This is a genomic window from Photorhabdus aegyptia, assembly GCF_000612035.1.
GTDB lineage: Bacteria > Pseudomonadota > Gammaproteobacteria > Enterobacterales > Enterobacteriaceae > Photorhabdus > Photorhabdus akhurstii.
Genome location: NZ_JFGV01000019.1, coordinates 1 through 57,671 on the forward strand (window position 1 = coordinate 1; position 57,671 = coordinate 57,671).

At 41.8% G+C, this 57,671-nt stretch carries 59 protein-coding genes and 1 other RNA gene (1 of these 60 running past the window's edge); 26 read left to right on the forward strand and 34 right to left on the reverse strand.

What is annotated here, in order from left to right:
• Positions 1-187 (forward strand): hypothetical protein (locus BA1DRAFT_RS23990; protein ID WP_235200995.1); only part of this gene is annotated, 187 nt, incomplete at its 5' end.
• Between the two features lie 48 nt (positions 188-235).
• Here the strand turns inward: BA1DRAFT_RS23990 and BA1DRAFT_RS07850 are convergent.
• From BA1DRAFT_RS07850 to BA1DRAFT_RS07870, 5 genes are read right to left on the reverse strand one after another with little or no spacing between them, the layout of a single operon-like run.
• Positions 236-958 carry an Imm52 family immunity protein gene (locus BA1DRAFT_RS07850; protein WP_036777741.1) on the reverse strand — a complete coding sequence of 241 codons (723 nt, stop codon included), beginning with the start codon at positions 956-958 and terminating at the stop codon, positions 236-238.
• A gap of 13 nt (positions 959-971) precedes the next feature.
• Positions 972-1,736, reverse strand: coding sequence for a Tox-REase-5 domain-containing protein (locus BA1DRAFT_RS07855; RefSeq protein ID WP_036777743.1), 765 nt, complete (start codon positions 1,734-1,736; stop codon positions 972-974).
• 1 nt (position 1,737) lies between these two features.
• The gene (locus BA1DRAFT_RS07860) at positions 1,738-2,079 is read right to left on the reverse strand and encodes a hypothetical protein (protein WP_036777746.1); all 342 of its coding nucleotides are present in this window, start codon (positions 2,077-2,079) and stop codon (positions 1,738-1,740) included.
• Positions 2,076-2,573, reverse strand: a complete 498-nt coding sequence (locus BA1DRAFT_RS07865; RefSeq protein WP_051560707.1) for a DUF4123 domain-containing protein — start codon at positions 2,571-2,573, stop codon at positions 2,076-2,078. The genes BA1DRAFT_RS07860 and BA1DRAFT_RS07865 overlap by 4 nt, the downstream gene beginning before the upstream one ends.
• 2 nt (positions 2,574-2,575) lie before the next feature.
• Positions 2,576-4,606 carry a type VI secretion system Vgr family protein gene (locus tag BA1DRAFT_RS07870; protein ID WP_036777748.1) on the reverse strand — a complete coding sequence of 677 codons (2,031 nt, stop codon included), beginning with the start codon at positions 4,604-4,606 and terminating at the stop codon, positions 2,576-2,578.
• A 643-nt stretch (positions 4,607-5,249) separates the two neighbouring features.
• Here BA1DRAFT_RS07870 and BA1DRAFT_RS07875 point away from each other — a divergent pair.
• Positions 5,250-5,540: a hypothetical protein gene (locus BA1DRAFT_RS07875; RefSeq protein WP_036777751.1), complete on the forward strand. Its 291-nt coding sequence runs from the start codon at positions 5,250-5,252 to the stop codon at positions 5,538-5,540.
• 532 nt (positions 5,541-6,072) lie between these two features.
• On the opposite strand, the gene glnB is transcribed toward BA1DRAFT_RS07875, so the two are convergent.
• The 5 genes from glnB to BA1DRAFT_RS07905 all read right to left on the reverse strand — a co-directional run bounded on the left by glnB (position 6,073) and on the right by BA1DRAFT_RS07905 (position 11,738).
• The gene (gene glnB, locus BA1DRAFT_RS07885) at positions 6,073-6,411 is read right to left on the reverse strand and encodes a nitrogen regulatory protein P-II (RefSeq protein WP_011147501.1); all 339 of its coding nucleotides are present in this window, start codon (positions 6,409-6,411) and stop codon (positions 6,073-6,075) included.
• A 15-nt stretch (positions 6,412-6,426) separates the two neighbouring features.
• The gene (locus BA1DRAFT_RS07890; RefSeq protein ID WP_036777756.1) at positions 6,427-8,049 is read right to left on the reverse strand and encodes an NAD+ synthase; all 1,623 of its coding nucleotides are present in this window, start codon (positions 8,047-8,049) and stop codon (positions 6,427-6,429) included.
• 66 nt (positions 8,050-8,115) lie between these two features.
• A complete protein-coding gene (gene glrR, locus BA1DRAFT_RS07895) occupies positions 8,116-9,453 on the reverse strand; it encodes a two-component system response regulator GlrR (RefSeq protein WP_036777758.1) in 1,338 nt (445 codons plus the stop codon).
• The gene (gene qseG, locus BA1DRAFT_RS07900; protein ID WP_036777761.1) at positions 9,450-10,295 is read right to left on the reverse strand and encodes a two-component system QseEF-associated lipoprotein QseG; all 846 of its coding nucleotides are present in this window, start codon (positions 10,293-10,295) and stop codon (positions 9,450-9,452) included. Before qseG ends, glrR begins: the two co-directional genes overlap by 4 nt.
• A 3-nt stretch (positions 10,296-10,298) precedes the next feature.
• Positions 10,299-11,738 carry a sensor histidine kinase gene (locus BA1DRAFT_RS07905; protein ID WP_036777764.1) on the reverse strand — a complete coding sequence of 480 codons (1,440 nt, stop codon included), beginning with the start codon at positions 11,736-11,738 and terminating at the stop codon, positions 10,299-10,301.
• 738 nt (positions 11,739-12,476) lie between these two features.
• Between BA1DRAFT_RS07905 and BA1DRAFT_RS07910 the strand changes: the two genes are divergently transcribed.
• From BA1DRAFT_RS07910 to BA1DRAFT_RS07920, 3 genes are all read left to right on the forward strand, one after another.
• Positions 12,477-12,662 (forward strand): hypothetical protein, encoded by a 186-nt coding sequence (locus tag BA1DRAFT_RS07910; protein WP_051560708.1) that lies wholly within the window; start codon positions 12,477-12,479, stop codon positions 12,660-12,662.
• 126 nt (positions 12,663-12,788) lie between these two features.
• Entirely contained in the window at positions 12,789-13,388 is a 600-nt protein-coding gene (locus tag BA1DRAFT_RS07915; protein ID WP_036777766.1) for a short chain dehydrogenase, read from the forward strand.
• A gap of 107 nt (positions 13,389-13,495) precedes the next feature.
• On the forward strand, positions 13,496-13,897 hold the full coding sequence (locus BA1DRAFT_RS07920; protein ID WP_036777769.1) for a type II toxin-antitoxin system MqsA family antitoxin: 402 nt from the start codon (positions 13,496-13,498) through the stop codon (positions 13,895-13,897).
• 407 nt (positions 13,898-14,304) lie between these two features.
• Here BA1DRAFT_RS07920 and purL read toward each other — a convergent pair whose 3' ends face one another.
• Entirely contained in the window at positions 14,305-18,192 is a 3,888-nt protein-coding gene (gene purL / locus BA1DRAFT_RS07925) for a phosphoribosylformylglycinamidine synthase (RefSeq protein WP_036777771.1), read from the reverse strand.
• A 266-nt stretch (positions 18,193-18,458) separates the two neighbouring features.
• Between purL and mltF the strand changes: the two genes are divergently transcribed.
• Positions 18,459-19,874, forward strand: coding sequence for a membrane-bound lytic murein transglycosylase MltF (gene mltF / locus BA1DRAFT_RS07930; protein ID WP_051560709.1), 1,416 nt, complete (start codon positions 18,459-18,461; stop codon positions 19,872-19,874).
• Between the two features lie 131 nt (positions 19,875-20,005).
• Positions 20,006-22,312: an Orn/Lys/Arg family decarboxylase gene (locus BA1DRAFT_RS07935; protein WP_036777773.1), complete on the forward strand. Its 2,307-nt coding sequence runs from the start codon at positions 20,006-20,008 to the stop codon at positions 22,310-22,312.
• A gap of 11 nt (positions 22,313-22,323) precedes the next feature.
• Here BA1DRAFT_RS07935 and tadA read toward each other — a convergent pair whose 3' ends face one another.
• Positions 22,324-22,833 (reverse strand): tRNA adenosine(34) deaminase TadA, encoded by a 510-nt coding sequence (gene tadA / locus BA1DRAFT_RS07940; protein ID WP_036777775.1) that lies wholly within the window; start codon positions 22,831-22,833, stop codon positions 22,324-22,326.
• A gap of 204 nt (positions 22,834-23,037) precedes the next feature.
• A complete protein-coding gene (locus tag BA1DRAFT_RS23490) occupies positions 23,038-23,205 on the reverse strand; it encodes a hypothetical protein (protein ID WP_160169994.1) in 168 nt (55 codons plus the stop codon).
• Between the two features lie 338 nt (positions 23,206-23,543).
• Between BA1DRAFT_RS23490 and BA1DRAFT_RS23740 the strand changes: the two genes are divergently transcribed.
• The 9 genes from BA1DRAFT_RS23740 (at position 23,544) to BA1DRAFT_RS07985 (ending at position 31,395) form a co-directional block, all read left to right on the forward strand.
• A complete protein-coding gene (locus tag BA1DRAFT_RS23740) occupies positions 23,544-23,975 on the forward strand; it encodes a hypothetical protein (protein WP_051560711.1) in 432 nt (143 codons plus the stop codon).
• A gap of 132 nt (positions 23,976-24,107) precedes the next feature.
• Positions 24,108-24,608, forward strand: a complete 501-nt coding sequence (locus tag BA1DRAFT_RS07950) for a phage tail protein (RefSeq protein WP_036777777.1) — start codon at positions 24,108-24,110, stop codon at positions 24,606-24,608.
• Positions 24,605-25,204, forward strand: a complete 600-nt coding sequence (locus BA1DRAFT_RS07955; RefSeq protein ID WP_036777779.1) for a tail fiber assembly protein — start codon at positions 24,605-24,607, stop codon at positions 25,202-25,204. The genes BA1DRAFT_RS07950 and BA1DRAFT_RS07955 overlap by 4 nt, the downstream gene beginning before the upstream one ends.
• A 559-nt stretch (positions 25,205-25,763) precedes the next feature.
• The gene (locus tag BA1DRAFT_RS07960; protein ID WP_036777782.1) at positions 25,764-26,483 is read left to right on the forward strand and encodes a gp53-like domain-containing protein; all 720 of its coding nucleotides are present in this window, start codon (positions 25,764-25,766) and stop codon (positions 26,481-26,483) included.
• Between the two features lie 155 nt (positions 26,484-26,638).
• The gene (locus BA1DRAFT_RS23995; RefSeq protein ID WP_235200996.1) at positions 26,639-27,910 is read left to right on the forward strand and encodes a phage tail protein; all 1,272 of its coding nucleotides are present in this window, start codon (positions 26,639-26,641) and stop codon (positions 27,908-27,910) included.
• A gap of 456 nt (positions 27,911-28,366) precedes the next feature.
• Positions 28,367-29,194 (forward strand): phage tail protein, encoded by an 828-nt coding sequence (locus BA1DRAFT_RS07970; protein WP_036777785.1) that lies wholly within the window; start codon positions 28,367-28,369, stop codon positions 29,192-29,194.
• 54 nt (positions 29,195-29,248) lie between these two features.
• Positions 29,249-29,683: a tail fiber assembly protein gene (locus tag BA1DRAFT_RS07975; protein WP_036777787.1), complete on the forward strand. Its 435-nt coding sequence runs from the start codon at positions 29,249-29,251 to the stop codon at positions 29,681-29,683.
• 416 nt (positions 29,684-30,099) lie between these two features.
• Positions 30,100-30,819 carry a gp53-like domain-containing protein gene (locus BA1DRAFT_RS07980; RefSeq protein WP_036777790.1) on the forward strand — a complete coding sequence of 240 codons (720 nt, stop codon included), beginning with the start codon at positions 30,100-30,102 and terminating at the stop codon, positions 30,817-30,819.
• Positions 30,820-31,134: 315 nt separating this feature from the next.
• A complete protein-coding gene (locus tag BA1DRAFT_RS07985) occupies positions 31,135-31,395 on the forward strand; it encodes a YfhL family 4Fe-4S dicluster ferredoxin (RefSeq protein WP_036777793.1) in 261 nt (86 codons plus the stop codon).
• A 2-nt stretch (positions 31,396-31,397) separates the two neighbouring features.
• On the opposite strand, the gene acpS is transcribed toward BA1DRAFT_RS07985, so the two are convergent.
• From acpS to rpoE, 11 genes are all read right to left on the reverse strand, one after another.
• Entirely contained in the window at positions 31,398-31,778 is a 381-nt protein-coding gene (gene acpS / locus BA1DRAFT_RS07990) for a holo-ACP synthase (RefSeq protein ID WP_011147524.1), read from the reverse strand.
• Entirely contained in the window at positions 31,778-32,509 is a 732-nt protein-coding gene (gene pdxJ / locus BA1DRAFT_RS07995; RefSeq protein WP_036777795.1) for a pyridoxine 5'-phosphate synthase, read from the reverse strand. The genes acpS and pdxJ overlap by 1 nt, the downstream gene beginning before the upstream one ends.
• A gap of 194 nt (positions 32,510-32,703) precedes the next feature.
• Positions 32,704-33,429 carry a DNA repair protein RecO gene (recO, locus tag BA1DRAFT_RS08000; protein WP_036777796.1) on the reverse strand — a complete coding sequence of 242 codons (726 nt, stop codon included), beginning with the start codon at positions 33,427-33,429 and terminating at the stop codon, positions 32,704-32,706.
• Positions 33,430-33,438: 9 nt separating this feature from the next.
• Positions 33,439-34,347 carry a GTPase Era gene (gene era / locus BA1DRAFT_RS08005; protein ID WP_036777798.1) on the reverse strand — a complete coding sequence of 303 codons (909 nt, stop codon included), beginning with the start codon at positions 34,345-34,347 and terminating at the stop codon, positions 33,439-33,441.
• Positions 34,344-35,024 (reverse strand): ribonuclease III, encoded by a 681-nt coding sequence (gene rnc / locus BA1DRAFT_RS08010; RefSeq protein WP_036777800.1) that lies wholly within the window; start codon positions 35,022-35,024, stop codon positions 34,344-34,346. Before rnc ends, era begins: the two co-directional genes overlap by 4 nt.
• Before the next feature lie 176 nt (positions 35,025-35,200).
• Positions 35,201-36,181 (reverse strand): signal peptidase I, encoded by a 981-nt coding sequence (gene lepB, locus BA1DRAFT_RS08015; protein ID WP_036777802.1) that lies wholly within the window; start codon positions 36,179-36,181, stop codon positions 35,201-35,203.
• Between the two features lie 20 nt (positions 36,182-36,201).
• Positions 36,202-37,998: a translation elongation factor 4 gene (gene lepA / locus BA1DRAFT_RS08020; RefSeq protein ID WP_036777862.1), complete on the reverse strand. Its 1,797-nt coding sequence runs from the start codon at positions 37,996-37,998 to the stop codon at positions 36,202-36,204.
• Between the two features lie 191 nt (positions 37,999-38,189).
• Positions 38,190-38,654 (reverse strand): SoxR-reducing system protein RseC, encoded by a 465-nt coding sequence (rseC, locus tag BA1DRAFT_RS08025; protein ID WP_036777804.1) that lies wholly within the window; start codon positions 38,652-38,654, stop codon positions 38,190-38,192.
• Positions 38,654-39,610, reverse strand: a complete 957-nt coding sequence (rseB, locus tag BA1DRAFT_RS08030; protein WP_036777806.1) for a sigma-E factor regulatory protein RseB — start codon at positions 39,608-39,610, stop codon at positions 38,654-38,656. The genes rseC and rseB overlap by 1 nt, the downstream gene beginning before the upstream one ends.
• Positions 39,611-39,615: 5 nt before the next feature.
• Positions 39,616-40,266 (reverse strand): anti-sigma-E factor RseA, encoded by a 651-nt coding sequence (gene rseA / locus BA1DRAFT_RS08035; protein WP_036777808.1) that lies wholly within the window; start codon positions 40,264-40,266, stop codon positions 39,616-39,618.
• Positions 40,267-40,305: 39 nt separating this feature from the next.
• On the reverse strand, positions 40,306-40,875 hold the full coding sequence (rpoE, locus tag BA1DRAFT_RS08040) for an RNA polymerase sigma factor RpoE (protein WP_036777809.1): 570 nt from the start codon (positions 40,873-40,875) through the stop codon (positions 40,306-40,308).
• Positions 40,876-41,041: 166 nt separating this feature from the next.
• Between rpoE and nadB the strand changes: the two genes are divergently transcribed.
• A complete protein-coding gene (nadB, locus tag BA1DRAFT_RS08045; RefSeq protein WP_051560712.1) occupies positions 41,042-42,682 on the forward strand; it encodes an L-aspartate oxidase in 1,641 nt (546 codons plus the stop codon).
• 67 nt (positions 42,683-42,749) lie between these two features.
• On the opposite strand, the gene trmN is transcribed toward nadB, so the two are convergent.
• Entirely contained in the window at positions 42,750-43,484 is a 735-nt protein-coding gene (gene trmN / locus BA1DRAFT_RS08050) for a tRNA(1)(Val) (adenine(37)-N(6))-methyltransferase TrmN (RefSeq protein WP_036777811.1), read from the reverse strand.
• 154 nt (positions 43,485-43,638) lie between these two features.
• Between trmN and srmB the strand changes: the two genes are divergently transcribed.
• A complete protein-coding gene (gene srmB / locus BA1DRAFT_RS08055) occupies positions 43,639-44,976 on the forward strand; it encodes an ATP-dependent RNA helicase SrmB (RefSeq protein ID WP_036777813.1) in 1,338 nt (445 codons plus the stop codon).
• Positions 44,977-45,144: 168 nt separating this feature from the next.
• On the opposite strand, the gene BA1DRAFT_RS08060 is transcribed toward srmB, so the two are convergent.
• From BA1DRAFT_RS08060 to BA1DRAFT_RS08075, 5 genes are all read right to left on the reverse strand, one after another.
• A complete protein-coding gene (locus BA1DRAFT_RS08060; RefSeq protein ID WP_036777814.1) occupies positions 45,145-45,663 on the reverse strand; it encodes a DUF6622 family protein in 519 nt (172 codons plus the stop codon).
• 12 nt (positions 45,664-45,675) lie between these two features.
• Positions 45,676-46,890 carry an MFS transporter gene (locus BA1DRAFT_RS08065; protein WP_051560713.1) on the reverse strand — a complete coding sequence of 405 codons (1,215 nt, stop codon included), beginning with the start codon at positions 46,888-46,890 and terminating at the stop codon, positions 45,676-45,678.
• 91 nt (positions 46,891-46,981) lie between these two features.
• A complete protein-coding gene (locus BA1DRAFT_RS24370; RefSeq protein ID WP_268747231.1) occupies positions 46,982-47,110 on the reverse strand; it encodes a hypothetical protein in 129 nt (42 codons plus the stop codon).
• An 880-nt stretch (positions 47,111-47,990) separates the two neighbouring features.
• The gene (locus tag BA1DRAFT_RS08070; protein ID WP_036777816.1) at positions 47,991-48,578 is read right to left on the reverse strand and encodes an ankyrin repeat domain-containing protein; all 588 of its coding nucleotides are present in this window, start codon (positions 48,576-48,578) and stop codon (positions 47,991-47,993) included.
• 14 nt (positions 48,579-48,592) lie between these two features.
• The gene (locus BA1DRAFT_RS08075; RefSeq protein WP_036777818.1) at positions 48,593-49,609 is read right to left on the reverse strand and encodes a Tle-like phospholipase domain-containing protein; all 1,017 of its coding nucleotides are present in this window, start codon (positions 49,607-49,609) and stop codon (positions 48,593-48,595) included.
• Positions 49,610-50,255: 646 nt separating this feature from the next.
• Between BA1DRAFT_RS08075 and ung the strand changes: the two genes are divergently transcribed.
• Positions 50,256-50,936: a uracil-DNA glycosylase gene (ung, locus tag BA1DRAFT_RS08080; RefSeq protein WP_036777820.1), complete on the forward strand. Its 681-nt coding sequence runs from the start codon at positions 50,256-50,258 to the stop codon at positions 50,934-50,936.
• Between the two features lie 68 nt (positions 50,937-51,004).
• On the opposite strand, the gene grpE is transcribed toward ung, so the two are convergent.
• Complete coding sequence (gene grpE, locus BA1DRAFT_RS08085) at positions 51,005-51,586, reverse strand: nucleotide exchange factor GrpE (RefSeq protein WP_036777822.1); 582 nt, start codon at positions 51,584-51,586, stop codon at positions 51,005-51,007.
• A gap of 124 nt (positions 51,587-51,710) precedes the next feature.
• Here grpE and nadK point away from each other — a divergent pair, with 124 nt between their 5' ends.
• The 3 genes from nadK to bamE all read left to right on the forward strand — a co-directional run bounded on the left by nadK (position 51,711) and on the right by bamE (position 54,881).
• Entirely contained in the window at positions 51,711-52,589 is an 879-nt protein-coding gene (gene nadK / locus BA1DRAFT_RS08090) for an NAD(+) kinase (protein ID WP_036777823.1), read from the forward strand.
• 89 nt (positions 52,590-52,678) lie between these two features.
• Entirely contained in the window at positions 52,679-54,340 is a 1,662-nt protein-coding gene (gene recN / locus BA1DRAFT_RS08095) for a DNA repair protein RecN (protein ID WP_036777824.1), read from the forward strand.
• Positions 54,341-54,533: 193 nt separating this feature from the next.
• Entirely contained in the window at positions 54,534-54,881 is a 348-nt protein-coding gene (bamE, locus tag BA1DRAFT_RS08100) for an outer membrane protein assembly factor BamE (RefSeq protein ID WP_011147559.1), read from the forward strand.
• A gap of 55 nt (positions 54,882-54,936) precedes the next feature.
• Here the strand turns inward: bamE and BA1DRAFT_RS08105 are convergent, their stop codons facing one another.
• Complete coding sequence (locus BA1DRAFT_RS08105; RefSeq protein ID WP_036777826.1) at positions 54,937-55,230, reverse strand: RnfH family protein; 294 nt, start codon at positions 55,228-55,230, stop codon at positions 54,937-54,939.
• Complete coding sequence (locus BA1DRAFT_RS08110; protein ID WP_036777828.1) at positions 55,223-55,657, reverse strand: type II toxin-antitoxin system RatA family toxin; 435 nt, start codon at positions 55,655-55,657, stop codon at positions 55,223-55,225. The genes BA1DRAFT_RS08105 and BA1DRAFT_RS08110 overlap by 8 nt, the downstream gene beginning before the upstream one ends.
• A gap of 156 nt (positions 55,658-55,813) precedes the next feature.
• On the opposite strand from BA1DRAFT_RS08110, the gene smpB reads away from it, so the two are divergent.
• Both smpB and ssrA read left to right on the forward strand, forming a co-directional pair.
• The gene (gene smpB / locus BA1DRAFT_RS08115; RefSeq protein WP_036777830.1) at positions 55,814-56,296 is read left to right on the forward strand and encodes an SsrA-binding protein SmpB; all 483 of its coding nucleotides are present in this window, start codon (positions 55,814-55,816) and stop codon (positions 56,294-56,296) included.
• 50 nt (positions 56,297-56,346) lie between these two features.
• Positions 56,347-56,710, forward strand: a transfer-messenger RNA (tmRNA) gene (gene ssrA, locus BA1DRAFT_RS21860).
• A 354-nt stretch (positions 56,711-57,064) separates the two neighbouring features.
• Here the strand turns inward: ssrA and BA1DRAFT_RS08120 are convergent.
• Entirely contained in the window at positions 57,065-57,268 is a 204-nt protein-coding gene (locus tag BA1DRAFT_RS08120) for a hypothetical protein (RefSeq protein WP_036777832.1), read from the reverse strand.
• 161 nt (positions 57,269-57,429) lie between these two features.
• Here BA1DRAFT_RS08120 and BA1DRAFT_RS23500 point away from each other — a divergent pair, with 161 nt between their 5' ends.
• Together BA1DRAFT_RS23500 and BA1DRAFT_RS08125 are read left to right on the forward strand one after the other, a co-directional pair.
• On the forward strand, positions 57,430-57,609 hold the full coding sequence (locus BA1DRAFT_RS23500) for a hypothetical protein (protein ID WP_146110614.1): 180 nt from the start codon (positions 57,430-57,432) through the stop codon (positions 57,607-57,609).
• On the forward strand, positions 57,563-57,671 hold the start of the coding sequence (locus BA1DRAFT_RS08125; RefSeq protein WP_036777834.1) for a helix-turn-helix domain-containing protein. It continues 161 nt past the right edge of the window; 109 of the gene's 270 nt are visible here — the first part of the coding sequence; its start codon is at positions 57,563-57,565; its stop codon lies beyond the right edge, outside the window. Before BA1DRAFT_RS23500 ends, BA1DRAFT_RS08125 begins: the two co-directional genes overlap by 47 nt.

Genomic DNA, 57,671 nt, shown 5'->3' on the forward strand with positions numbered 1-57,671 from the left:
GGCGCTGGCGACATATTCAGCCGCACCCACTGCGACCGGAGCTAATAAGGGTATTGGCATATTAACGTCTCCTGTTTATCTTATTTTTTGCAATAATAGGAACACCATTGTGAGTATATTTATCAATAGCGGTAATAATCTTACCGCCATGATCTGTCATATCACCCAGCAGAATAACCGCCTTTGACATTAAAGTTCTCCATCGTTTTTCAATTGGAAATAACATCATCCCTCATTAAACTTCGGTAATTAATGGCAGTAATCCCAGGTTCACCAGCTGAATTTCAATATCATTGGATTTATCAATATCCTCCTGATTTCTTCCATCAAAAATCCCTTTCTTGGTGATAATCAGAGTGCCGATCTGTTCATTATTTTGGTACACAGGCAGCACATCTTCCGCCATAGGCAGATAGAACTTATCAATAATACGGGGCTGGTAAAGCATCCAGCCGACACTAAGGCGATCAGGAAAAACCTGCCTGCCTTTTAAGGTATAGCCGTTAGTTTCCACCTGAATATAAGGAAAATCACGGCTGGTCGCTAAGTATTTAACTAAATCAATTAATCGGGATGCATTCAGTTGGCTACTGTCAATTTTTAAATTGAGTTCTAACTTAACCCAGTTAGGATGCCCAGATTTTGATTTATCATAAATAATGCCACAAGATAATTCATCTTTTTGTCCATCCCACATTCCATTGATAAGTGAAGGAAAATTTTTCCTATACTCTTTTTCAAAGTCTCTAATCGCAACTTCAGTTGGTCCTTGCTCATCAAACACAATATGTTGTAAAGCCTGTTTTCTAGAATATCCAGTTAAATACCAGGTCTTTTTCTGCCCGAAAAAAATATCAATCTGCCTTGTAATGTAAAATAAATCCATTAACACAGTATTTAAGGTAATAGTTTCCTGTTGTTCATAACGTGCATTGATTTCCAAATTAATTATTGCCATCGTTGACCTCAAATTAAGTTAAATCTTTACAAGGAGTATAATAAACATTGATATTTTTATGTTCAATAAATAGTATTTTAAAATACCCATAGCTGACAGGCTGTAAAAAATGCCATTCCACATAAGGAGTTCCCTCCAGTACATCACAGACTACTTGATGTCTTTTTGCCTGATTTCGCGCAGAAATCTGACCTTTCCACCACCTTTTAGGTTTACTATCACTATCAAAAAACTGGTCATACCGCGCTTTAGCCTCCAGAAACAGGCAATACGCTGGTCGCCAGCCATCAAACGTCACTTTCAGGCATTGAAATTCCTGGATCATTTGTGTGAGCGGGTTATATTTAGTTTTCGCAATAAATCTCTGATAGTTAATCGTGATGGCGCTCCAACGACTCACCTTGCGATATTTTTCACTTGTCACCGGAATAGCAAGGCAAGCTTTGCACACTTTTTCAGTTTCCGTTTTTTCACACTCTTCCGTCTCAGACTGGGCTTTAGTCTGAACCGCACTGGCATCAACAGATTCATCCCCTAAATCATCGTCCTCCCAAAAATCCGCATAGACCTCAGCACTCCAGACAATATTTCGATCTTCATCCGTGATGTCAGGGCTGATTACAAAATCCGTTTTCTTATGTTGAATGTTGTCATCGTCTATTACGGATTTATCTTTACCCACCTCCATGATACCGATTGCAATTAATACCCCGGCACAGGCGCTGGCGACATATTCAGCCGCACCCACTGCGACCGGAGCTAATAAGGGTATTGGCATATTAACGTCTCCTGTTTATCTTATTTTTTGCAATATAAAGAATATCTTTAAACTGCTGTTCGGATTTTTGATCAGAGGATTCCAGAGCAGACTTGATTGGCAAGGCATGCTGAAAATCAGGATTAAACGCGACCAAAGATAAATAGGATTGAATCAAGTATTTATCCTGAAAGTTTAATGTCAACAAATAATCATAAGCAGCCATTAGCCGTTCGTTCAGCGAAGATGGGGAAGGAATTAAATCCACATGTTTGGTAAGAAGTTCGGCCTGTATACGATCAATCACCGTCTGTTTTTCCAGTTTGGTGATAATATCAAATTGTTCCTGAGTCAATTCAATCATAATGGAACTCCTGACACCGAATAATAAGTGGAATTGTATTGATAAACCCATTTATCAATATCATGCGTGAATGCAAACAATTGTTCATGGCTAAAAATGTCACTGATGCGATGCAAAATACGGGGATCATAAAAACGTAGCAGTGCCGTCTGTTTTGTCGGCAGTTGAATATTTAAATATGACACAAGATGGCGGGTCAGCTTATCTAATGACAGAGAGGTTAATAACCATGATACTGCCGGATACGTTTCTTCAAGTATTGACAATTTCTCTTGCCATTGATGAGCATATTCCATATCAAACAGCCACGGACCTGCAAATGCAAGTTTTGAATCTGGATAGTGCCGGAATAGTGGATTGTTGACACCCACGATATAATTAATCTCCTCACTAAAACAGCGTTCATACTGCAAACCATTCACCAGCGCGTAAAGCCGAATGCCGGGATGTTTTTTCTGGTAATTAACCAATTTTTCGCTTAATTCAGGTGTCATAATTACCCCCGGATAACGGTTATTGCTTCTTCAAGCTCAGCTTTCATCAAACAACTGAGACAAATTTCTTTAAGTGGTTCTTGAGCAACAGGAGTGGATATTTCAGCGCTGACCTGTTTCAGTTTATCCAGCATATCCGGCAGTTTTCCTCCCCAACCCGAACCTGTACCCGGTGCTCCACTGGCAAAACTAATCCCGGCACTACTGCTGATGCCACTGGCATCAATTTTAATAAAATGCCCCGCAGCCTGTAATGTGAGCTCACTGCCGGCATCAATAACCACCTTCGCCCCGGAACTGAGATGAATTTCATTGCCACTTTGTACCAACAACGCATCGTCAGCTTTAATATGAAGTTTTTGTCCGGTTGAAACGGAAATATCTTGCTGCGCCAGAACACGATATTCATTATCAACACGTAAGTGAGCATCGTGTTTAATATGATGAGTCCGATTATGTGCAATATTGACCATTTCATCGTTTAAAATCTCCGTTTTCATATTCTTCTGAGCATGAATATAGATTTCCTCACCGCCTTTATCATCATCAAAACGCAGTTCATTAAACCCTTCCCCTTTATGGGTTTTTGATCGGATTACCATCTGCGTTTTTGCCATCGGCAAACGGTTCGGTGGGAGATTAATGGCATTATAGGTACGACCAATAATAATCGGCTGGTCAGGATCACCATGCATGAAATCAACCAGTACTTCCTGACCAACACGCGGGATAGTCATCATTCCCCAACAGTGTCCAGCCCAAGCTTGGCTAACTCTTATCCAGCAAGAACTTTGATCATTAAGCTTGCCATACCGGTCCCAGGCAAATTGCACCCGTACCCGCCCATATTCATCACAAAATATTTCTTCTCCCTCAGGCCCCACCACGGTGGCAATTTGCAGACCATCAATACTTGGCTTGGGGTAAGGCAAGGGACGCCATACCCGGTTGGGACTACCAAAGGTAAAACCATTCGTCAAAGTCGTCCCTCTGCTACCAAAATGGGACTCATCCGCTTGAGGTTGATGACCGCGGTGAGTAATTTGGATTATTTGCCACGGTGCATTAAATTTTTCTTTCGGATGATCGGTAAGCGTAAACCACATGCCCGGCAAGAGAGCAAAACTGTCACTTTGCCCACAGCCGAGCAAAGCATCATTACGTAACGCCTCCAACCGATATTGACTTATCCGTTGCCCATGTCCATCTTTATAACGTCCGGGAAAGTCATAGTAATAGTAGCTATTTAAATCCGAACGCTGATTACTGATGTACCTGTGATTTTCATGGAATTGAAAATCAGAATACCACCGGGGATGTTTAAACGTGTAGTCTCTCACCGAAACTTCAGCAACTCCCACCCTTTCTCCCCAACGAAACTGGCTGATGCAACACTGGTTGCCTGTGGTATCAGGTTCTGGGTTGTAGGGCAGTGAAAGAGAGCCATTCCTGGCATAAGAGTCGACAAAAATCATTGTCGGCTCGCCCTTATCCTGATCAAAGTGATAGTAATAAAAGATCCCTTCATCAGCTAACAAACGCTGCAAAAAAAACAAATCACTCTCATCGTACTGAACACAGAACTCCCGCATTGGATGTTCATAACGCAATAGACAAGAGAATTGCCGAACGCCATTTTCTTTCAATAGTCTATCAATAATATCGGTGACGGATTTATTCTGAAAAATACGGGAGTTAACCCGCAATCCGGCACGCCACAAGGAAGGATGGAGAGTCAGGTAATAACAACTACGATAACGTCCCGTTGTTTCCTGCACAAAATGAGTCACAATCCCGGTGATATAACGCTCAGGCTGCCCGTCACGATAAACGGTCAATGTGGCGTATTGATCCAGAACATCTGCAAAATCAATATCCGGATTGGCACAAGTTACTGTGGCTTGCAAACTGAATAGCGTTGACAAGGCTTCATTCAGTGTAAATTCAACCACAGCAAAAGTTTTCACAGGGAGATTACCGGCTGTAAGAGTAAAAACCAGCCCCGTTCGTTCTACATCAAAATTATTAACCATAACGATGATTACCTATATTGAATCGTCAGCTCACAATATATCCCTAAACGAAATGATCACAAAAGAAGCAATTATGATGTTTTTTAATCAATCATGCAATCAGTTCATAAGAAAATATGATGAAATAGCAGAAGGCAGAGGACAGAGGACAGAGGACAGAGGACAGAAGTAATGATAAACAATTTATTCACTATGAATGTTTGGCCCACATAAGGTGATTTAAATTTTCAACTTAATATTACGGTGATAATAACCAATAAAGTGAAGTGAACAGAAACAGTATTTAATTTATAGTAATGATATTTATGATGACCTGTCCAGAAAGCCAAGGCAAAAATGATCCAACATATTTTCAGCAAGTAAGAGGTTTTCCCGCAATTCTTATTTACCACTATTTACGGTTTGAGAAGATTTAACTAGTTTCAAGCCGTAATAAATCATCCGATAGTTTAAATTAAAAACTGTTTTGATAATTTATTCCAAACATTAATTATAGTGATCAGTTATTTTATGAAATAAAAACGATAAAGAATATTAAATTAAATAAGAATTTCTCATCTATACTTAATGTTGTTAGTCCAAAACAACATCCTAATAAGTCTAATCTTAATAAAATCAGATTGAAATAGTGAGGGGTTGTAATATGGGCATTATTCACGTTACCAACAATATGAAAAATGATACGATTGAAGTTGCGATTAACTACTGGAGCACTGATTACGCAAGATTCACAGTGTCCGACGATTATTTTAATATCAGTCCTGGATATTTTAGGGCTTCCTGGTTTGTTGACGATTGGCGCGGTTATATCATGTCAGTCAAAAGGCTAGGAATTACATTCTCATATTTCATTTTACCTGACACCAAGATTATTGTCGGAGAAAATCGAGTTACAGAAAATGAGTATGTGATAAAACCTTTATTTGTAAGCTAGTTCATTTATATTTAATGTTGTTAGTCCGAAACGGCATCCTAATAAAGTCCAATCTTAATGAAATCAGATTGAAATAGTAAGGGAGTTGTAATATGGGCATGATTCACGTTACCAACAATACGAAATGTGACACGATTGAAGTTGCAATTAACTACTGGAGCACTGATCAAGCACAATTCAAAGTGTCCGACGATTATTTTACTATAGTTTCTGGAGGTTATAGAGATTCTTGGGTTGTCGACGATTGGCGTGGTTATATCATGTCAGTCAGAAGACTTAAAATCATATATTCATATTTCATTTTACCTGACACTAAGATTATTGTCGGAGAAAATCGAGTTACAGAAAATGGGTATGTGATAGAACCTTTACTTGTAAGGTAGTTCATCGCCTTGATTGAGTATATAAGATTATAAATGAATGTATCTACTATCGATGACCGTCTAAACGGTCATCGAAGAATTCCGGCTACTTTTATTGAGAGTGGCGTCTTATATCTACCTGTCACCACCCCCTAAAAATCTAAATTAAGTTAAATCGCCTCTTCGTCCTGCTCGCCGGTACGGATACGCACAACACGCGCCACGTCGAATACAAATATTTTACCATCACCGATTTTCCCGGTTTGTGCCGTCTGCATAATGGTTTCAACACAGGTATCGACAATATCATCTGGCACGACAATTTCTATTTTCACTTTTGGCAGAAAATCCACCATATATTCCGCACCGCGATACAGTTCAGTGTGGCCTTTCTGGCGCCCAAAACCTTTCACCTCTGTTACCGTCATTCCGGTGATACCCACTTCCGCCAGAGCTTCACGCACATCATCCAGCTTGAAAGGTTTGATAATTGCATCAATCTTTTTCATGAAGTTTTCCTGTTGTTACCAGTTTTTACGGCCGAAACCAGAGGTAATCGGGTAGCGTCTGTCTTTACTAAAATTACGCGGCGTAATACGCGGCCCCACCGGCGCCTGACGACGTTTATATTCGTTAATATCAACCAAACGAACAACTTTACGTACAATCTGTTCATCAAACCCCGCAGCCACCAGCTCATCAACCGATTTATCCTGCTCCACATAACCTTCCAGAATATCATCCAGAATGTCATAAGGCGGTAAGCTGTCCTGATCAAGCTGTCCAGGCGCCAATTCCGCCGATGGCGGACGATCAATCACTCGTTGAGGTATCGCCGGCGAAACGGTATTACGATATTTTGCTAATTCAAATACCAATGTTTTCGGTACATCTTTCAGCGCATTAAAACCACCCGCCATATCACCATATAATGTGGAATATCCCACTGCGGATTCACTCTTATTACTGGTCGTCAGCACGAGACGATGGCGTTTGTTAGACATCGCCATCAGAATAACGGCACGGCAACGCGCCTGTAAATTCTCTTCGGTGGTATCTTTAGCCGTACCCGCAAACAGAGGTTCAAATTGCGCCATAAATGCATCAAACATCGGTTCGATCGACACCACATTAAACTCAACGCCCAACATCTCAGCTTGTTCTTTCGCATCTTCTATACTCATTTCAGACGTATAGCGAAATGGCATCATAACGGCCTGAACATGATCTTTGCCCAATGCATCAACCGCAATTGCCAGCGTTAAGCCAGAGTCAATCCCCCCGGATAAGCCTAATAACACGCCTTGAAAGCCATTCTTGCGAACGTAATCATGCACTGAAAGGACTAATGCCTGATATACCTGCTGCAATGGCGGTAGTTCAGGCGCCGGATTAACCATAGGTTCAATCTTTAATTCATTAAAACAGCATTGTTGGATCTGTTCATTAAATGCGGCTAATCGATGAGTCACTTCACCACTTGCATTAAAAACTTTAGAACAGCCATCGAAAATCAGCTCATCCTGACCACCCACCTGATTAAGATAAATCATAGGTAAATCTGTACGTTGGCAATGTTCTCTAATCAGTTCATAACGAATATAAGGTTTTTCACGATTATATGGAGAAGCATTAATAGAAAGAATTAAGTCTGCGCCAGCCTGTTTCAAGGCATCAACCGGTTCATCAAACCATAAATCTTCACAAATCAATAAGCCAAGATTGTAGCCCTTAAATGGCACAACACAGCTTTGATCGCCCGCTTTAAAATAGCGTTTTTCATCAAAAACACCATAATTTGGCAACTGTTGTTTGAAATAACGGGCCAAGATTTTCCCTTGCCAGAATAAGGAAAGGGCGTTGTAAATCTCCCCGTCCTGTTCCCAAGGATGACCAACTAAAATAGCGGTTTGACAACTGGCCGCCTGTAAATGTGCCAATTGCTCACGGCAACGCTGATGAAAATCAGCACGGAATAAGAGATCTTCTGGAGAATAACCGGATATCGCCAGTTCAGAAAACATGACCAAATCAGCACCTTGTTGCTGTTGTTCCTGTACTGTCTGCAACATACGTTCACAGTTGCCTTCAATGTCGCCAATCATCCAATTAAGCTGTGCAAGGGCAATATTAAGAGTACGGCTCATAAAATTTGGCTCCCCTAAGCCACCAATCTTTATATCAGTGTAAAAACTTCCTGAGCAGCAGAAAAGTTATTCTTTAAAATCATTCGCATCCAATTCATGGCGCGCCAGTAATTTGTAGAATTCAGTTCGATTACGTCCCGCCATACGCGCTGCATGAGTCACATTACCTTTGGTCATTTGCAGTAATTTACGCAGATAATTCAGTTCAAACTGATTTCTGGCTTCTACAAAAGTGGGTAACGCGGTATTTTCCCCTTCCAGCGCCTGCATAACTAAGGCTTCACTAATAACCGGCGCAGTAGTTAACGCAACACATTGCTCGATCACATTAACAAGCTGACGCACATTGCCAGGCCAACTTGCCGCCATCAAGCATTTCATTGCATCAACGGAGAAACTACGGACAAAAGGTTTATGGCGTTTCGCTGACTCACGCAACAGATGATTCGCCAATAAAGGAATATCTTCAACCCGACCATTCAAAGCTGGAATTTTCAAGTTCACCACATTTAGGCGGTAATAGAGATCTTCGCGAAATTCATTTTTTGCCATCGCCTTCGGCAAATCACGGTGAGTCGCGGAGATAATCCGTACATCAATATCCAGATCGCGGTTACTTCCGAGCGGACGTATTTTACGTTCCTGCAATACCCGCAATAATTTAACCTGCAAAGCCAGCGGCATATCACCGATTTCATCAAGAAACAGCGTTCCTCCCTGCGCAGTGAGGAATAGCCCTTCACGGCTGCTGACCGCACCGGTAAATGCGCCTTTGGCATGACCAAACAGTTCTGACTCAAGGAGTTGTTCTGGCAAAGCGCCGCAGTTAATCGCGATAAAGGGTTTTTTCGCCCGTGGACTGGCGCGGTGAATTGCCTGGGCCAACACTTCCTTCCCGGTACCACTCTGACCGTTTATCAGTACACTGACATCAGATTGAGCGACCATTCGCGCTTGCTCCAACAAGCGCAACATAACAGGACTGCGGGTAACTATCTGTTCCCGCCACCGTTCATCACTGGCAGGCGTGGTCAACGCCAATGCGCCATCAATCGCTTTATAAAGCGCATCCCGATCAACCGGTTTAGTCAGAAAACTAAAGACACCCTGTTGAGTGGCCGCCACTGCTTCTGGAATTGAGCCATGAGCAGTCAGAATAATAACCGGCATGCCCGGTTGTTGCTTCTGGATTTCAGCGAACAGTGCCATACCATCCATTTCATCCATACGCAGGTCACTGATCACTAAATCAATTTTTTCTTTAGTTAACAGTTTCAACGCTTCACCGCCGCTTTCTGCGGTTGTGACACGAAACCCTTCACTGGTAAGACGCATTCCCAACAATTTCAACAAACCAGGATCGTCATCAACCAGAAGAAGATGGGCTGGCTTACGCGCTGTCATGGTACGGCTCCTTTATCTGATTCAGAGGTATTGTTTGGCGTACTGTTTTTGTTAGGTAATGTCGTCGTCGCTGGCGTTTCAGTATGTTTATCCGAATTGCCTGATCCCGCACTCCCCTGGTTTTGTTTACGGGAAGAGAGCTGACGCTCAATATCTGTCAGGTTTTCCAGTTTACGAGAAGTTTCTTGTAGCTCAAATTCCAACCGTGCGCGACTTTCACGCAGACGATCAAGTTTATTATCCGTATCTGCCTGTAATTTTTGGAATCTTGCCCGCTCTTCAGCAACTGTAATTTGCTGAACCTGCTGTTCGCGCCATAACTGCCATAAAGCTCGCAGCGAATCTGGGAATTTCAATCGGTATTTGTTGAAGTTTTCAACCATTTTCCGACGTTCAGACAGCGTAGGCCCGGCACTATTAAGTAAAATACTTTGTTTAAAAGCCATATCCCAAGTAACCGGAAGAGTGTATTTCGCCATATTACGTGCTCTAGCTGATGTCAGGCGATCTGAACAATCCATCAATCGCAGCCAGTAAAGTGCGCTCTCAATCGATGGCGACGTCTCTAAATCCCACATTAACTCACACTCTGCGATACGGTAATCCGATACCCGTTGCTCTGGTATTACCATTTGCGCAACTGTCGCTAAATTATTACTAACCGGATTTTTAACGCAACCCGCCAATAAAAAAACGGCGAAGATCAGCAGAATCACGCTAAAACCCCAAACTGAAACTCGTGGTAATAACAACCTAACAACCAACGCGTTTTCCTCAGGTTGTACTGCAATATCCTGCCGATCCGTCCTTTGTACAAAACGGTAAGTAGACCTGTTATGCATTATTTATTCATTCTCAGCAGTTAATGGCAATTTAATACGAAAACAGACATCAGCAAATTCGCTCTGAATTAATATCAGTTCGCCCCCCATACGCTTAATACAATCCTGTGCAATACTTAGCCCAAGACCGCTGCCTTTCACGGCACCTTTACGCTGGAGCGTCCCCTGATAGAACGGTTCAAAAATCATACTGCGTTCTGATTCAGGAATTGGCGTACCTGTATTAGCAACATTAATTTGAACATATTTGCCAATCTGACGACTTGAAACCCAAATGTTACCGGATTCAGCGCCATAGTGCACCGCATTAGAGTAGAGATTATCAATAACCCGCATTAATAGCGTAGGCTCTGCCCATAAAATATCAGCATCAAGCTGAATTTCTGTCTGAATATTCTTCGATCTCGCCGGTAAACTGTGTGATAAAACCACTTCATTAACAATTTCCCGCAGAGAAACCTGCTGTCGCTCCGTCGGGCCATCTGCCAGCTTACGGTTATAATCCAGTAATTGCTCGATCAATTGCTGTAAATGTTTACTACTATTATCAAGAATAGCAACCACTTCTTGCTGATCAGCCGTTAATGGCCCTGCCACTTCATCAGCCAGTAATTCTGTTCCTTCCCGCATACTTGCCAGCGGAGTTTTCAGTTCATGAGAAATGTGACGTAAAAACTCATGGCGTTGTGATTCTAACCAAGCCAGACGTTCACTAAGCCAGATAATCCGTTGCGCCAAAGAGCGGAGTTCCCGCGGCCCCTGAAAAGAATCTATACGAACGCCTAATGATTGCCCTTCTCCCAATCGGTTAATCATGCGTTCAATCCCTTTAACCGGCCCGATAATCATGCGAGTAAATAACGCAACCAATAATGCACTCAGTAGAAATAAAATAAGACTCTGCCAGCCAAAAAATTGTCCTTTTTCAGCAATATCTCTCTGTAGCTGTTCTCCTCGGCTGAAAATAATATCACGGGTAGTCTGTACCATTTGACTATTAGCATTGGAGAATTGCTCAAGTAATTGAGCGGCAGGTTGGGTAGGTTCACTATTGAAGCAACTGATTTTTGTCAATTGCGATAATAAGCTGTTAAGCGTCTTAATATGCTGTTGATCATCAAGTATCGCCATCTGATCTTTCAGCATTTTAGAATATTGCCCATATTGCCTTTGGTAGAGGTTTTCCAGCGTCTTATCCCCTAATACACAATATTGGCGGTAACTGCGCTCCATCTCCAACGCAATACCTGTCATAGCTTCACTGCGGCGGGCATCCGCCAGCGTGGTACGATTTATATCAGCCGCTTGCTCACTGAGTTGATCAAGACTCTGATAAGCCTGATAAGCCAAAACCAATAATGGCAATAACACCAGCCAGAAGGCCATGACAACTAATTGGCGCAATGAGCGCGGAAATAAACGCCATTTTTTCAAGGAAATCATCTCGTAACCTGTCAGTACACCAATGCTAACCGACAAAGGGCGGATAGAAAAACCCATCGGCTGATAAATTCTGCTGTGACTGAAAATCAATGTAAGATGCAAACAGTACAAAGGGGCAGGTAAACACCTGAGCGATGACGGCGGAATAATAGTTTTCGCTACTATCCCGCCAGTGAGGATAACGCATGCCCGCTGTTTATCGACAACAGTCAGACATAGGTTGGTGCCTCACTCCACGTGTCGCCCGATGTTTGATAAGGCCCGAAAGCGATATCACTGAGTTGGACGGTAGGCACCTTACTCTGGCATCATTCGATAGTTTATGTGGCATTTCTCCACCCAAATGTGGGCCGACATAAGAAGTTGAATGAGCAACTGTGCCAGCTTAATGCAGATTCCGTGCCAACATTAAAAAAATAATCATAACCAACTGTTTTTACTTTAGAAAAAATTAAATGTCACGTTTCAGCGACCGAATAGCTTCTTTTCCGATATGAGTAAAATTTATTTTCTGTCGCCAATTAAAGACACCTAAAATCATGCAAATAAAAATAGATTAAAATCAAATAATTAAATGTCTCTTTTTTGAGACACCCATAATGCATGTTTGTCGGGTAATTGAGACAATAGAGCAACCGGGCATCTATACGCCTAAACATTCACCGATAATCTGGCCTTTATCAGCGAATAATGTACCATCGTAGATAGAAGTAAAAAGTCTCTATTCGGGAGAAAATTATGCACCAAACCAAAAATGGGGAATCTCCATATATGGTTCAAGATCCGACTCAATTTGAGATGCAAAAAGAACAAATAGCTTTGTTACACCTGCTCTCTTTGGCTGAAAAAGATATAAAATCTAGACGAGTAGTATCACCTGATGAACTACGAAATAACCTACGGAATTTAATCAACAATGACTGACAAAAGGGTGTGCAATTTCTGCTCACCCTTTTTCGCATCAGTTCAGCATATTCGAGTTAAAAGTAATATTCATCATGCAACGATGTAGTCGAGAAAATTTTATTAACTAGGAAAAGGTAAACAGAAATGAAAGTTATTGTTATTGGAGCAAGCGGTACAATAGGAAAAGCAATCTCGGAAGAATTAGAAAAAAATCACGAAGTCATTCGTGCCGGAAGGAATGGCTTAGACGTTGTAGTTGATATCACTTCCGTTGATAGTATTAAGAGTATGTATGAAAAAACTGGAAAGGTTGATGCTGTAATCAGTGCAACAGGTAGCGCACATTTTGGATCAGTTTCAAAATTAACTCCAGAGTTAAACGAAATAGGAATAAACAGTAAACTCAAAGGCCAAATTAACTTAGTACTGTTAGGGATGGACTATATTAACGATGGCGGAAGTTTTACTTTAACAACTGGAATTATGATGGATGATCCTATTATTCAAGGAGCATCAGCAGCGATGGCTAATGGTGGTGTCAAAGCATTTGTAAAATCTGCGGCAATTGAAATGCCAAGGGGAATTCGCATAAATAGCGTTAGCCCTAATGTCTTACAGGAATCATTGGATAAATACGGTGAGTTTTTCCCAGGTTTCAATGCTGTTCCTGCTAGCCGTGTAGCACTTGCTTTTAAAAAAAGCGTCGACGGCGCTCAAACCGGACAAAACTACGAAGTTTATTAATTTAGAGAAAAGAATCACCCGTCTGGCAAAACGTGTATCTGAAACTGACGGTCACTGATGACGTGCTGATCGTATCCTTCAAAGAGTTATGAATAGGAGCTATGAACATGAAATGCCCTGTTTGCGGTGCAGCGGAACTTATCCATGACACCCGCGAGCGGCCCTATACTTACAAGAGCGAAACCACAATCATTTCTGCGGTAACAGGCGACTTCTGCCCTGCCTGTGCCGAATCTATTTTGGATGCTGTGGAATCGGAACGTGTCATGTGCGAAATGCGGACATTCTCGAAGCAAGTCAACGCGGCCATAGTCGATCTTAAGTTCATTGCCAGAGTACGTAAGAAGCTCGCGCTTGATCAGCGGGAAGCTTCTGAAATTTTCGGCGGTGGTATCAATGCTTTCTCGCGCTATGAAAACGGCAAGACCAAGCCATCTCTAGCTTTGGTGAAGTTGTTTAAAGTGTTGGATCGTCACCCCGATTTACTCTCTGAGGTCAGGATGATGTGATTCTTTCTATTCGTTCTATTGGACTCCAACTTCTTATTAATAGGTCTATCCTCAAACAACACGACTGAAATCGAAATCGGTTTATACCCTTCATCTTTCAAGCTGCTGCTTTGTTGGCTGCTTTCACTCACCCCAGTCACATAGTTATCTATGCTCCTGGGGATTCGTTCACTTGCCGCCGCGCTGCAACTCGAAATCTATTAGGTATATCTATCAACTTCGCATTCGACAAAACCAGCGCATTTCCATACGCTCAATATATACCCTATGTATGGAATGCTAGAACAAATAAAAAAATGGCTTCAATTGTGATCTCACGTCAGTTACGAAACAAAGGATCACAATGAAGCCAATGAACACTATCAGCCGGAAAAACCGGCTGACACCATTTACTTACACCGCGGTACTTATCCTAACTGCTTACGAGCATTACGGAAAAGTCGCATCCACGGGCCATCTTCGCTCCACTCCTTTGGATGCCAAGAGTTATTCACCGTGCGGGATACCCTTTCTGGATGCGGCATCATCACGGTTGCTCGACCATCAAAGCTGGTAACTGCGGTAATACCATTCACTGAACCATTCGGGTTAGCTGGATAGTTTTCCGTAATCTGACCATAGTTATTCACATAACGCAAAGCCACTAACTGGTTGCTTTCAAGCATCTCAAGATGCTGTCTATCACGGAATTCTACTTGCCCTTCCCCATGAGAAACCGCAATCGGTATACGAGAACCTATCATATCTTGCAAGAACAACGACGGGCTGTCAGTAATTTCCACCAAACTGAATCGTGCTTCAAAGCGCTCTGAACGGTTACGTACAAAACGCGGCCAATGTTCTGCGCCTGGAATCAATTCCCGCAAGTTAGACATCATCTGGCAACCATTACAAACACCAAGCGACAACGTATCAGGTCGTGTAAAGAAAGCGGCAAATTCATCACGAACCCGTTCATTAAACAAAATTGATTTCGCCCAACCTTCACCTGCTCCCAATACGTCGCCATACGAGAAACCACCACAGGCAACCAGTGTCTGGAATTGGCTCAATCCAATACGCCCAGACAACAAATCACTCATATGAACATCAATCGCCTCAAAACCTGCTCGGTGAAACGCCGCGGCCATTTCAACATGGGAGTTAACGCCCTGTTCACGCAGTACAGCCACTTTCGGCCTTACCTGCCGCAAAATGTAAGGCGCTGCAATATCTTCTGAAATATCAAAGGTCAGTTTTACATTCAGTCCAGGGTCTTGATTATCCTGTTTAGCCTGATGTTCCTGATCTGCACACTCCGGGTTATCGCGCAGACGCTGCATTTGCCATGTGGTTTCTGCCCACCATAAACGCAAGGTACTGCGATTCTGGCGATATACTTCAGTGTTGCCACTAAAGATAACAAAATCATCACCTGCTTTGGCTTTCCCCAGATAATGTACGCAATCGGCCAGACCCTGTTCTGCCAAAACGTTTTCAACAAATCCTCTATCCGATGCTCGAATCTGAACTACAGCGCCCAACTCTTCTGTAAAGAGCGCAGCCAGAATATCTTCATCAAACACACTGATATCAGCTTCAATACCACAATGCCCGGCAAAAGCCATTTCAGCCAACGTGACCAATAAACCACCATCAGAGCGATCGTGATAAGCCAGTAATTTTTGTTCCGCAATCAGTTGCTGAATCGCATTGAAGAAACCAGCCAATTGCTCAGCACTACGTACATCCGCGGTTTTATTACCCAGTTGACGGTAAACTTGTGCTAATGCGGTACCGCCCAGTGTGTTTTTTCCTTGCCCCAGATCGATTAATAACAATGCATTATCTTCATCGGTGGAAAGCTCCGGCGTTACTGTACGACGTACATCTTCCATTCTGGCAAAAGCGGTAATCACCAGCGACAAAGGCGCCGTTATCTCACGCTCTTCACCTTGTTCATGCCAGCGGGTTTTCATCGACATGGAATCTTTACCCACCGGAATAGTCAGCCCTAGCACAGGACATAACTCCTCACCCACTGCTTTAACCGCCGCATACAAACCGGCATCCTCACCGGGATGGCCCGCAGCGGACATCCAGTTCGCTGAAAGTTTAATGCGCTTTAAATCCTGAACATAAGCAGAAGCGATATTGGTCAAAGCTTCACCGACTGCCATTCGGGCGGAAGCAGCAAAATCCAACAAAGCGACCGGCGCACGTTCCCCCATAGACATCGCTTCGCCATAGTAGCTATCAAGGCTGGCGGTGGTGACAGCGCAGTCCGCAACCGGGATCTGCCACGGACCCACCATTTGATCACGGGAAACCATGCCAGTGACAGAGCGATCGCCTATCGTTATCAGGAAGGTTTTTTCTGCCACCGCCGGCAAATGCATAATGCGCTTAACGGCTTCTGCCAGATCGATATCCCGGCGTTCAAGGCTTTCGCCTCCGGCTTTTAATGTACTGACATTACGCAACATTTTTGGCGTTTTACCTAGCAGTACATCCAGAGGCATATCGATTGGCTGGTTATCAAAGTGTTCATCATTAAGCAGTAAATGACGTTCTTCTGTTGCCTCGCCGATAATGGCATAAGGCGCACGCTCACGCCGACAAATCTCTTCAAACAGCGGAAGTTGTTCCGGCGCGACCGCCAGTACGTAACGCTCTTGTGATTCGTTACACCAGACTTCCAGCGGACTCATCCCCGGCTCATCATTAAGAATTTTGCGCAGCTCAAACCGTCCACCGCGACCACCGTCACTGACCAGTTCAGGCATGGCATTGGAAAGCCCACCTGCACCAACATCATGAATGAACAGAATCGGGTTGTTTTCACCTAACTGCCAACAGCGATCGATCACTTCCTGACAACGGCGCTCCATTTCCGGGTTATCCCGTTGAACCGAAGCAAAATCCAGATCAGCATCGGATTGCCCCGACGCCATAGAAGATGCAGCCCCACCACCCAATCCAATGTTCATGGACGGGCCACCGAGCACAATCAGTTTTGCGCCAACAGAAATTTCACCCTTTTTGACATGTTCATCTCGGATATTACCCATCCCGCCTGCCAGCATGATGGGCTTGTGATAACCACGTAATTCGCTGCCGTTATGGCTGTTGACTTTTTCTTCATAGGTACGGAAATAACCCAACAACGCCGGACGACCAAATTCATTATTAAACGCCGCGCCCCCTAAAGGGCCTTCCATCATGATATCCAGAGCACTGACAATACGCTCCGGTTTACCGAAATCCTCTTCCCACGGCTGTTCAAAACCCGGTATCCGCAGATTAGATACTGAAAATCCCACCAGACCCGCTTTTGGCTTAGCGCCACGCCCGGTCGCCCCTTCGTCGCGAATTTCACCACCAGAACCTGTCGATGCGCCCGGCCAAGGAGAAATCGCAGTCGGGTGATTATGCGTCTCCACTTTCATCAGAATATGGGCCTGCTCCTGATGGTAATCATATGAACCGTTTTCCGCACTGGCGAAGAAACGGCCGACAGAAGATCCCTCCATCACAGCAGCGTTATCTTTATAGGCTGACAGAACATAATCAGGTGTCTGCTCATAGGTGTTTTTAATCATTTTGAACAATGATTTTGACTGTGCCTCACCATCAATAATCCAGTCAGCATTAAAGATTTTATGGCGGCAATGTTCAGAGTTAGCCTGAGCAAACATATAAAGTTCAACATCTGTTGGATTGCGGCCTAATTTCTGGAAAGCCTCCATCAGATAATCAATTTCATCCGAAGCCAACGCCAATCCAAGCTCCGTATTGGCTTGCTCCAACGCGCCGCGTCCTGCTTGCAGAATATCAATGCGTTTTAACGGAACAGGTTGTTGACGAGAAAACAATTTTTCCGCCTGTTCCAATTGAGTAAAGACCGTTTCCATCATCCGATCATGCAACAGTGATGACAATATTTGCCACTGTGCATCACTCATTTCACCACTTTGGATGTAATAAGCCAGGCCGCGCTCCAGACGCACAACCTGGGACAGACCACAATTGTGAGCAATATCGGTTGCTTTGGAAGACCACGGTGAAATCGTTCCCGGACGAGGCGTCACTAACAGTAACGTACCTTGGGGTTCATGTTCAGCCAGCGAAGGTCCATATTTTAATAATTGTTGTAACTTTGCTGAATCAACATCACTCAAAGGTGCATTAATCTCTGCGAAATGAACATATTCGGCATAAATATCATTGACCGGAAGTTGCTGTTCTTGGCACACAGAAAGGAGCTTAGTGATACGAAATGCAGATAAAGCAGGTGAACCACGTAGAATTTTCATAGTAATCAATTCTCTCATCTTAGAAGCAAAGCTTAATAGATGTCTAAGGGGAAATGAGTACATTATAGAGGATTGTCACCCATGACGAAACCGTTTGCGTGACGATTATTACCGCCAATTGTCCTTTGTCCAAGTCATGTAAATAGTATCAATTAGGTTGCACAGCCGGTTTTTGTTCCGCAAAATGCTCAGTCACTGGAAATTTAACCATAATAAAATAGCGCGTTTCCGCATAGCACCACACCGCGTTACACCGAGATAACATATTGAATAATATAAAAATAAATTATTTCGTTATCATTGTTATCGCTCTTTTTTCTGCCGCCATCATCAGTCTGAACATCAGTTGGCCGAATAAACAGCAGGAGCAGATTAACAGGATCATGACCAGAGGAGAGCTACGGATCAGCACCATTAGCTCACCTCTGATCCACCTTACCAGTAAGAAAGAACCAAATGGATTCGATTACGAACTGGCACAACGCTTTGCTGATTATCTTGGCGTCAAATTGGAAATCAAATTCAGAAAAAATATCAATCAGTTATTCGACGACCTAGAAAATGGCGACGCTGATCTTCTGGCCGCCGGCTTGACCTATCATCAAGAAAGGCTGGCTCAAACCCGCGCAGGTCCGGCTTACTATTCTGTATCCCAACAACTGATTTATCGCAAAGGAACTCCACGCCCTCGCTCTTTTAAAGAGTTAAAAGGTAAACTGCTGGTCGCTTCCGGTTCTGCTCATGCCAGCACATTGAAAAAGCTAAAAACAGATAATTTCCCTGAGCTTGAATGGGAGGAAACACAACAATATAACACTCGCGAACTACTGGAACAGGTATCAGAAGGTAAACTGGATTATACGTTAGGTGACTCGATTAATGTCGCGTTACAACAACGTACTCACCCTAATCTGGCCGTCGCTTTTGATGTGAGCGAAGATAACCCGCTGACATGGTATTTAAAACGCATTGACGACTACAGCCTTTACGCTGCCATGCTGGATTTTTTTAGCCAGCTAACGGAAAAAAATGTCATGCCCCGATTGGAGGAGAAATATTTTGGTCACGTCCACTCATTTGACTATTTCGATACACTCTCTTTTCTCAGCGCCATTGATAATATCCTGCCCATCTATCGGCCACTATTTGAAAAATATTCCGGTGATATCAGTTGGCAATTACTCGCTGCCATTGCCTGGCAAGAGTCACATTGGGACCCACTGGCAACCTCACCCACGGGTGTACGTGGCCTGATGATGTTAACCAGCCAGACCGCTAAAGGGTTAGGCGTCGTTGATCGCCTTGATCCAGAGGAGAGTATTAAGGGCGGCGCAATCTATCTGCAAAATCTAATGAAACGATTACCTGAAAATATTCCTAAAGATGAGCGTATCTGGTTTGCACTGGCTGCTTACAATATGGGTTATGGACATATGTTAGATGCCCGTAAACTGACGGCATCACAAAAAGGAAATCCTGATAGCTGGCTTGATGTCAAAAAACGGCTCCCGCTATTAAGTCAGAAAAAATATTATACAAATACCGCCTATGGTTATGCCCGTGGACATGAAGCATATCGCTATATTGAAAATATTCGCCGTTATCAGCTTAGTTTAGTCGGATATTTACAAGCCAAAGAAAATCGAAAAAAACTAATTTCCCAAGAAAACCAACCAAAATAAAAGTAAACAAATATAAGGCTCTAAGGAGTCAATTACAGCCATTATATATCCTCAGTTATATTATGTTTGACAACTAATCCAACTAACCATACTAAATTCGTCAAGACACTATCTCTCCCAAAGGATAAATCATGATTAATTTAGATATTAACGAACAAAACAAAATTATGGTTGTCAGCAGCCATGTATTTAGTCCGACGACTGCGAATGGTCGTGCTTTTACAGAGTTAATCGAAGCATTAAAAAAGAACAATTTCGCTGTTATCCTAGCTGCTACATTCCAAGATGGCATAGCCACAGTTTCTTCTGATTCTTCACTATGCTGTATTTTTGTTGATTGGACTTCAGGAGATAATAACTACGAATCTCATAAACAAGTCTTAGAATTACTGAAAGAAATACGCAAACACAATACAACCATTCCGGTATTGTTGACCGCGGAATATTCCAGCATCGACACGCTGACACTTGAAGTCATGGGATTGGCAGATGAATTTGTCTGGATGCTTGAAGATACGGCTGGATTTATCGCTTCTCGCGCCGGTTCGCTAATTAAGAAATATCACGCTCAATTATTACCTCCTTTCACTCGTGCATTACTGCAATATACCCAAGAATCACCAGAATATTCCTGGACTGCCCCCGGACATCAAGGCGGTGTCGCACTGACTAAGACGGCGGCAGGAAGAGAATTAATTAATTTCTTTGGGGAAAATCTATTCCGAAGTGATATTGGAATAGAAAGAAAAATACTTGGCTCACTGCTAGATCATACCGGTGCTATTAAAGAGTCAGAAGAATATGCCGCAACGATTTTTGGCGCCCATCAAAGCTATTGCGTTCTTAACGGTACTTCGGGTTCTAACCGTATTATCATGGGCGCCATTATTGGTGAGAAAGAGATTGTTATATGCGATCGCAATTGCCATAAATCTATTGGACAAGGTTTAATCATGACCGGAGCTTTGCCCGTATATCTTATTCCCCAACGCAACCGCTATGGTATTATTGGTCCCATTCCCAGAGATCAATTTCAACCAGAATATATCCAACAACTCATTAATAAACACCCACTAAAAGAGTGCGCAGTAGACAATAAGCCTGTTTATGCGGTCATCACCAACTGTACTTACGATGGAATATGTTATCACGCAGAACAAGCACAAGATTTACTCGCAAAAAGTGTTGATCAAATTCACTTTGATGAAGCTTGGTTTGCTTATGCTCGTTTTAATCCTATGTATAAACATCGTTACTCAATGCGTGATGACCCAAATGATTTTAACAATAATGGCCCGACAATATTTGCCACTCAATCCACGCATAAGATGTTGGCGGCGCTATCACAATCATCGTATATCCATATCCGCAATGGTAAAAAACCCGTTGAACATTCCCGTTTCAACGAGTCTTATATGATGCACGCCACAACTTCACCGCTATATTCGCTTATCGCCACTAATGAAATTGCAGCGGCCATGATGGATGGTCCGCAGGGGCAAAGATTGATACAAAACGCTATCAATGAAGCCGTAGACTTCCGTCTGACATTAGCAAAAATCCATCATCAATTTAAACAAAAAGATGATTGGTTCTTCTTACCCTGGAATGCCAGAGAAATTATCAGCGCAGACAGCGGTAAATTAATTCCCTTCCATGAAGCAAACAGAGAACAATTGGCAACGGACCCTTCTTGTTGGGTATTAAAAGAGGGAGAAAAATGGCATGGGTTTACCAATCTATCAGAAGAATGGTGCCTGCTAGATCCAACGAAAGTTGGTATTTTATGCCCAGGAATGAATGACAATGATGAATTGCTGGAAAATGGCATTCCAGCCGAAATTCTTTCCGCTTATCTCAGTCAGCATGATATTGTGCCAGCACGTACCACCGATTTTATTGTTCTTTGCCTGTTCTCTATCGGAGTTACCAAAGGTAAATGGGGAACATTGATCAATGTATTATTGAATTTCAAGAAACACTATGACGCAAATACTTCACTGAAACAATGTTTACCAAAACTCGCGAAGCAATACCCTGAATATTATGAAAATATGGGGCTAAAAGATATTTCGGATAAAATATTTGGGTATATAAAAAAATATGAAATGGATATTGAGCAAAAGAAATCATTTAGCCAACTACCTGAGATAGTTAAACTCCCCCGACAAGCACACCTTGATCATATGGGAGGCCGTACTGAACATTTACCACTTAATGAACTGGCAGGGCGCATATCGGCTGTTAGTGTCATTCCTTATCCACCAGGTATACCAATCATCCTACCGGGAGAACGTTTCGGTGATGAACATGCCCCCCGGTTACAATATATTCGCCAGATAGGTGAATGGAATAACAAGTTCCCAGGCTTTGAAAAAATTCTGGAAGGCGCAGAGATGATAAACGGCGAGTACCATATATGGGTACTAAAAGAGTGAATCAAGAATGCCTATTGATTGTCTTCCTGCTGTTTCCTGGCGGCTTTTAATGCTTTATGTTGTTGCCGACGTTGTTTGAAAAAAGCGCTCAACATCGTCGAACATTCCTCAGCAAGCACACCGCTGGTAATATCAATTTGATGATTCATGCCAGGATGGCGCAATATATCAACCAAAGAACCTACGGCGCCAGTTTTCATATCACTGGCGCCATAAACCAACCGCTGTATTCGGCTATGTATCATAGCACCGGCGCACATAGTGCAAGGCTCAAGCGTGACGTATAAGGTGGTATTTATTAAACGATAATTGTGTAACTGTTCTCCCCCTTTGCGTAACGCAATAATTTCGGCATGAGCGGTAGGATCATGCGCGATAATAGACTGATTCCAACCTTCCGAGATGATTTTATTATCAGCAACCAATATAGCACCAACAGGTATTTCCCCCTGCTCCCACGCCTTTATTGCTCGTTCGATGGCCTGCTGCATCCAATATTCATCACTATATATTTCAGTCACTACGGTATCCCATTTGATTACATCAGGGACAATTATAACGATTTATTTTACTTGTTTTCCAGATATATTTTCTTATTAATCCATTGGGAATATACACCCGAGATTATTTTATATATTTATTGCTGATAAAACACCCAAAAAATTAACAACCAAATATATAATGCAATTCTATCTTATGACATTTTTATATTTCCTTTAAATCAATTAAAATCCGATTGCAAGATATTGTCCAACTACATAGGCATCAGCAGATAATTTGATTTCATTTCCAAGATAATCGAAAGTTTTACCAGCTACCCAAGCGTTAAAATTATTCAATGTTCCGTTGGGTAATGCAGCCATTGGAAGTGCCCACCCACCACCATCTGTCATAAAAACCCGCAAGCACCTATAACAGCAATGAAAAATATAATTAAAGCGAAATCATAAGAATCAGAGATAAAAATTATACATATAAATTTTTTATTTTTCCTGCCACACCTTTTATCTCAACCTCCAATATAAATCTTTCCATATATAAACCATCAAAGATAGTTAGTAGAAACAAAACATTAATACCTTAGGTATATTTTCGATTAAAAATATTGACTATTTATTACTACCAATTACATATAAATAATTAACATCTTAAATTATAAATTAACGGACACTATCTTTACAACAACTCAAGGTATGGTCTATAAATACATAACCTAATTTGAGGAAAGTATATGAGTCTCAAAAATGATTTTAAGGATTTCTCTACTAGCAATAATGCTAATGTAGTAAATCAAGAAAAATACGAAAAAATCCTGAGTTTGTATTCCGGGTTTCTACCAGATAATGTCCCCACTCATTTATTAAATAAGGTATTACGTCGATCGTCAACAATAGTCTCTGTTGTGGCTAATTTCATCACGACACAATCTGGTGATCGTGTTCTCGATAATCGCGATATCACTAAACTCAACACTCAATTAAATAGAGAGTTAGAACAAAAAATCATAACTAAAATTTCCAATTACGCATTGGAAAAATCAAAAAATATTGCAGATATTCCTAATAAAAATGTACTTGTGAAAAACCGAAGCTTATTGGAAAAGTTAATTCCGGTAGGTGTATCACCTCTTTGGCCGACTGACATACCACCAAATGGTGGGTGAAATATAATGGAACGATCTTCGATAAAACTTTATATCTAAAATTAGCGGAAGTTTATCTTAGTGGCGGATGACCGATATAGGGGCATCAAAGCCACATAACCTAGCGTTTAACTATATGATGAGGGCAGCATAATGAGCACGTTGGTACTTGACGAAATCCCGGTAGGAATACCACTTCCCTGGCCGGCTGACATACCACCAAGTGGGTGGGTGAAATGCAATGGAGCAATCTTTGATCAAACTTTATATCCAAAATTAGCGCAAGCTTATCCTACTGGTAGATTACCTGATTTACGGGGTGAATTTATCCGGGGCTGGGATGATGGGCGTGGAGTGGATATTGGTCGATATCTATTATCCGGGCAACTGGCAGACATTGCTCCACATAGTCACAGGGTTGTCCGGATGTGGTCCAACTCAAATGGTGGAACCGACGGAGTGGGTGCAGCAGGCCGTATTCTCAATAGTATCTACCAGAACGTTAACTACGGCATTGATCCTCGTGGAATAGGCATCGCTATCGGAATGGGATCTGGTGGTTACGGTTATATGGATAATGCGATTGCCGCCTCAACGGGAATAGAAACACGTCCACGAAACGTGGCATTTAATTACATTGTGAGGATTGCATGATGAATAAGGCTGTACTGGATAAAAATAATATTGCCATCAGTGCCGGAAGTATCGTTGTATTTAATTACGATGCAATTACGCTGGAATATTTAAACAGTTCTGATGAGTACCTTCCCGTTGGTATCGGCCTTCCTGCCAACTCTTGCACAGATGCACCACCTGAAACCCAAGAGGGATATATCGCCTGTCGTTCACCTGATTTAACCGGCTGGCAAATAGTACCAGATTATCGAGGGAAAATAGCTTACAACACCCAAACTGGGGAACAGAAGGAAATCATTGAACCGGGTGAATTACCAAAAACGCTGACATTCAAACAACCAAGCACCGATTTTGATAAGTGGGATGGCGAAAAATGGGCAACAGATATTGAAGCTCAAAAAGCCAATCAGATGAAACAGGCAGAACAACACCGTGTCATTCTTCGCCAACAAGCTAATGAAGCCATCATTTTATTACAATATGCTATTGAGACTGAGATGGCCTCAGACGCAGAGAAAGCATTATTACTTGCCTGGAAGAAGTATGTGGTATTACTGAGCCGTGTTGATACCTCAATGGTTTCAGATATTGAGTGGCCACAAATACCAGAATAATACAATTATCAAGACCGGGCATTATTCTATCCCAAATCTTTTTTCAGTGATAATAATGACTATTTTGACCGGCTGATTTCCTATGCTTTTGGCGTCTCAATCCGGTCAAATATGATTTATAATTAGAATTATGGGCTGCATGGCAGCCCTTTTTTTATTTTATTTTTCAGGAGATAACATCTATATCTATGGAAAAAACATAAAAAAATATAATAACCTAACCAATAGATAAAATAATAATACTTTCGTAGCTGCTATTTTTACACCCTGTATTTTAATAAAACTTGTGAAAACCATTATTAAAATTACCGGAAGAAATAAGATAAAATAATTTTCAGATATAAAACATAAACATCTTGAATATGCTTTCGATTACAATATGTTAAACAATTTATTGTCATCAGTCATACATAAATAATCAATCGCTTAAGTTATAATATAATCTTATTATCCTCTTTTTGGAGTAGACTATAATTGAAATCAATCTCAAAAAATTACCTATACTATAACTCAACATGCTAATTATAACAGAACATTATTTTATTTAAGGAAAGTGTATATGAGTCCCAAGAATGATTTTAAAGCTTTTTCTATTAATAATAATGCCAACATAGTGAGTCAACAAGAATATGAAAAAAGTCAGAACTTACAAACCGGGTTTCCACCAGAAGATATTACTACTCATGTGTTAAATAAAGCATTACGTCAATCATCAACAATAGCCTCAGCCGTGGCTGATTTTATCGCGACACAATCTGGCGATGATGTTCTGGATGATGGAGATATTGTTAAACTCATCACACAATTAAATAGAGCATTAGAACAAAAAATTATCACTAAAATTTCCAGCTCCGCCTTAGAGAAAGCAAAAAATGGCGCAGATATTCCTAATAAAAATGCATTTATGAAAAACTTAGGTTTACATGAAGCTGCAAAACGGGAAATAGGAACTGGCGTTAATCAGGTGCCAGATATGTCGTTTTTCAACGCAAATCTAAGTTCTACTGGTTGGCAAAAATTACCTTCGGGTTTAATTGAAATGTGGGGGTTTGTACTAGTTCACGGCTATGGTTCTATGGAGGCCGGGTATTTAAATAGTTTCCCAATACCATTTCCGAACGCATGTTTAAATATTGTGTTAGCTAACGGTGGTTATAACCCTCAAGACTCCGGAATATGTTCAGTACACGTAGTAGATCGGAGTCAATTCCGATGTTATAGAAGCCCTACTAATCATCCTACGCCTGTTGGCGCGTATTTTAGGGCGATAGGATATTAATTTAATAAAAATCAACTTGCCATGATCATTTAATTAATATGGCAAAAAATCATGACCGATAAAACCATGCATTCAGCGCATTAAATAAGGAATCACTTTTATAATAATTCAATATATTATCTATAAAGTTTATCACTTAATTTAAGGAGTATACTATGAGTCCTAAAAATGATTTTAAGGCTTTCTCTATTAGTCATAACGCCAATGTAGCAAGCCAAGAAAAATATGAAGAGAGTCAAAATTTGAAGACTGGGTTTGAACCCGATGGTATTACCACCCATATATTAAATAAAGCATTACGTCAATCATCCACGATATCCTCTGTAGTCGCTAATTTTATCGCGACACAATCTGGTAATGATGTTCTGGATGACGGAAATATAGAGAAACTCAACGCTCAATTAAATAATGCTCTGGAACAGAAAATGGCACCAAAGGTTCCCGATGCCTCATTAACTCAGAAAGGTATTGTTCAGCTTACCGATGTGGTTGGTAATAGTAATTCACTCGCTGCAACTCAGAAGCTTGTTTCTGATGTAAATGATAATGCTAACAATAAATTAGCCAAAAACCAAAATGGGGCAGATATTCCCAATAAAAACGAGTTTGTGAAAAATCTCGATTTGCTGGAAACCGTCAATTTGGCGAAAAACGCTGTACCGAATAGCAGGAAAATTAATGGTAAGGTGTTGACTGGAGATATCAATTTAGGGGCTGGTGATGTAGGGGCATTTAGGCTTGGATTAACAGGAAAATATTCTGTTGATAACCAGGTCCCGTGGAACATAGATTCAGGGTCATATGACTTACTGAATTCGAAATTTAGTGATCATGTTGTTCACTTCTATAATGGAGTTGGGAGTTGTCCGGCTTTTCAGTTGAAAGTGCATTACAAAAACGGGGGGATTGCTTATCGCTCGGCGCGCGATAATTATGGATTTGAAGAAGATTGGACTAATATTTATACAACAAAAAACAAACCTACCGTAAATGAACTTGGTTTATCAGACACCGTAACATTGGCAAGAAACGCGGTTCCTAATAACAGGAAAATTAACGGCAAAGTATTGGTTGAAGACATCAATCTGGAAGCCGGAGATGTCGGAGCATATTCACGTTCGGAAGCTGACAAGCGATATCAAAGGAAAGGCCCTAATCAGGGGTGGCAAAAAATAGGCGCCGGTGGAGATAGCGGAAGTAGCATATTACTGAGTCAGGACATACGAGGAAGATGTATATTTTTACGTACTGGTAGCCCAGGTATATTTTTACCTTTACAAATGCCTCCAATCGATAATATTTTGGTTGGCGTCGGATATGGTTCAAGAGGATGGCTGGTTGTGCATTCGTCAGATGCAGGACTAAGGTTATCTATAGTAAACAAAGATGATTGCCCTGATATTACAGAAATTTATATTGCTGATTAGAATTATGGGCTGCATGGCAGCCCTTTTCCCATTTTGTCTTTTTAGGTGATAATTCACCCCCTAATTGATAGGGATATTTACTTATATTTATCGAACAAACAAAAAAATATAACAATTCAATCAACAGACAAAATAATACCACTTTCGTAACCGTTATTCTGACACCATCTATTTTAATAAAACTTGTTAAAACTGTTTGAAAATTGACAAAATAGAAAAGACTAAATAATCTCCAAATGTAAAATAAAAAATTTTAATATATGCTTTCTATTACAAAATATTAAACAATTTATTATCACCAGCCACACATTATTAATCAATCAATTGATTAATAATGAAATCTTATTATCTGATTTTTGTCGTAGACTATGATTGAAATTACTTTCGACAAATCACCTATACTATAACTCAATGTGTTAATTACAAAAGAATATTATTTACTTAAAGGATATATGTATGAGCCATAAGAATGATTTTAAAGCATTTTCTATTAGCAATAATGCTAATGTAGTAAGCCAAGAAAGATACGAAGAAAGTCAAAATTTACAAACTGGATTTCCTCCAGAAAATATTACCACTCATATATTAAATAAGGCATTACGCCAATCTTCCACAATATCATCTGTTGTAGCTGACTTTATTTCGACAGAGTCTAACAGTGATGTTTTGGATGACGGTAATATAGCCAAACTCACTGCACAATTAAATAAAGCGTTAGAACAAAAAATTACAACAAAAATTCCCGATGCATCATTAACACAGAAAGGTATTGTTCAGCTTACAAATGTGGTTGGCAATAGCAATACACTGGCTGCAACTCAGAAGCTCGTCTCCGATATAAATAATAACGCCAATAACAGACTAGAAAAAACGCAAAACGGTGCCGATATCCCCAATAAAAATGCATTTGTGAAAAACTTAGGTTTAAATGAAGCGGCAAAACGTGAAGTGGGAACTGGAATTAATCAAATTCCAGATATGTCATCTTTCACCTCAAGCTTGGTTCAGAGTGGTTGGCAAAAATTACCTTCAGGTTTAATTGAAATGTGGGGAATAGCACGAGTTTCTGCCGGAGGAAGACCTGATCTCGGATATATTAATAACTTTCCAATACCATTCCCAAATAAATGTTTTAACATCACGTTAACTCACAATGATTGGGACCCGAGAGCAGCAGGAATATTCGGCGCATCCGTCGTAAATCAGAGTCAGTTCAAATGTTATAGGGGTCTAGGTGACAGTCAATCTTTTGTTTATACTTATTTCAGAGCAATAGGATATTAATTAAAAACAATTAATTTACCATGATGATTATTTAATTAAAATTGGCAAAAAATCATGAACAATAAAAACTATGTATTTAGTGCATTAAATAAATCGTTTTATCCACTATTATTACAACAGAATTATATTGAATCTGGCTCATGGCCAAATGATCCTTTACCTGTAACCGATGATATATTCAATGAATTTTCGGGCATCCCACCTATAGGAAAAATACTTTCCTCTGGCGAAAATGGTCTCCCTTGTTGGGAAGATATCCCACCACCAACAAAAGAGGAATTGATATTTATAGCGGAAAGCCAAAAAACACAATTTATATCTCTGGCAAATGAAAAAATAACTCCACTTTCTGATGCAGTAGAACTTGATATAGCAACAGACGAAGAGATGCTATTACTCAAAGAATGGAAAAAATACCGAGTAATGCTTAACCGGGTTGACACTTCAAACGCACCAGAAATTGACTGGCCAATTAAGCCATTATCGTAATTAACAAAAAGACCAGGATTCAAACAGAACCTGGTCTTAATTATTTTATTATTGCTAATGCTACAATGATAAACATTCTGTCATCATAAAATTCATTCTCCGTCAATATTTTTTAACTCATGCGACATTAGTTACATTACCCATCATCGAAACTTAATTTCCAGAACAAACCTTTCAATATGGAAATTGTTTAAAATGGTTTCCATAAGATAAAATTAATCATTTCGATATGTTTTCAATTGAAATATATTGAGTTATTTATTACTTAAAACATACGAAAAATAATTAACCTTATAAGATATAAAGATATTTAATTATTTCTTCTCATCTCTATACTATGAGCGTTGATAAATTACCTCTACAATAATTTAAGATATTATCTATAAAACTCACCATTGAACTTCAGGAAAATATATATGAATCCCAAAAATGATTTTAAAGCGTTTTCTATTGGTAATAACGCTAATGTAGTGAGCCAAACAATATATGAAGGAGAGCAAAGTTTAAAGACTGGGTTTCCCCCAGGAAATATTACCACTCATATATTAAATAAGGCATTACGTCAGTCGTCAACTATATCCTCTGTCGTAGCTGATTTTATCGCGACAGAATCCGGCGATGATGTTCTGGATGATGGTGATATCGCTAAATTAATCATTCAATTAAATAGAGCATTAGAAAGAAAAATTATCACTAAAATTTCCAACTCTGCATTGGAAAAAGTACAAAATGGCGCAGATATTTATGATAAAAATGCGTTTGTGAAAAATTTAGGTTTAAATGAAGCTGCAAAACGGGAAGTGGGAACTAGAATTAATCAGATTCCAGATATGTCGTTTTTCACCGCAAACTTAGCTCAGGCTGGCTGGCAAAAATTACCTTCAGGTTTAATTGAAATGTGGGGAATTGCACTAGTTAACGGTAGTTTATCTACTAACGCCGGGTATTTAAATTATTTTCCAATACCATTCCCGAATAAATGTTTAAATATCACATTAACTCACTCTGGCCATACTCCTGAAGCAGCCGGGATATTCTCAGTAATGATAGAAAATCAGAGCCAGTTTCGATGTTTTAGAAGTCCTACCGGTTTAGATGCTGATGTTATAGCATTTTTTAGAGCAATAGGGTATTAATTTTATAAAGCATGACCGATTAACCCATTATCGTAATTAATTAATAAAAGGCCGGCATTAAGACAAAACCCGGCCTCAATCATTTTATGAATGAAACAACCTGAAACTCATTGCATCGAATGTAACAGAGTGGCTATCATCGCCGATGTGAAAAACAAAAGATGCTATTATGTAGCGCTAGACTTATATCGTGCTAGACTTCGTTTTTCCATGTAATTTATACTGTGTAGCAATATAACCAGTGTGTAATAGAACGGAATAAGAACCGGCGATAACACACTGAATATAAAGTAAAGAAAAAGTTAATTTATTGAAATGTCGTTATTAATCAAAAAAAGCTGTATCAATTGTGATATGTGTGAACCCGAATGTCCCAATCAGGCGATATCGATGGGAGATGAAATTTATGAGATTGATGCCGACCGTTGCACCGAATGCATCGGTCATTACGATGCTCCAACCTGTCAATCAGTCTGTCCGATAAATAATACTATTATTACCGATCCAGACCGACAAGAAACAGAAGAACAACTGTGGGATAAATTTGTATTACTTCATCATGCAGATAAAATCTGAAATCAACGCTCAAGGATAACGGTCGCACAGGCATAGCGGCGCTCATCAGCCAATGTCACATGCAAAGAGGTCGCCCCCAATTGCTGAGCCAACGCCGCCGCCGCACCATAGAGCCGCAAAATCGGTTTTCCCAGTGCATCATTGACCACTTCAAACTGGTTAAATGCCAGCCCATTACGGATACCCGTTCCCAGTGCCTTCGCTGCGGCTTCTTTTACCGCAAAACGCTTAGCCAAAAAACGAACCGGTTTTTCATGTTGTTGATATTGTTCCCATTCTAATTCACTGAGAATGCGTTTTGCCAAGCGCTCGCCTGAGCGCTCGACAACCCCTTCAATACGGGCAATTTCAACAATATCTGTACCTAACCCAATAATAGCCATTAACGGCGAGCTTTCCGCATTTGGGTTTTCATATCCGCCACCGCAGCCGTCAAACCACTGAATACCGCACGTCCAATAATGGCATGACCAATATTCAACTCATAAATTTCCGGCAGAGCGGCAATACGTTGTACATTATGATATGTCAGCCCATGACCCGCATTAACCGTTAGACCTTTATTCGCTGCATAAGTCGCAGCTTCTTTAATGCGATGGAACTCTTTTTCCTGTTCTACTTCATTTTTTGCATCGGCATAAGCACCTGTATGAATTTCAATGAAAGGGGCGCCAACTTCACTAGCCGCATCAATTTGTCGATGTTCCGCATCAATAAATAACGAGACAAGAATACCCGCATCAGATAGACGCTTAACCGCCGCAGCAACCTTATCTTTCTGACCAATAACATCTAAGCCCCCTTCTGTTGTCACTTCCTGCCGTTTTTCAGGCACCAAACAGCAAAATTCAGGTTTAATACGACAGGCAATATCCACCATTTCATCTGTCACGGCCATTTCAAGGTTCATCCGGGTCTGGATGGTTTTCTTCAACAATTCTACATCCCGATCGGTAATATGACGGCGATCTTCACGCAAATGAATGGTAATACCATCGGCTCCCGCTTGTTCCGCAACAAAAGCCGCTTGAACCGGATCAGGATAATTGGTACCGCGGGCATTGCGCACCGTCGCAATATGATCGATATTAACGCCTAATAATACTTCAGCCATATTTATCTCCTGTATACCCGTCATCTTTCAAGTTGCTTCTTTGTTGGCTGCACTCTCTCACCCCGGTCACATAGTTATCTATGCTCCCGGGGATTCGCTCCCTTGCCGCCGCGATGCATCTTGAAATCCATAGGGTATAGTCATATTAGAATATGACAAGTTTACACTTTCCATCTTGAAGAGAAACAAATTCATTAATTTTCTTTCTTTTGTGGCTTCTGATGTACAAACTGCCGAAATAATTCACGACTTTTTAAAGGTTTGCCACCCAGATAAGGTTTTAATGCAATACGTGTGAAACGCTTTGCTGCCTTTAATGTCGCAGAATCAGGGAATTCACGAGTCGCCAGTGATTTTAATTCGCGCCCGGTAAAACTGTAATGATCAACAACCAAGCTAGCGATAAATCCTTTTTCTTCTCTATAACGGTAGGTCATCGTGTCGGCGACAGGTTCACCACTGCCCGCACAATGAAGATAATCAACGCCATAACCAAGATTTGCCAGCAACGCTAGTTCAAACCGACGTAATGCATATTCCGGTGTATATTCACTGGCGGCAAGAATCTGCAAACATTGCAGATAATCAAAGAATAAGGCGGGATAAGCCGTTCCCTGTTCAAGCACTCTTGACAACAATTCATTGATATATAAGCCGCTGTACAACACACTGCCGGTAAGAGGAAGGGCCAGGGAGATAGGATCTGCATCGCGCAGCGTTTTAATTGCCCCCCGCCCACTCCAACGAACCAGCAATGGGGTAAAGGGCTGCAAGCAGCCTTTTAAATTGGAACGACGGCTACGCGCACCTTTTGCCAACACGCTAATTCGCCCTTCATTTTCAGTGAATAGATCCAGTAACAGACTCGTTTCACTGTAAGGACGCCCATGAAGAACAAAAACACGTTGCCAACCGTCCACAGGGATGCCTTATTTCAAATCATCAACGTAACCCAAGCTACGTAACGCTCGCTCATCATCAGCCCAACCCGCTTTAACTTTAACCCACAGTTCTAAGTGGATTTTTACATCAAACAGCCTTTCCATATCCTGACGGGCTTCAATACCAATGGTCTTGATTTTACTACCTTTATTACCAATAACCATTTTCTTCTGGCCTTCACGCTCAACCAGAATTAAGCCGTGGATATTGTAACCACCGCGTTCATTCGCCACGAACTGCTCAATTTCAACCGTGACAGAATATGGCAATTCATCACCAAGAAAACGCATAAGCTTTTCTCGGATGATTTCAGAAGCCATAAACCGCTGAGAACGGTCAGTAATATAATCTTCCGGGAAATGGTGAGTCGCTTTCGGTATATATCCGCGCACAATTTTGGCAATCGTATCAACATTCATGCCTTTTTCAGCGCTCATCGGGACAACATCAAGAAAACTCATCTGTTTACTGATAAAACCAATATGTGGCAACAAACTGGTTTTATCCGTTACGTTATCCACTTTATTGATAGCCAGTAAAACCGGACAACGCAGATTACGCAGTTTGTTCAGTACCATTTCGTCATCCGGGGTCCAATGAGTCCCTTCGACAACAAAAATAACCAACTCCACATCACCGATAGAACTGCTGGCCGCCCGGTTCATCAACCGGTTAATCGCCCGTTTTTCTTCAATATGTAATCCCGGCGTATCCACATAAATAGTCTGATAAGCCCCTTCCGTATGGATACCCATAATACGGTGACGGGTCGTTTGCGGCTTACGAGAAGTAATAGATACTTTTTGACCTAAAAGCTGATTCAGCAACGTGGATTTCCCCACATTAGGCCGTCCAACTATTGCAACAAATCCGCAATAGGTTTCTTGTTCGCTCATTCAAGCTCCAGTTGTTTTAATGCTTGCTCAGCCGCTGCCTGTTCCGCTTTGCGACGGCTAGAGCCTGTTCCTTTAACTGGCAGTTCGATACCACTCACTTGACAGTGAATAGTAAATTCTTGGTCGTGAGCTTCACCACGAACCATAACAACCAGATATGACGGCAGAGGCAGATGATGCCCCTGCAAATATTCCTGTAAACGGGTTTTCGGATCTTTCTGTTTGTCGCCAGGACTGATTTCATTCAAGCGGGTTTCGTACCATCTCAGGATAATTCTTTCAATAGTCTGAATATCACTATCAAGGAAAATCGCACCAATCAATGCTTCAACGGTATCAGCCAGTATTGATTCACGACGGTAGCCGCCGCTTTTCAGTTCCCCCGGCCCTAAACGAAGGCATTCACCTAATTCAAATTCCCTTGCTAATTCAGCCAGTGTATTACCACGCACCAATGTGGCGCGCATGCGGCTCATATCCCCCTCATCAACACGAGGAAAACGATGATACAACGCATTGGCAATAACAAAACTCAGGATTGAGTCACCAAGAAATTCCAGCCGCTCATTATGTTTACTGCTGGCACTACGATGAGTTAACGCTTGTATCAGCAGATCATGCTGCTCAAAAGTGTACCCCAGCTTACGCTGCAATCTGTTAATTACGATGGGATTCATGTGCTACCAATATCGGTCAGAATTCGTCAAATAAAAACGCACACGCAACAGACCTGTTACAGAAACCCCTGACAAAACTGTTGCGTTTGCACTGGCCCCTTATAGGAGCCAGTCATTAAGTTTGAAAGGACATTCTACACTGTGAGTAAAATTAATGCTTCGCTAATATAAAAATATTAATTAATTCCACCAATACGGCTGAAGCGAACTCCGGTAGGCCATTCCCCTTCCTGTTTTTCAAAACTCATCCAGATGGCGGAAGCTCGACCAACTAGATTCTTCTCAGGGACAAAACCCCATACACGGCTATCAGCGCTATTATCACGGTTATCACCCATCATAAAATAGTGGCCTTCGGGCACAATCCACATTCCCTCTGGCAAGCCAGGTTGACGGAAATTAGGCACCGATAGTACACCTGGAATCTCCAAAATATGGTGAGTTGCCGCGCCCAAATTTTCAATCCGTTCACCCTGCCGCATACTGTAAGGCGGCAACGTTTCTTCAACGGGGATTTGGAAAACACCTACCTTCTTCAGACTTTCACCCTTGGAATCGACACCATACTGCTGCATTGTCCACTCACTTGGGAATAGTGAACCGTAAGAAACCGGTAATTCTTCCTGACAATTCCCTGTTTTGCTGCAATTAGAAAAAATACGCAGCTCTTTCTTTGCCGGATCATAAATAATTTTATCGCCCGGTAAACCAATCACCCGTTTGATGTAGTCAAAACTGGGGTCCAACGGGTATTTAAATACGGCAACATCACCACGCTTTGGTTCGCCGGTCTTAATCAATGTTGTTTGAGTGATAGGATCTTTCAGTCCGTATGAATATTTTTCCACCAGAATGAAATCACCAATCAATAAAGTTGGCATCATGGAACCCGATGGAATCTGAAAAGGCTCATAAACAAAAGAGCGCAGAATCAGAACCACGGCTAACACAGGAAAAATAGATGAACAAGTATCTACCCATGTCGGCTTGTTAATAGTCTCAGCCAGATGCTCCTGATCCATTGTACCTTCTGTCAACTCTTGCAATCTGGCAAGTTTTTTCTTGCGCGCTGGTGCCCATTTGAAACGATCAATACACCAAATAATGCCGGTGACTAACGTTGCCAACGTTAGGATCAGGGCAAAAGTGTTAGCCATTTAGACTCCTTACAAGCTTATTAATTGTCTTTACCAACATGAAGAATGGCTAAGAAAGCTTCCTGTGGTAACTCAACGTTACCCACTTGTTTCATACGCTTCTTACCCTCTTTCTGTTTCTGCAATAGCTTTTTCTTACGGCTGACGTCACCACCATAACACTTCGCCAAGACGTTTTTACGCAATTGCTTCACTGTTGAGCGAGCAATAATATGATTACCAATCGCAGCCTGAATTGCGATATCGAACTGCTGACGAGGAATAAGTTCTTTCATCTTCTCCACCAGCTCCCGGCCACGGTACTGCGCATTACCACGGTGAGTAATCAACGCCAATGCATCAACTCGTTCACCGTTAATCAATACATCCACACGAACCATATCAGATGACTGGAAACGAGTGAAATTATAATCCAGTGAAGCATAACCGCGAGAGGTAGATTTCAATCGATCGAAGAAGTCCAAAACCACTTCTGCCATCGGTATTTCGTAAGTCAGCGCAACCTGTTTACCGTGGTAAACCATGTTGGTTTGCACCCCGCGTTTCTCAACACATAAAGTAATGACATTCCCCAAGTACTCCTGAGGCAACAACATATGGCACTCAGCAATTGGTTCACGCAGCTCTTCAATATTATTCAGCGGTGGTAGTTTAGAGGGGCTATCCACATAGACAATATCGCGGCTAGTTGTCTCCACTTCATACACAACCGTTGGCGCCGTGGTAATAAGGTCGAGATCATATTCACGTTCCAGGCGTTCTTGAATAATCTCCATATGCAACAGACCAAGGAAACCGCAGCGGAAACCAAAACCCAATGCAGAAGAACTTTCTGGCTCATAAAATAGTGAAGCGTCATTCAGACTCAATTTACCTAGTGCATCACGGAACGCTTCATAGTCATCAGAACTAACAGGGAACAGCCCTGCATAAACTTGCGGCTTCACTTTTTTAAAGCCCGGAAGTGGTTTTTCCGCAGGTTGACGGGCCAATGTCAAGGTATCCCCGACAGGCGCGCCAAGAATGTCTTTAATTGCACAAACTAACCAGCCCACTTCGCCACAATCTAATACATCACGATCAACACGCTTAGGGGTGAAAATGCCAAGGCGATCGGCGTTATATACCTGACCGGTACTCATCACCTTGATTTTATCACCCTTACGTAAAGTGCCGTTTTTAATCCGCACCAAGGAGACAACACCAAGGTAATTATCAAACCATGAGTCAATGATAAGAGCCTGTAATGGCGCATCAGGATCGCCTTCCGGCGCGGGAATCTCTTTAACCAAGCGCTCAATGACATCTTGTACGCCGACACCCGTTTTGGCTGAACAACGCACTGCATCAGTAGCATCAATACCGACGATATCTTCGATCTCTTCCGCTACACGCTCAGGCTCTGCCGCCGGCAAATCGATTTTGTTCAGAACAGGAACAACTTCTAGATCCATATCCAACGCGGTATAACAGTTAGCCAGCGTCTGGGCTTCCACTCCCTGTCCCGCGTCAACCACCAGCAACGCCCCTTCGCAGGCAGCTAGTGAGCGGGAAACTTCATATGAGAAATCAACATGCCCCGGCGTATCGATAAAGTTTAATTGATAGAGTTGCCCATCATTCGCCTTGTAATCCAAGGTAACACTTTGGGCCTTAATGGTGATACCACGCTCACGCTCAAGATCCATTGAATCCAGCACTTGTTCTGCCATCTCACGATCTGTTAAGCCGCCACAAATTTGAATAATACGGTCAGATAACGTCGACTTACCGTGGTCAATGTGAGCAATAATGGAGAAATTTCGTATTTGCTTCATTATAAATATTTTTCTGCCTTGATATTTCTGAGTCATTCGCCTAATGGACACACGAGGGACATAAAGCGACGGTTTATTAGGTCGGCCACCGGCCTGAAAGGCTGTATTCTACATGCCAAATCCACGAAAACCTAGTCATGCCTGCGGCTTTAGAGTATGAGTTTTAAACGTTTTGGATGATTAAAATAGATTTATTCCCGACGCTGAATGTGAATGGCATCAGGAGGTAAGCCGATTTGTAAAACGACAGGTTGATATTCCAGCCGATTATCCCAGTAAGTGGCGATTCTGCGGGCAAAGAAGAATCCTAATGCGCCTCCTAAAACACCGCCACAAAACACCCACAATTGATTGGTTACCCATAACTGAAAAAGTACCCCACCGAGGAATAACCCAATAAGCGGAGTCAGATAAACCAGCAACGCCGAACGCAGCAAGCTCCCTTCCGGGATACCAACTTCCACTTTTTGCCCCGGTTGCAACGGTTGTAAAATCTCCAGTTCAAGCTGATGTATGCCATCAGACCCTAATTTATTAAGTAAATAAGAACCACACGTTGCTCGCGCCTGACAACTGCCACAGCCAGAAGAGGAACCATAACGTAATAATGCCCGTCCCTGTTGCCAGTGAATTACTGTTGCCCACTCTTTGACCATCAGTCAGCTCCTATAAATGCGACGCCAGCGGCGACACGCTTGGCGGTTGCCAATGGTAGTTCACCAATAATTGTCACCTCATTTGCTCCACGTATCACACTATAAATCGTTCGAGGCCCACCACGGAAAGGATATTCCAACTTACCGGTTTTATTAGCGTTAGTCACATTCACAGAAAAGCTAAATAAGCCATCGCTAAACATAATGGATTCAAGTGAGTCACTATTTGACAATTTACGACGATTACGTGAAACCTCAACGAAACCAGCCGGCAATTTACCCACTTTCCAATTGAATACGACCTTCTCTGACGGTGGAATGACCAGCATTGGCGGCATATTTAAGCGAGTAATCACACTCATTGCATCATTGATGCCCCCACCGATGGTGGAAGAAACCACCCTAAATTGTTCAAGTGCCTCACTATCACGATCAAGTAAATCAATACGTAATGGTAAATGAGTCTCTTCGTCGATTAGTAAAATATAATTATAACGCACTTCATCTTTAGAGGTGATGCGTACAACCCTACAGGGCCGATCACCGATATGGGTACGACCAGCATCAATAAAATTGTAGTATTTTTTCAACTGATTAAAGTCAGCAAAAATGACGGCCGGTAAATAATCAATAATATGATTACCGCTAAGACTGAAAGCATCCAATCCGGGTTCAAAATAACTGATCTCATTACCACGCTGGACAATCTCCCGACGAGAACCATCCATCTGCATAATCTGAGCAATTGGAATATCATCGATAACGGCATGGCGATAACGAACTGAGACGATAGACTGCTGGTTGAGATTAATAAAAGCAAGCTCGTAAGTCAGAGACTGAGTAGCATTTCCCATCTCCTGCAACAAAACCTCGGCGCTGCTAAGCTGCGCCGAGGCTTGTAAAGGAGCAAACAGGCAGCCCGCCAGCAAGCAAACGGAAAACCAAATACGTTTCATTACTGCTATTGTGTTCCTAAAGATTGCGTTCCGGGAACCGGAATAGCAACCTGTGGTGAAATTCCCCGTTCGTCATTTTGCTTAAAATGCACACGGCGATCGAGTTCATATTGTTGCAGCATGATGTTAATACGCTTATTACGTTCCTGCATTTGAATGCGCTGATCATTGCCAAACAGATCATCACCGGAAGGCACTCCCAAACTCACCGGAGAAGCCGATCCCATCATTGGCAAAGTATTAAATGCGGGCGTATCAGATTGATATTCAAGATCCTCAACACTATGGCTGTTGTACTGCTGTACACCAACCAATACTGCCAGCGAAACACAGGCTGCAACACTCACTTGAACCATTTGACTCACCCAAGGGCGAAGCTTTTGCCAGAACGGCATTTTTTGCCAGCTCTCTGGTTCAGGTTGGGATTCAGGAATAGCCCCAGCAATGGAATGAACTGGCTCTTTTTCAAGCGCCAATGCAACCCGACTAGCAATATCCAGATGTAATACTTCTGTCACATCACCGCGCAATGTGTCACGGATCAAGTGGTAATTTTCCCAGCGTTTCTGCATTACAGAATCTTTAGACAAAATACTAACGACTTCACTATCAAGAGTTTCGCCATCCATCAATGCGGAAAGTTTTTCTCTTTGCATGTCAAAGTACCCTTCAGTATTGTTCCACTATTTTTAATTTTAAATCAGTGGTTGAATGTTATCATCAATGGCTTCCCTTGCACGGAAGATACGAGAACGAACCGTACCTACCGGACAATTCATAATGGTAGCTATTTCTTCATAGCTTAACCCATCTAATTCCCTCAGCGTTATTGCTATTCGCAAATCTTCGGGAAGAGATTCAATGGTGCGGAAAACCACCTGCCTCAATTCTTCTGACAACATTAAGTTCTCAGGGTTCGAAATTTCTTTTAATCCATTCGAAATTTCATAATTTTCCGCATCACTGGCATCCAAATCACTGGACGGAGGACGGCGCCCTTGAGCGGTCAGATAATTCTTCGCAGTATTTACTGCTATACGGTACAACCAAGTATAAAAAGCACTATCACCACGAAACGAAGCCAATGCCCGATAGGCTTTAATAAATGTTTCCTGAGCAACGTCAGGAACATCACCCTGCGGAATATAGCGGGATAAAAGACTCGCTACTTTATGCTGATATCTGACTACCAGTAGGTTAAACGCCTTTTGGTCACCTTTCTGCACTCGCTCAACCAGCATTTGATCCGTTAACTGCTCGCTCATCCGAGGTTAAATCTCCCGAAGCAAAGCTCCACATTGATATTTACTGAACTAACCATGATGTCCTATTCCCAAGCAAGCATGGCTTTGAGTAATAAAATTCTGCGAAGTTCAATTTCCGCCATCATTTTGTTGCAATCATCGCCTTTCTCATATCTGATAGGCTAACATGATTTTTACCCATCTTCTTCATACATCATCAATTATGCAATCATTATTCTCACAACATTACAGCGATGTACTTATTATCGGCAGCGGTGTCGCCGGCCTATCTCTGGCTTTACGGCTGGCCTCACAATATAAAGTCACTGTATTAAGTAAGAGTATTCTCAGCGAAGGGGCATCCTATTATGCACAGGGCGGTATCGCCGCTGTATTTGATAAAACGGATAGTATCGAATCTCATGTTGAAGATACCCTTATCGCCGGAGCTGGGCTTTGCGATAAAAGCGCTGTTGAGTTTATCACCAGCAATGCCCGTCCTTGCGTGCAATGGTTAGTTGATCAAGGTGTTATGTTTGATACAGAAACCAGCGAAGAGGGAGAAAAACAATATCATCTGACCCGTGAAGGTGGTCACAGCCATCGGCGTATTCTGCATCATGCTGATACAACGGGCAAAGAGGTAGAAACGACACTGGTTGATAAAGCGATTTCTCATCCGAATATCACGGTGAGAGAGCGCTGCAATGCGGTTGATTTAATTACTTCAAATAAAGCCCGGTTAGATGGTGAGAACCGAGTCGTCGGCGCTTATATCTGGAACCGTCAGCAAGAACAGGTGGAAACTTATCGCGCTAAGGTCGTGGTACTGGCAACAGGCGGTGCGGCTAAGGTCTATCAATATACGACCAATCCCGATATTTCATCCGGCGATGGCATTGCAATGGCATGGCGTGCGGGCTGCCGTATCGCCAATCTCGAATTTAACCAGTTTCATCCGACTTGTCTTTTCCATCCACAGGCGCGCAATTTCCTGTTGACAGAAGCCCTGCGAGGTGAAGGCGCATATCTGAAACGCCCCGATGGTAGCCGTTTTATGCTTGATTTCGATGAACGTGCTGAACTCGCCCCTCGCGATATCGTAGCACGAGCAATTGACCATGAAATGAAACGCCTGGGTGCTGACTGCATGTTTCTGGATATCAGCCATAAACCAGCGGATTTCATTATCCAGCATTTTCCGATGATTTATGAAAAATTGCTGACGCTGGGTTTTGATCTAACGAAAGAGCCGATTCCAATCGTTCCTGCCGCCCATTACACCTGCGGTGGTATTGTTGTCGATCATCAGGGACATACTGACCTCAACAATTTATACGCTATCGGTGAAGTCAGCTATACAGGTTTGCACGGTGCAAATCGTATGGCATCTAACTCTCTGCTGGAGTGCCTTGTGTATGGCTGGTCTGCTGCGGAAAATATCCAACAACAGATTGAAACAATAGCAGAAGTACCGCAACTCCCCTTCTGGGATGAGAGCCGGGTTGACAATTCAGATGAACAGGTCGTTATTCAGCACAACTGGCACGAATTACGCCTATTTATGTGGGATTACGTCGGCATTGTGCGTACAACCAAACGCCTGGAACGAGCACTGCGCCGTATTAATATGCTGCAACAGGAAATTCACGATTATTATTCCAATTTCAGGATTTCTAACAATCTACTGGAATTACGAAATCTGGTGCAAGTCGCCGAATTAATCGTGCGTTGTGCGTTAGAAAGGAAAGAGAGCCGAGGTCTGCATTTCACACTGGATTATCCTGATCTACTGCCAGAATCAAAACCAACGATTTTGATCCCTTGATTTTTGCTGGCAAAACCTCTGCATGACCACGCTCCGGCGTGGTTCTTTCAATAATTCAATATACGATTCAATAATAGAGATAGAAATCCGTCACCAATTGCTGAAATTCTTGCGTATATGTACCGTCTGGCTGATGAATAGTCAATTCACTGATTAAGCCGGTTTTTTCCTTACGGGAAAATGCCAATAATATCCGATGCAACGGCTTACTTTGTCTGTCGCGAATATTGACCCGATGATAGGAAAACCAGCCCAAACGACATGCCATTGTTTCAAATTCCTCACCAATGGCATATGGCAATACCACACAAAACAGACCATCCGCCGTAATCAACGCCTCAGCGTATTGTAATAATCGCTGGTGAGTCAGCGATCCCGTATAACGAGCCTGTTCCCTTGCCTCATTTCGGCAAGCAACAGCCGGTTCAAAATAGGGGGGATTACTGACAATTAAGTCATAACATTGCGAATACTGTTCAGCGAAATCACCAATATCCTGCTGATAAACATCTATTTTTCCCTGCCAAGGAGATTGTTCTGCATTATCTTGTGCCTGCAATGCAGCCTCTATATCCAGTTCCACCGCATCAATTTTGGTATTTTCATCCGTACGCTGTGCTAGCATCAACGCAATGAGCCCACTGCCACAACCAATATCTAAAATCGCTTTTCTGTCACTCACCGGAGCCCATGCTCCCAATAAAACGCCATCAGTCCCGACTTTCATCGCACACCGATCATGACCAACAAAAAATTGCTTGAAAGTAAATCCACCCCGGCGTAGAAGTCGTTTCTGTTTCAAATTAATAACCTATATCTATTTAGCTCAATAAATTTCGTCATAGGATAAGGGTTATTATGTTTCGATAAAAGCTATCTACTCTTAACTGACCGCTTTAATAGATGAACAATACGCCCAACCTGTTTATAATCGGCGGCCTAAACAGAGGTATATGATGATTGCAACAAACTTTTCTGAACTTGAGCTTGATGAACGCCTGCTTGACGCCCTAAATGATAAAGGTTACTCCCGCCCAACAGCCATTCAGGCTACGGCTATTCCAGCAGCAATGGACGGGCGTGATGTACTAGGATCAGCGCCTACCGGTACCGGCAAAACCGCGGCTTACCTGCTGCCAGCTATGCAACATTTATTGGATTTTCCACGTAAAAAATCTGGACCGCCACGCATTCTGATCCTGACGCCCACCCGTGAACTGGCTATGCAAGTGGCAGATCAGGCAAAAGAATTCGCTGCGCATACCAATTTGGATATCGCGACCATTACTGGCGGCGTAGCCTATATGAATCACGCAGAAATTTTCAGCGAGAATCAAGATATTGTCGTCGCCACTACAGGCCGTCTGCTGCAATATATCAAGGAAGAAAACTTTGATTGCCGGGCAGTTGAAACACTGATCCTTGATGAAGCCGATCGTATGCTGGATATGGGTTTTGCCAACGATATTGAAACCATAGCGGGTGAAACCCGTTGGCGCAAACAGACCATGTTGTTCTCTGCTACTCTGGAAGGGGAAGCCATTCGTGATTTTGCTGAACGTTTACTGGAAGATCCAGTTGAAATTGATGCTGAACCCTCACGCCGTGAACGCAAAAAAATCCAGCAATTTTACTACCGTGCAGATAATTCGGTACACAAAACAGCCCTGCTCTGCCATTTACTGAAACAACCTGATGTCACTAAATCCATTATTTTTGTTCGCAAACGTGAACGTGTACACGAACTTGTGGGTGAATTGCATCAAGCCGGCATTAAAGCCCGGTTCCTTGAAGGGGAAATGGTACAGGCTAAAAGGACGGAAGCAGTTAAGCTCCTGAATGATGGCAGCGTCACTGTTCTGGTTGCAACAGATGTTGCTGCCCGTGGATTGGATATTGATGATATCAGCCACGTTTTCAACTTCGATTTACCGCGCACCGCCGACGTTTATCTACACCGTATTGGTCGGACAGCTCGCGCAGGTCGCAAAGGTACTGCAATTACCTTAGTAGAAGCGCATGATCATCCTTTATTAGGCAAAATCAGTCGCTATCTGAATGAACCACTAAAGTCGCGGATGGTTGATGAACTTCGCCCAACAACCAAAGCACCAAGTGACAAAGCTCGCAATAAGCCATCGAAAAAAGTATTGGCTAAACGCAAAGAGAAAAAGAAAGCGGAAGAATCGAAGAAAAAAGCCAAAATACGTCATCGGGATAGCAAAAATATCGGTAAACGCCGTAAACCTTCCGGTAATCCAAAATCGGAAGCGCCAACCAATAACAATGAGTAAATCTTTAAACGGGCCGATTGGCCCGTTAATTATAATATGCAGTTTCGCATAGTAAGATTATTCTGTGAGTAAATAAGCTCTCAGCAAACACTTCTTTATTTCTATTAATAATTCATCAGGTATACAGCATGGCTGGGGAGAACAGAGAGTATTAGAGTTTCATAAACACTATTTGTCGATGCTCTTAGTCCTGTTTATGTACCAAGGAATAAAAAGATTTAGCGTTCCGCCCCAGAAAATACCGTCAAGCACACCATTACTAAAGCCAAAAAACAGATTGAAATGTAACGAATGCAACAACGCAGGGTGAATGCTTAACATGGCCGTAATAATAAATTTAACGATAAATGTGATAACAATCAGCGTCAGCGTTAACGAAGTGCCAGGACGGATGATTAAATCACTGCCTGCTTTTTCACGTAATCTTGGTTGAGAACGCCACAAACTCCATCCTATTACAATCCCGACGAATAAACCCGCTATCATCGTTATCAAGGCTAAATCTGAGAATATAGTTTCATAAATGACGCTATATATTCCCCAGACCAGGAATACTATTGGTAGTAAGAAAAGGCGATCAATTCGCATTTCACGATCGTACAAGGCACTAATCCCGCGCCTGATGAGAAAAGCAAAAAGAATCCAGACCCATATTGGGGTATCTTTAATAATGGTGGTCAGTGACATGTTATTCTCCTTTCATATTTTGCGAGTGATCGCAGCAAATGCGATGGCAGTGATTCCAATAGCACTAACGATCGCAGTCAATGTTAGCGTTTCAGAATATCCCACCATTGCACCGATGATTCCTGCTCCAAGATAAATGAATGGGTGCGCACCACTGGTAACAAAAGTATCTACCGCTACAACTTTTCCAAGGTCTTTTTCCGGAGAGAGGGTTTGCATAGCAGTGGCCCAACCAGTAAGCCAGGATGCTTCAACAATCCCAACAAACATTGCCCCCAGAATGACCATCCAAGCGAAGCCCCCCATACCCAATAAAAGCATTGCACTACAGAGAAATAAACCACAGATTACGGCAAGTCGTATTAGACGTTGGTGACCAGCAGTAAGTACTGTGATAACAGATCCAATACATGCACCAGCTCCCGAAGCTGCTAGACAAAACCCCCACATCGTATCGCTGAATCGATCACTGATTGCGTATGGAGCGATGACTAAGAAAATAGGGAAGCACAACACATTCAGGATCAATGTCGCGATAAACCCGAGTAACAATACAGAGTTACCAGTAATGACTGTAATACCGTTCAATACCTCACGTATAGAGAATTTATCATCGGAACCACGAATCCCTATATCAGGTATCAGGGCAGTAAAAAAAGCTGCTGCGAAAAATGTAATACCATCAACCAGTATTCCCCATGCTGGTTCCCACAATATGATCATCACTCCTATTGTGGCCGGAAAGACTACTGCCACAAAGTTATCTACAAAATTCATGGCTCCATTTCCTGCCACTAAGGCTTGCTTGGGTAGCAAATTTACAAGCAGAACTTGAGCGCATGGGCGAGAGACGCCAATGCCAATACCAAATATTAAATAGGCAAGTACTAATCCCCACCACGGAGCGTTTAACACAAGTAACATAGTTGCAGCAACTTGCGCCAGCCCTCTGGCAGTATCTGTCGCAATGAGAATGTGTTTTGGTGACTTTCTGTCTGCTAGCAGACCTCCAACAACAGCCCCAATGACCGTCCCTAATCCTACCGCAGCCATGACGACACCAAAAACCTCCCCACTAAGTTTGGCATGAATCAACGCAACAGGAAGGGCAGCTAAACAGACCGCATCACCAATCATTGACAAGCCTTGACCAATAAGCAATTTCCGGAATGATGAGGAGCGTAATACCTCGGAATAAGGTGATGCTCGTTCAGTGAATGAAGTCATTTGTTTCTCCGCAAATATAGATACGTCCATCTGTTTTATGATTTTGGATGTGAAATTTTGCAGTTTTCGGCAGAATACCGTTCATGTTCATCTACGAATTGCGGCCCAGGTTTTTTTCGTTTCTCAACTCAGTATCTTGAAGAATTGCATACCCACCGAATTCCTCTGGAATGGAAACGCCATCAATAATCATCCAAGGAAGATAGACATTTTCACTCATTGTTTTCCAATTCTTGATCTCAGTTTGCAGAAATCTCAGGGAAGCATTAAACCTTAGTGAGTTTATTCTAGCAATCACACAAGTTTTTGATCATCTATAATAAATGGTCAGGCTTAAAGCGACCACAACTTTGCTTCACCTCTAACAGTTATTTCGAGAAAAATTACTTTCAAAACAACCACGCTACCGCCAATTTATATACGTGAATGCAATATAAATATAACACTTCTCACAAGCTTATTCTTCTACCTTTAATTTAAATTAAAGTCAAACTCAAATAAATATGAATTATTTTTTTGAGATAAAGATCAAAGAAAACTTAAATAAGTGAATATTATTTAATGTTAATTACGAGTTCTATTATTTATTTTTCATAAAAATATTCCACATTAGTAAATTAATTTAATTTTCTCCATACTAGCACAGAATAAAGAAATGTCTTCTCTAAAAAAATAATTTAACATTTTACGCCAAAAAACTTACCATAACACTTATGTCTTTTTATTTTTCCAGACTAGGCAGCCAGATACTGGCTCCATAAATCTCTTAACTTTCCATAATCATTACTACATATAACAACAAAGGTAATTAAAATTAACGATTTCGCTTAATAAAACCAGATAAAAATATCATAGCAATGTAGATATCATTTATCGTGTAAGCCCACTATGGGAAACCGAAACATATTTAAGGGAATATATCTAGCAACACTGTGTTTTAGACATTGTTTATTAAGGAAAATAAATCAATATATAATATTCATAAAATGCGATAAAAACATGGTGATTTATGAGTTGATCCTAATATTCCAATCCTCAATTACTGATTTAATTTATTTATCTTTAATGAAAAATAACGGGCCAAATAGCCCGTTTTTATCTTATTTCAAATAATATCGACTGACTTGCCGAGCTTTCAGCCAGTGATTAACCTTATCATATTTAGCTTGCATCTCACAGCTCCGCGCTTTTAGCGGTGTGAGATTGAGATACATCTGGAACGTTGATTGTTGCTTGTTTTGCAATTTAGGATCAGCGCCTGACTTCAACAATATCAGCACCAGTTCCGGCGAATTAATTTTGGCTGCAATATGTAACGGAGTATCTCCAATCCGATTAGCCTGATTGGGATTAGCACCGGCGGCCAATAGTAATTCAATCTGCATTCTTCTTCCTACCTGAACTGCAACATGTAAAGGTGTTGCTAAGGTTACAGGATGCATAATATTCACATCCGGCACGACTGATAACAAAGATTTAAGATAATCAGGGCTGTTGATTTTTGCAGCCGTATGTAAAGCACTTTCTTGTTGCAAACCAGGTTGAGTAGGATCAGCGCCCTCTTTCAGCAAATTATTAACATCATCCATTCGCTGATTGAATATAGCCCATTGTAACGGAGTTATATTTTCTTCACTCCGCTGACAATCTGGTTCCGATTCAGGCTCAATTACTTCACCAATTTTCATCGCGCTTCTCTTTATTATGTGGAAACACTCAGATCCGGTTCATTAAGCTTGACTAGAGATTCTTCTTGCTGTTCATCATTTAAAGATGACCAAGGTTTGTATATCGTTAATAATTCCAGCATCTTTTTAAGAGAATGTGCTTTTAGTCCACGTATCAGATTATGAGGAAACCCTTGATCTGATTCTCCTGAATTATCATTATATTTCAGTAAGATTTTATGTCCTATCGGCTGAGATACGGGCAGTTTCTGTTGTAATACATCAAGCAAATCATGTTCCACAACATAATGACGCACCAATCCATTTTCAGCGATAGCCCTACCCTCTTGGGGTGAAAACCCCAAATTTTTCATCATATTGTCAGAAACACCGGCTGAATTAAATATTACCGCAGGCTTTCCAACTGATAATGCGGCTGTCGCGGCTAATCCCCCTCCCAAAGAGTGCCCGGTAAATAACAAATTTTCCCCAAATGCCATTTTGGCGGTACGAGCCAAATCAATGGCTTGATGATATTGAGCTTCATCAAATCCAAAACCTTGTCGTAAATTAGTTAATATATCCTTCAAATCATTAGTGCCCACAAAAGCAACTATATAGAGATCATCATTCCGATAAATACCTGCCTGAAAACCCGTTGTTTCATCCCTTAAATTTGCCGGTTCTATTCCTGCCTTTAATAATTCACCGTCAGAAAGACGAACATAATCACCTATTCCCATCGTGGTGCGTATGTAGACATCATCAGAAATTAAGGTCAACATATAATCAATTTCATGAGATTGCTTACCACTTATTTGTTCAGACTTAATTCCGGTGATTGACTTTAAATTAATGTTAATACTCTGCTCATTAATTAATGATTGATAGACTCTATTACTTTGTTTAGTTGTTTCAGAGAGGGAAAAAACTTCTGTGGTCGCTTTTTCAATATTCTGATCTGGAACAGAAGGCGGTGTAACAAGTTGAAGATTATTTAAAACGGGAAAACTTGAATCGACTGATAGATTCATTTCAATTGATAAACTCATAAAATTCCCCTAAAGATAGTTGAAAATAATCGACGATCTAATTAGTACAACTAATCTATCGGCAGGAAATACCATTAAGTTAAATAAATGTTTAAATTTTGTTAAAAAAATTAAGCAATTGTGATTCTTCTCTCTGATAACAGAGAAATTTCTACCTATTATTTGTCAATAAATAGCCAGAAAAGAGCCAAAGTGAACTGACTGCTTACAACAAGTATTGTTTTGATTTCATACGATATTCAAACGATCCAGCTTATCCTTAACCACAATCTGGCCCTTCACGGTATTGCATACCCGTAATCATTTCTATCTCTACGCCCGCACAATAAACAAAATTATCAATGAATTATCTGGGGTATTCGGTCAGGCCAATATGTCTCATTCCGATATACTCACACAAATGAGGATACTCATTGATTCAGAACAGTTAATTTCATATAGTTACTATAAAACATATTGCTACCTTATGTTTTAAATAAGTTTCTATAGCTAACCACAAAGCAATTCTTTGGATAAACGTTCAAAAATACTTTACAACATTGAAATAGTTATCAAGAATTTAGTTTTAGTGTGCATCAAAGGTTTTCCTCTGATTTTGTAATCGGTCAGCTAGCATCCATTTGGTAATCTATAAAAAGGATTTACTATGTCCGCACCTCTCACATGGCACGACGTAATCGGTAACGAGAAAAAACAACCCTATTTTCTCGACACACTGGCCTATGTCGCAAAAGAACGTCAGGCAGGTAAAACCATTTATCCGCCACAACAGGATGTATTTAATGCATTCCGCTACACCGAATTGGCTGATATTAAGGTGGTGATACTTGGGCAAGACCCTTACCACGGCCCCAATCAAGCACATGGCCTCTCTTTTTCTGTACAACCGGGTATTCCTGCACCACCTTCTCTGGTTAATATGTACAAAGAATTGGCATCCGATATACCTGACTTCCAGCATCCAAATCACGGTTGCCTAGTCAGTTGGGCTAAACAAGGAGTGTTACTACTCAATACCGTACTCACCGTAGAACGTGGTAATGCACACTCCCACGCGAATCTGGGGTGGGAAACTTTCACAGATAAAGTCATTGCCGCTATCAATGAGCACCGTTCAGGCGTCGTTTTTCTGCTTTGGGGTTCCCACGCTCAAAAAAAGGGCTACTTTATTGATGCTAATAAACATCATGTTCTCAAAGCACCTCATCCATCTCCACTATCTGCCCACCGAGGGTTCTTTGGCTGCAAACACTTTTCAAAAGCCAATGCATTGCTAGAAAAACAAGGCATCGCGCCAATTAACTGGACACCTGAGTTGCCACAATAAAAAAATGCCGCCCCTGTCGGAGCGGCACTGATACTTATTACTGAATTAAAATTACGACTAAGCTAAAATTACTTCGATACGGCTACCATTGCCGGGCGCAACAAACGGCCATTTAAGGTATACCCTTTCTGCATGACCATCATGACATGATTCGGTTCATGCTGATCGGATTCCATCATGGTCATGGCCTGATGAATTTCAGGATTAAAAGGAACATTTGTGTCGCCAACAACTTCAATACCAAATTTACCCACAGCCCCAAGGAAAGACTTCAACGTCAGCTCGATGCCTTCAACCATAGGCGCTATTTCGGTATTAGTACGATCTGTTGCCTCCAAAGCGCGCTCAAGATTATCAATCACCGGGAGCAGTTCATTGGCAAATCTTTCTAACGCAAACTTATGGGCTTTTTCCACATCTTGCTCAGTACGACGACGGATATTTTCAACTTCAGCCTTAGCACGCAAAATGGCATCACGTTCACGTTGTTGCGCCTGCTTGAGCTGCTCTTCCAGCTCTGCGACACGCAGATCAACAACGCTTTCAGTCTCCGATGCTTCTGCTTTATCCGCACTGTTTTGCTGTTCAGATACAACTTCCATATCTTCCGAGACTTGCTCGTCAGGCATTTTTTGTTCTTTACTACTCATGAATATCTCCGCGTATTTGGCATTAATCTCGCTACTTAGCCTATTATGGGGATCTAAACTGGGGATTCAAGGGAACCCGCCATATTGTGAGGATAAAACCTCTTGCTAGAAGGAAATTACAACGATGAATAAAAAATTCAAATGCATAGGTATTGTTGGCCATCCTCGCCATCCAGAAGCGCTTGCTACTCATGAGATGCTTTATCATTGGTTAAAATCCAAAGGTTATTCTGTCATTATTGATCGTCAGGTTGCCAAAGACATTGGTTTAAAAGATGCACGAACTGGCGGTCTGACCGAAATTGGTAAACAAGCTGATTTAGCTGTCGTCGTTGGTGGCGACGGCAATATGTTGGGTGCTGCCCGAGTCCTTTCCCGCTATGACATTAAAGTCATTGGCATTAACAGAGGCAATCTGGGTTTTCTGACGGACTTAGATCCTGATAATGCCCTACAGCAACTTTCTGAAGTATTAGATGGTGAATATCGGAACGAACATCGCTTCCTGCTAGAAGCCCAAGTCAGAAGAAACGGCCAAAAACCCCGCATCAGTACCGCAATCAACGAAGTCGTACTCCACCCGGGGAAAGTAGCACATATGATTGAATTCGAAGTCTATATCGATGAACGTTTTGCCTTTTCCCAACGTTCTGACGGACTCATTATCGCAACGCCAACGGGTTCCACAGCTTACTCGCTTTCCGCAGGTGGGCCGATTCTCACACCTAACTTGGATGCTATCGTCCTGGTACCAATGTTTCCACATACATTGTCTTCCCGGCCATTAGTTATCAGTAGCGAAAGTAACATAAGGTTGAAATTTTCCCAAAATAGCAACGACTATGAAGTCAGTTGCGATAGCCAAATAGTTCTGCCTATACAGGATGGAGAAGATGTGATTATTAGCCGCAGCGAACAAAAGCTCAATCTCATTCATCCTAAAGACTATAATTATTTCAATACATTAAGTACAAAACTAAGCTGGTCTAAAAAAATGTTCTAAAAAAATTAAGTTTCACCACTTTACTGTATAAAAAACCAGTTTATACTGTATGGAGATACAGAGGTGTTTTTATACACAGGAGAAGTGTGATGCTCACCCAGTTAACCATTAGCAACTTTGCCATTGTTCGTGAGCTGGAAATTGACTTCCAGCCAGGTATGACAGCCATCACGGGTGAAACCGGCGCGGGTAAATCCATCGCAATTGATGCATTAGGTTTATGTCTGGGTAATCGTGGTGAAGCCAATATGGTGCGTAGAGGGGCTTCTCGTGCTGATATTTGCGCCCGGTTTGCTCTTTCTGATACGCCTTCTGCTCGTCAATGGTTAGAAGAACACCAACTTGATGACAGCAATGAATGCTTACTACGCCGCACAATAACGTCAGATGGTCGTTCCAGAGGCTTTATCAATGGCACTGCCGTACCGCTTTCCCAATTACGTGAACTAGGTGCCCATCTTATTCAAATTCATGGTCAACACGCTCACCAATTACTATTGAATAATGGCCACCAAAAACGCTTGCTCGATACTTATGCTAATCAATCCAATCTACACAATGAAATGAAACAAGCATATCAGCAATGGCACCAAAGCTGTCAGGATCTAGCTCGATTCCAACAACAAGCGCTTGAGCGTCAATCCCGTCAACAGTTGCTGGAGTATCATTTAAAAGAACTCAATGAGTTGGCACCGCAACCAGGTGAATATCAGGAACAAGATAATGAATATAAACGGTTAGCAAACCGTGGTCAGTTACTCTCTGTCAGCCAAACCGCACTCCAGCTACTCAGTGATAACGATGAACAAAATATTATCAGCCTGCTAAATTACGCTAAACACGAACTGTCAGAACTCATCACTATGGATGATAAATTCAACCAGTTACTCACTATGCTGGAAGAAGCATCCATTCAAATTAATGAAGTCAGCGATGAACTCCGCCACTACGGTGATCAACTGGATATGGACCCAAATCGTCTTTTTGAATTGGAACAAAAAATTTCACAACAAATTAGAGTGGCTCGTAAGCACCACGTTGCTCCGGAAGAACTTCCTTCACTTCATCAACAATTATTGGAAGAACAGCAACTACTGGCGCAGCAAGAAGATGACTGCACCTACCTTAGTGAACAGGTTAATCAACACCATAAGCAGGCATTGGAAGTCGCAAAAAGATTGCATCTGGTTCGCCAGCAATATGCCAAAGAATTAAGTGAGCTCATTACTCGCAGCATGCATCAGCTCGCCATGCCACATGGTCGCTTTACCATTGACGTCTCTTTTGCACCTGAACATCTGAATGCTGATGGTTCAGATAAAGTTGAATTTAATGTCACCACTAACCCAGGTCAACCACACCAATCTCTCGCAAAAGTCGCTTCGGGTGGTGAGCTTTCCCGTATTGCGCTGGCAATTCAGGTTATAACGGCTAAGAAAATGGAAACGTCCGCCTTGATTTTCGATGAAGTAGATGTTGGTATCAGCGGCCCAACAGCCGCAATCGTCGGCCGTCTATTACGTGAATTAGGCGAATCTACACAGGTTATGTGCGTCACCCACCTGCCTCAAGTAGCCGGTTGTGGCCACCAACATTTTTATGTCAGTAAACAGACTGACGGTGAAGAAACTGAAACTCAAATGCAGTTGCTGGATAAAAAAGCCAGATTACAAGAGCTGGCTCGGCTTCTCGCAGGCAGTGAAGTGACAAAAAATACCCTGGCAAACGCTAAAGAACTGCTAGCAGCATAATTTGACACAACTTTTGCGTATATTTAAGGTCATAGCTAAAGCTTGTACACCCTATGGATTTCAAGATGCATCGCGGCGGTGAGCGAGTGCAGCCAACAAAGAGGCAACTTGAAAGATAACGGGTATAAAGGTTTTCAATTTCGTCAAGGTCTATTATTATCAACACCCTGACTCCTAAAGGAATGTAATTACCATGCGCTGTAAAATGTTGACTGCCGCTGCTGTATCATTCGTCATGCTGACTGCGGGTTGCTCTACGTTGGAACGGGCTGTTTATCGCCCTGACATTAATCAGGGAAACTACCTAACACCGACTAGTGTATCAAAAATTCACAAGGGAATGACCCAGCAACAGGTAGCTTACACATTAGGAACACCAATGTTACAAGACCCGTTTGGAACTCAAACGTGGTTTTATGTATTTCGTCAGCAACCTGGGCACGAAAAAGTGACTCAACAAACTCTGACACTGACATTTGACAGTAATGGTGTACTGACTGACATTAAAAACGAAAATTCACTTACCGAAGATCTTCAATAACCAAAGAAATATAGACAGTCAGTCAATAAAATAGATGACTGACTGTCTATAATAATCATTGAGCATTATTTTTAGCCCGTTCAGCACGCTTACGACGCATTTCTTTTGGATCAGCCAATAATGGGCGGTAAATTTCCACCCTATCACCCTCTTCCAAAATATCCGTCAACTTAACAGAACGGCTATAAACTCCAATCTTATTCTTTTGCAGATCAATATCATTGCGCAAAGTCAGCAAACCTGATGCAACTATTGCCTGCTCAACAGTTGCGCCTTGAGCCAATTTCACCGTACGCAGATATTGGCGATCAGGCAATGCATAAACAACTTCGACATTAATATCAGACACGATAAACCTCGCGTGCACGCAGAGTAAAAGCTTGCACCATACTCCCGGCCAGTTCCTTAAAAATCTTACCGAAAGCCAATTCAATCAGTTTATTAGTGAACTCAAAATCAAGGTGCAACTCAACTTTACAGGCATCTTCACTCAATGGTATGAACTGCCAGCCTCCCATTAACTTACGAAAAGGCCCATCGACCAGTTGCATATTAATGCTTTGGTTATCGGCCAGAATATTCCGGGTAACAAAAGTCTTACTTATACCCGCTTTCGAAACATCGACTGATGCAGTCATTTCATTATTGCTAACACTCAGCACCCGACTGCCGACACACCCCGGCAAAAAATCCGGGTAAGAACCTATATCATTGACCAATTTGTACATTTGTTCCACGCTGAATGGTACTAACGCAGAGCGACTAATCTGTGGCATATAATTTCCTGTAAGGCTTAATTGTAGCGAATAATATCACCTATACGTGATCAAAGAAAAATCTGTCAGCGTATAATGCAATAAACACTCATTAATCAGCAAATATGTGCGGGAAAAGATTTCTTTCACCAAAGCATTCAGTATAATGCATACACTATGACAAAGAAAAAAGCACACAAACCCGGTTCGGCAACCATTGCCATGAATAGACGAGCTCGTCACGAATACTTCATTGAAGAAGAATTTGAAGCGGGTCTCTCGTTACAAGGATGGGAAGTCAAATCACTGCGCGCTGGTAAAGCCAACATCAGCGACAGTTACGTTTTGCTCAAAGATGGAGACGCTTATCTTTTTGGCGCCACCATCACCCCGTTAAATGTAGCTTCTTCCCATGTCGTCTGTGATCCAATGCGTTCACGCAAACTCTTACTTAATCAGCGCGAACTTGACTCATTATATGGTCGAGTCAATCGTGATGGTTATACCGTTGTTGCCTTATCTCTTTATTGGAAAAACGCTTGGTGCAAAGTCAAGATTGGCGTAGCAAAAGGTAAAAAGGCGCACGACAAACGTTCGGACATTAAAGAACGTGAATGGAAATTAGACAAAGCGCGTATTATGAAGAATGCTGGGCGATAAATTCTGGCATTACAGTTTAGTATTCTGATATACTTGCTTTTAAGACACTTGGGGCTGATTCTGGATTCGACGGGATTCGCGAAACCCAAGGTGCATGCCGAGGGGCGGTTGGCCTCGTAAAAAGCCGCAAAAAAATAGTCGCAAACGACGAAAAATACGCACTGGCAGCTTAATAACCTGCGCAGAGCCCTCTCTCCCTAGCCTCCGCTCTTAGGACGGGGATCAAGAGAGGTCAAACCCAAAAGAGATCGCGTGGATGCCTTGCCTGGGGTTGAAGCGTTAAATTTAATCAGGCTAGTTTGTTAGTGGCGTGTCTATCCGCAGCTGGCAAGCGAATGTAAAGATTAGACTAAGCATGTAGTACCAAGGATGTAGGAATTTCGGACGCGGGTTCAACTCCCGCCAGCTCCACCAAATAAATCAAGGGGTTACACTAAGGTGTAGCCCTTTTTGTTTGCCCAATGTCCACTTTGCGTCCACTCATTTTATTTTTATGGGCATCAATGGACACTACCTGCACCGCCGCATTCCTTCTGGTTCATCACTGAAACTACTAAGATGCTTGAACGTAGCCTTACGCTTATTAATGAATTAAAAGTACGTTAACTAATACTTTCACTTTCTTCCTTGTCATAATGTAAAAGGAGAAAACAATTTCAGTTCTGTATATCCTGTAAAGCCGCGCTCTATCTGATTTCTATGATAAAACACGGCTTTCCTTCGTGATCTTACTTTTTCACGTAAAATATTATTTTTCCTTTAATATCATTACATTGGGATTTTCTCCGTGATCCTCCTTTGATCCAAAAACTGAAATTTCCTGAAAATCTTTTCAATCATTTCAGTTTGTGATTTCTCCCACTCCGCCAGTACTGGCGCGGTTTGGCAGTTTGCCTTGTAGAATTTTAAAACTGAAAAAATTTTTTGATCCAAAACGTGCAGGCGGGTGCGGTGTAGTGCCGTTTTCGCCATAAGTTCATTTATTTCGTCATAAGCGCAGCAAGACAAACCGTCACTAAGGTATTTATTTGATTCTTGAGTCAGATAATACAATCGGTTAAAGTAGTATCGCCATCGGCAAAATCCGATGGTCAAGGGGTCGCAGCCTTGAGATTCATCAACACTGGTAAAGATTGTTTACCAGTGTGCCTGCTATCGCACCTTATATGGCGGTTCAGGCAGGGGAGACTAACGTCTCGCTGGTTGATGAATCCCAGTACTGCGAACCCTGTTTGAATCGCCACCACCAAAGAGGGAAGCAGGAATATGAAAAAAGACTGGCATACCGCCGATATTATCGCTGCGATACGTAAGAAGAATAAAACGCTGGCATCATTATCCAGAGAGCACGGCTTAAGTTCTTCAACATTAGCAA

Bases quoted from the DNA above. Each gene is read 5' to 3' on its own strand.
- BA1DRAFT_RS07850 (WP_036777741.1), bottom strand. From the start codon at position 958: ATGGCAATAATTAATTTGGAAATCAATGCACGTTATGAACAACAGGAA.
- BA1DRAFT_RS07855 (WP_036777743.1), bottom strand. From the start codon at position 1,736: ATGCCAATACCCTTATTAGCTCCGGTCGCAGTGGGTGCGGCTGAATAT.
- BA1DRAFT_RS07860 (WP_036777746.1), bottom strand. From the start codon at position 2,079: ATGATTGAATTGACTCAGGAACAATTTGATATTATCACCAAACTGGAA.
- BA1DRAFT_RS07865 (WP_051560707.1), bottom strand. From the start codon at position 2,573: ATGACACCTGAATTAAGCGAAAAATTGGTTAATTACCAGAAAAAACAT.
- BA1DRAFT_RS07870 (WP_036777748.1), bottom strand. From the start codon at position 4,606: ATGGTTAATAATTTTGATGTAGAACGAACGGGGCTGGTTTTTACTCTT.
- BA1DRAFT_RS07875 (WP_036777751.1), top strand. From the start codon at position 5,250: ATGGGCATTATTCACGTTACCAACAATATGAAAAATGATACGATTGAA.
- glnB (WP_011147501.1), bottom strand. From the start codon at position 6,411: ATGAAAAAGATTGATGCAATTATCAAACCTTTCAAGCTGGATGATGTG.
- BA1DRAFT_RS07890 (WP_036777756.1), bottom strand. From the start codon at position 8,049: ATGAGCCGTACTCTTAATATTGCCCTTGCACAGCTTAATTGGATGATT.
- glrR (WP_036777758.1), bottom strand. From the start codon at position 9,453: ATGACAGCGCGTAAGCCAGCCCATCTTCTTCTGGTTGATGACGATCCT.
- qseG (WP_036777761.1), bottom strand. From the start codon at position 10,295: ATGCATAACAGGTCTACTTACCGTTTTGTACAAAGGACGGATCGGCAG.
- BA1DRAFT_RS07905 (WP_036777764.1), bottom strand. From the start codon at position 11,738: ATGATTTCCTTGAAAAAATGGCGTTTATTTCCGCGCTCATTGCGCCAA.
- BA1DRAFT_RS07910 (WP_051560708.1), top strand. From the start codon at position 12,477: ATGCACCAAACCAAAAATGGGGAATCTCCATATATGGTTCAAGATCCG.
- BA1DRAFT_RS07915 (WP_036777766.1), top strand. From the start codon at position 12,789: ATGAAAGTTATTGTTATTGGAGCAAGCGGTACAATAGGAAAAGCAATC.
- BA1DRAFT_RS07920 (WP_036777769.1), top strand. From the start codon at position 13,496: ATGAAATGCCCTGTTTGCGGTGCAGCGGAACTTATCCATGACACCCGC.
- purL (WP_036777771.1), bottom strand. From the start codon at position 18,192: ATGAAAATTCTACGTGGTTCACCTGCTTTATCTGCATTTCGTATCACT.
- BA1DRAFT_RS07935 (WP_036777773.1), top strand. From the start codon at position 20,006: ATGATTAATTTAGATATTAACGAACAAAACAAAATTATGGTTGTCAGC.
- BA1DRAFT_RS23490 (WP_160169994.1), bottom strand. From the start codon at position 23,205: ATGACAGATGGTGGTGGGTGGGCACTTCCAATGGCTGCATTACCCAAC.
- BA1DRAFT_RS23740 (WP_051560711.1), top strand. From the start codon at position 23,544: ATGAGTCTCAAAAATGATTTTAAGGATTTCTCTACTAGCAATAATGCT.
- BA1DRAFT_RS07950 (WP_036777777.1), top strand. From the start codon at position 24,108: ATGAGCACGTTGGTACTTGACGAAATCCCGGTAGGAATACCACTTCCC.
- BA1DRAFT_RS07955 (WP_036777779.1), top strand. From the start codon at position 24,605: ATGATGAATAAGGCTGTACTGGATAAAAATAATATTGCCATCAGTGCC.
- BA1DRAFT_RS07960 (WP_036777782.1), top strand. From the start codon at position 25,764: ATGAGTCCCAAGAATGATTTTAAAGCTTTTTCTATTAATAATAATGCC.
- BA1DRAFT_RS23995 (WP_235200996.1), top strand. From the start codon at position 26,639: ATGAGTCCTAAAAATGATTTTAAGGCTTTCTCTATTAGTCATAACGCC.
- BA1DRAFT_RS07970 (WP_036777785.1), top strand. From the start codon at position 28,367: ATGAGCCATAAGAATGATTTTAAAGCATTTTCTATTAGCAATAATGCT.
- BA1DRAFT_RS07975 (WP_036777787.1), top strand. From the start codon at position 29,249: ATGAACAATAAAAACTATGTATTTAGTGCATTAAATAAATCGTTTTAT.
- BA1DRAFT_RS07980 (WP_036777790.1), top strand. From the start codon at position 30,100: ATGAATCCCAAAAATGATTTTAAAGCGTTTTCTATTGGTAATAACGCT.
- BA1DRAFT_RS07985 (WP_036777793.1), top strand. From the start codon at position 31,135: ATGTCGTTATTAATCAAAAAAAGCTGTATCAATTGTGATATGTGTGAA.
- acpS (WP_011147524.1), bottom strand. From the start codon at position 31,778: ATGGCTATTATTGGGTTAGGTACAGATATTGTTGAAATTGCCCGTATT.
- pdxJ (WP_036777795.1), bottom strand. From the start codon at position 32,509: ATGGCTGAAGTATTATTAGGCGTTAATATCGATCATATTGCGACGGTG.
- era (WP_036777798.1), bottom strand. From the start codon at position 34,347: ATGAGCGAACAAGAAACCTATTGCGGATTTGTTGCAATAGTTGGACGG.
- rnc (WP_036777800.1), bottom strand. From the start codon at position 35,024: ATGAATCCCATCGTAATTAACAGATTGCAGCGTAAGCTGGGGTACACT.
- lepB (WP_036777802.1), bottom strand. From the start codon at position 36,181: ATGGCTAACACTTTTGCCCTGATCCTAACGTTGGCAACGTTAGTCACC.
- lepA (WP_036777862.1), bottom strand. From the start codon at position 37,998: ATGAAGCAAATACGAAATTTCTCCATTATTGCTCACATTGACCACGGT.
- rseC (WP_036777804.1), bottom strand. From the start codon at position 38,654: ATGGTCAAAGAGTGGGCAACAGTAATTCACTGGCAACAGGGACGGGCA.
- rseB (WP_036777806.1), bottom strand. From the start codon at position 39,610: ATGAAACGTATTTGGTTTTCCGTTTGCTTGCTGGCGGGCTGCCTGTTT.
- rseA (WP_036777808.1), bottom strand. From the start codon at position 40,266: ATGCAAAGAGAAAAACTTTCCGCATTGATGGATGGCGAAACTCTTGAT.
- rpoE (WP_036777809.1), bottom strand. From the start codon at position 40,875: ATGAGCGAGCAGTTAACGGATCAAATGCTGGTTGAGCGAGTGCAGAAA.
- nadB (WP_051560712.1), top strand. From the start codon at position 41,042: ATGATTTTTACCCATCTTCTTCATACATCATCAATTATGCAATCATTA.
- srmB (WP_036777813.1), top strand. From the start codon at position 43,639: ATGATTGCAACAAACTTTTCTGAACTTGAGCTTGATGAACGCCTGCTT.
- BA1DRAFT_RS08060 (WP_036777814.1), bottom strand. From the start codon at position 45,663: ATGTCACTGACCACCATTATTAAAGATACCCCAATATGGGTCTGGATT.
- BA1DRAFT_RS08065 (WP_051560713.1), bottom strand. From the start codon at position 46,890: ATGACTTCATTCACTGAACGAGCATCACCTTATTCCGAGGTATTACGC.
- BA1DRAFT_RS24370 (WP_268747231.1), bottom strand. From the start codon at position 47,110: ATGAGTGAAAATGTCTATCTTCCTTGGATGATTATTGATGGCGTTTCC.
- BA1DRAFT_RS08070 (WP_036777816.1), bottom strand. From the start codon at position 48,578: ATGAAAATTGGTGAAGTAATTGAGCCTGAATCGGAACCAGATTGTCAG.
- BA1DRAFT_RS08075 (WP_036777818.1), bottom strand. From the start codon at position 49,609: ATGAGTTTATCAATTGAAATGAATCTATCAGTCGATTCAAGTTTTCCC.
- ung (WP_036777820.1), top strand. From the start codon at position 50,256: ATGTCCGCACCTCTCACATGGCACGACGTAATCGGTAACGAGAAAAAA.
- grpE (WP_036777822.1), bottom strand. From the start codon at position 51,586: ATGAGTAGTAAAGAACAAAAAATGCCTGACGAGCAAGTCTCGGAAGAT.
- nadK (WP_036777823.1), top strand. From the start codon at position 51,711: ATGAATAAAAAATTCAAATGCATAGGTATTGTTGGCCATCCTCGCCAT.
- recN (WP_036777824.1), top strand. From the start codon at position 52,679: ATGCTCACCCAGTTAACCATTAGCAACTTTGCCATTGTTCGTGAGCTG.
- bamE (WP_011147559.1), top strand. From the start codon at position 54,534: ATGCGCTGTAAAATGTTGACTGCCGCTGCTGTATCATTCGTCATGCTG.
- BA1DRAFT_RS08110 (WP_036777828.1), bottom strand. From the start codon at position 55,657: ATGCCACAGATTAGTCGCTCTGCGTTAGTACCATTCAGCGTGGAACAA.
- smpB (WP_036777830.1), top strand. From the start codon at position 55,814: ATGACAAAGAAAAAAGCACACAAACCCGGTTCGGCAACCATTGCCATG.
- BA1DRAFT_RS08120 (WP_036777832.1), bottom strand. From the start codon at position 57,268: ATGGCGAAAACGGCACTACACCGCACCCGCCTGCACGTTTTGGATCAA.